Consider the following 57,671-nt stretch of genomic DNA (forward strand, 5'->3'; position numbering starts at 1 on the left):
AAAACCAACGGCAACGCCGACGAACATGCCGGTACCAACGGCAACGCCGACAAACACGCCAGTACCAACAGCAACGCCGACGAACACGCCAGTACCGACAAACACGCCAGTGCCGACGAATACGCCAGTACCGACGAACACACCAATACCAACGGCAACGCCGACAAACACGCCAGTACCGACGAACACGCCAGTGCCAACGGCAACGCCAGTGCCGACGAATACGCCAGTACCGACGAACACACCAATACCAACGGCGACGCCGACAAACACGCCAGTGCCGACGAACACGCCAGTACCGACGAATACACCAATACCAACGGCAACGCCGACAAACACGCCAGTGCCAACAGCAACGCCGACAAACATACCTGCGCCGACTGGATATAAAGTGGGCACAACAGTGAAACATCCAGCGACAAACGGATATTATAAAGTTACCGCCACCGACACAGTAGAGTATATAAAACCGATAAAGAAAAAAGTAAGCACTGTCACAATTCCAGACAGCGTAAATCTAAAGGGCGCGAATTACAAAGTAACCTCAATAGCCTCCAAAGCATTCAAGAGCAATAAATACCTGAAAAAGGCTATTATAGGAAACAATGTAATCCAGATTAAGAGCTATGCCTTTTATAAGTGCACGAAACTCTCTTACGTACAAATCGGCGGCTCAGTAAAAGCGATCGGAAAACAAAGCTTTTATGGTTGCAAGAAGTTAAACGAAATGAGAATCTACACCTCCCGCCTGAAAGCCAAATACGTAGGCTCCAATGCCTTCAAAGGCACTCCATCCAGGATGAAAGTCTACGTCCCCAGGAAAAAGGCAAAGAGCTACAAAACGGTTTTGGTAAAACGAGGCATAAGCAAAAAGATTGTAATAAAGAAGATGTAGTATTTGTTTGTGTTATGGGGAGGTTTTCGAAGAAAGCTGGATCTTCAAACATCGAAAAAGCAATAGGCGGATCAAATTAATGTAACAAGAGAATATATAAGGGACTGTAATAGATGCGTGCTGCGTATGAAGTGACATTCATCTGTTATAGTCCCTTTTCTCTTGACATTTTTCCACGTAATGTGCAAAATAAACCTATAAAGTTCAAACAATTTCAGGAGAAATTATATCATGAGACAGGAGTTTTTACACTTAAAGGCACCGGAAAACTGGAGTTAGAAGACACTTTCCGGCCAGGATGCCCTACGCAGCAGTAACCCATTCTGCATAAAAACAACCTTCTAAAATGGGGACTGTCTGAATGTCGAGATTACCAGATTTCCATAAGAAATGGAACAATTTGTACTGACAGAACAAGAGTATTATAAAAATATGAATTAAAAAGAAAGTTGTGAAACAAAATGAAACGAATTGATTTTGAAAATGGCACGGTAACCAGAAACATTTTCAGCGCTGCAATCCCCATGCTGGTGGCGCAGATACTCAGTCTTTTATATAATATTGTAGACAGAATCTATATCGCCAGAATCCCTGAAGTGGGAACTACGGCGCTTGGCGCAGTCGGCTTATGTTTCCCGCTAATCGTGATTATCACTGCCTTCGCCAATCTGTTCGGCAGTGGCGGCGCGCCTGTTTTTTCCATAAACAGGGGCAAGAAAGACAACCAGAAAGCGCAGGAGGTGATGAACACTTCCTTTACTATGGTGTGCGGAAGCGGGATCATTCTGATGATAGCTGGTATGCTTTTTGCAAGACCTCTGCTGGTACTTTTTGGAGCATCTGAGGATGCTTTGGTTTATGCATATTCCTACATGATGATCTACCTGATCGGAACGGTTCCATCCATGATCGCTACAGGAATGAACCCATTTATCAATGCACAGGGATACGCGACAACTGGTATGCTTTCTGTAGCAATTGGTGCAGTCGCCAATCTGATCCTGGATCCATTATTCATTTTTGTGTTTGGTTTCGGAATAAAGGGAGCAGCTATTGCGACTGTTCTTTCCCAGTTTTTATCAGCTGCTTATGTACTACTTTTTCTTGAAAAAAGAGCGGAAATGAAAGCTCGGCTTTTGAAAAAAACAGAGCTGAAAAGCTGCAAAGAGAATGCAAAAAACATTGTCAGTCTTGGTACTGCAGGCTTCATTATGCAGCTGACAAACAGCCTGGTAACCATCTGCTGCAACAATGTTCTGGGGGTCACCGGAGGGGATGTTTACATATCTGTTATGACTATCGTATCCAGTGTCCGTCAGATGGTAGAGACGCCGATTTATGCTATAAATGAAGGAACATCACCTATTCTGAGCTATAATTATGGGGCAAAAAGACCGAAGCTTGTCCGCAAGGCAATGGTCACTCTGGCAGTAATGGTTCTGGTTTATACAGCAGTAATGTGGAACGTGATTATCTTTGTTCCAGATTATCTGATTGCCATTTTCAGCTCCGATAAGCTCTTGATAAAGGATGCAGTTCCGGCACTGAAAACCTACTTTGCAGCCTTTATTTTTATGGATCTGCAGTACATTGGACAGACTGTTTTTAAGTCTTTAAATAAGAAAAAACAGGCCATTTTCTTCTCGCTTTTGAGAAAAGTTTTTATTGTAGTTCCGTTGACATACCTGCTTCCCTACGTGTTTAAAATGGGAACTCACGGAGTATTCCTGGCAGAGCCGGTATCTAATGTAATTGGCGGAAGCCTTTGTTTCGTTACAATGCTGCTGACTATATTGCCGGAATTAAAGAGGCTGGAAAAGAAAAACGGAGAGGCAGACCGCCTCTCGGGGGACTTTAAAACGAGGTAAAAATATATGGAAAATACAATTATAATCGCAATTGTAAGTTTTCTCTGTATCCTGGCTCATGTCCCCACTCTGATCCTGCGAATTGTTCCGTTTCACGAAAAAATCTCAGATAAAGACAGGATCAGACTGACTGTAATCTATGCAATTGGTCTGGCTGTGGACTTCGGAATCTGCATGTGGGTGGGAAATTACCGGGAAATTGACGTGCCGTTTTATAAGATAAATCTGATTGCTTTCTGTATTGTAATGGCTGCTGTAAATATCTGGCTTGTCCCTGGATACACCAAGGTGCATTTGTTTGTATTTGGAATTGTGGCAGATATTGTCATGATTGCACTGTCAATCGGAGCTTATGTCAGTTCACTTTTGGGAATGCAGGGAAATGCGATTGGAATTGCAGAAACCAGCGCAATTGCAATTGTAGTGTATGCGCTTCTATATCCGCTGCTTAGCAGCCTGCTCCGTTATACAGTAACACCATTCCTTGAAATTGAATGCCAAAATTATTGGGAGACCTTATGGTTCATTCCTATTGCCATGTTTTTTTCCAGTATATTTTCAGAAGGAGTGGATATCTACACTACCACTTTTCCCCAAATGTTGAGTAAATGTCTGATCGGCGTCGCCACATTGCTGATTTGCTTTGCGGTGTCTTATGATCAGCAGCATTTTCTGAATGAAAAAGAACTGAACCGGCAGATCGATCAGCAGAAAGGCTACTATCATGCGCTCACGGAGCAGGTTCTGGCAGAACGTGAAGCACGCCATAATTTTCGTCATCAGGTAGCAGCTATTAAAGGTTTTCTTGATAAAAATGATATGGAGGGCTTGCGGGGATATTGTGATGATCTGGAACTGGAAGATATGGGAAAAGTAACAATTCCATATACAGGAAACGCCGCGGCAGACGGCGTCCTTTATCATTACGGCTGTATTGCCAGGGCGAAAAATATCGAGCTTTCCGTATGCTGCTATCTGAAAGATATTGCTATTCCGGATACTGATTTTTGTACAATTCTGGGCAATGCCCTGGATAATGCGGTGACTGCCGCCGGTCAGTATGAGGGAAAACGCTTTATTGAAGTTGCTACGGAGAAGAAACACGACATGCTTCTGATTACGGTAGACAATTCTTTTGATGGAATATTATTCCAGGAAAATGGGAAAATTTACTCAAAAAAACGGCAAAACAAACAGGAAGGAATCGGCATTCTTTCCATGAAAAAACTTTGCGAAAAACATGGCGGAGCCAGTCACTTCGAAGCGGTCGGCAACAGGTTCCAGGCCAGCTTTATATTGAAAAGTGAGGTTGAAGATTAAAAAATGGTTAAAGTTGATTTAATTACAGGCTTTCTTGGCTCAGGAAAAACGACTTTCATAAAGAAATATGCTGCATGGCTGATGAGTCAGGGGCAGAATATTGGAATTCTGGAGAATGATTTTGGTGCAGTGAATGTGGACATGATGCTGCTTCATGATCTGGAAGGTGAGAACTGCGAGCTGGAAATGGTTTCAGGTGGATGTGATGCGGACTGCCACAGAAGACGTTTCAAGACCAAGCTGATCGCAATGGGAATGTGCGGATATGACAGAGTTCTCATTGAGCCTTCCGGGATTTTTGATGTGGATGAGTTTTTCGATGCCCTTTATGAAGAGCCGTTGGATAAGTGGTATCAGATTGGAAATGTGATTACCATTCTGGATGCCAGACTGGAGGAGAAGCTGCAGCCACAGGCAGAGTATATTCTGGCTTCAGAGGCGGCTGATGCAGGTTGTATTGTTCTGAGCAAGAGCCAGGAGGCATCTGAGGAAGAGATTAGTGGAACTGTGAAACATCTGAATCGCGCACTGGAAAGCGTGAAATGCAAACGACGTTTTACGGAAAATGAGATACTGAATAAGAATTGGGAAAAGTTTACAGATGAGGATTTTCAGAGGATTTTCAACAGCGGGTATGTGATGGAAGATTTCGAGAAACAGTGTTTTGATGAGAAAGAAGGGTTCCAGTCATTGTATTTTATGGAGCTGAAGATTTCCGAGACACAGTTGGAGAAAGCAGCGCATCAGATTCTGGATGATCCGGAATGTGGGGATGTTTTCCGAATTAAGGGCTTTGTGAAATTAGAAGAAAATGCTGCCGCGGTAACCGAAAACGAAAAAATGAATTCGGGCTCCGCTCAGAAAGTGTCCGCCGACAATAACTGGCTGGAATTAAACGCCACCCGTAAAGAATTTTCCCTAAGGCCCATTTCCGCAGGCCAGGAAGTCGTGATCGTGATCGGGGAGAATATGAATGAGGCGCGGATACGGGAGTATCTGGGGACAGCGAATATTAAGTAACCGCCATATTGACTAGAGCGTGTTTGAAAAATTATTCCCGCAATCTGTACGCCCCACTTTGCGGGAGATTTCACCCGAATTCGGTTGCCGTAGCCCGCTACGGCGCCCTCATCCGAGCGAAATTTCCCACAAATTGTGACGCACATCTTGCAGAAAGCCTTTTTCAAATACGCTCTAGATTACCATTATTTAAGAAAATATCAAAGCGTAATTTTGAAAATCTGAAATTTAAATTACTTTCCGTCCCTGTACATATTTCCCAACCAAATTGCGGTCGTCGGACAGATAAACAAGCCTTTCCAGTCTGTCACGGGTGGAGATTTCCTGAGGATGACGGATATTGCTGTCGTCCAGGATCATGGCGTCGAATTCATAGCCTTTTTCGAAGCTGCCGACTTTTCCGAAGAAGGAGCCACCACCGATCGTAGCCATGTAGAAGGCTTCTTCCAGAGTAACCGGGGCCTGGGTCTGGTCCATCAGGCGCCAGCGGAGCTTGGAAACCTGGATGGCATCGGCAATTGCGCGGAACATGGAAAGGGAAAATCCACCGGCAACATCAGTTCCAAGACCTACGTGAAGTCCCATGTCAAGATAACGGCGGATGGGAGCGATTCCGGAAGCAATGTCGGTGTTGGATTCCGGGCAATGGGCGATGTAAACACCCTGGTCTTTGATCATCTGGATTTCCTCATCTGTGGAATGAACACAGTGGGCCATGATAGTAGGGCATGTATTGCTGCTTGCAGAAGCAGGATTGGAGACTTCTTCATTTGCTGCAGGTTTCGTTCCAAACAATCCAAACATATCATACGCATCCCCATAAAATCTGCTTGTGGGACAAAGCTCCTTTACCCATGCAATTTCCCCGAAATTTTCAGACAGATGAGACTGAATTGGAATGTGGTATTCCCGCTGGATTTTTCCCAGCTCGGTCATCAGCTCATCCGTACAGGATGGGGTAAAACGTGGGGTAAGGATCGGGTAGGTGTGGTCGTAACGTCCCTTGATCTCTTCCAGCCACTGGCGTGTATCCTGTGCAGAAGTCTGTGCGCTTTTCTCCTGAAGCTCCGGTGCTCCATTGCGATCCATATTTACTTTTCCAACCATAGTTGTCAGGCCGCTTTCCTCCAGCATGTCCATGAGAAGCTCCGTTGCCGGACGGTGCAAGGTGGCGAAAATGCAGGCTCTGGTGGTGAAGCTGTGCTTTAAGTCATCCACGAAAATGGAGTAAGCCTTTTTCGCATAGGACAGGTCAGCGTACTTGGCTTCCTGTGGGAAAGTGATGGTGTTCAGCCAGTCCAGCAGCTCCAGATCCATGCCGGTTCCGCGGTAAGCGTACTGGGGAGCGTGCAGATGAAGGTCAGTGAATCCTGGGATGATCAGTCGATCACCCATGTCTTCTACCGGAATGTCCTTATATTCTGCCGGAAGCTGGGAAAAAATACCAGCACAGAGACTGTTTTCACAGACTACATAAGAGTTTTCATGAAAAACAAGTTCTTTCTGATTCTTGCTGTAACAAATTGTACCTTTCAAAGCAAACAAATCTTTTTTCATATCAGACCATCCTTTCTGCCAGAGGCGAGGCAAAGTAAAACTCCGGGATAGTTTGCGGCTGAGAACGTACTGCCGGAAACATGCAAAATGTGATTTCGGGCTGATTCAGCAATAAAAAAACCACCCGGAAAATGCCATACCTACATACCTCTTCGCATGCAGCTTATAGACAACTATTAGGGTAGTTGGTAGAAACGTCCAACCAGATTATGGACATATATAAGCGTTTGCTGTTTTTATTTATACCTTTATTGTACATGGTAAAGGGTGCAGAATCAAGGGGATTTTCACAAAAAAAATCTACATTTTCATATCTTTATTGCTGGATTTGTTATATAATGAAGTAAAATTTGCGGACAAGAAAATAGAGCGTGTTTGAAAAAGGCTTTCTGCAAAATCTCCCACAAAGTGGGGCGTGCAGATTGCGGGAATGATTTTTCAAACAGGCTCTAGAATGGAGATTGACATAACATGAGTTACAGTTTTAAAGGCCGTGTCAGATACAGTGAAATAGGCGAAGATGGTTGCCTGACTCTTCCTGGAATTCAGAATTATTATCAGGATTGCTGCACCTTTCAATCTGAGAATATAGGGCAGGGAATGAAGGCGCTGGAGGAACGCCAGAGAGCCTGGGTGTTGTCATCCTGGCAGATTGTGGTGAACCGATATCCGGGATTGGGAGAGACGATTGTGGCATCAACGGCGCCATATGGCTTCAAAGGCTTTCTTGGAATGCGTAACTTCACTCTGAAAACAGAAGATGGAGAGCTTTTATCCTATGCAAACAGTATCTGGACCAATATTGATACAGAGACCGGTCTGCCGGCCAGACTTACAGACGAAGACACCAGAGGATACGAACTGGATGAAAAGCTGGAGATGGATTATGCGCCACGTAAGATTGCCCTTCCGGAAGGGATGGAAGCTCAGGAGTCTTTTGCAATACAGAAACATCATCTGGACACCCATCACCATGTTAATAATTGTCAGTATATCCGCATGGGGGCAGACTATCTGCCAGAAGGCTTTGAAATCCGCCAGATGAGGGCAGAATATAAGAAGCAGGCACTGCTTGGAGACGTTTTTTATCCGGCAGTGAAGCTGGAAATGGGAAAGGTTACGGTTGCGCTTTCCACGGAGAATGGCGAACCTTATGCGATTGTAGAGTTTATGTCTGCATGAGGTGAGACTATATGAATATCATGTGAGCGAAATAACTGTATCGCTTTAGAGATATCTCCATACAGGGAGGTCAGTTGAGAATGGCGAAACAGGAAATTTTATTAGAAAGGCGGTTTACATAAATGAAAATTGGAATACTTGGAGCTGGAGGAATTGCAGTTCAGATGGCGAAAACAGTAGCTGGAATGAAGGATGTGGAGAATTACGCAGTGGCAGCCAGAAGCTTTGAACGGGCGCAGGCTTTTGCCGAGAAATACGGTTTTTCCAAGGCTTATGGCTCTTATGAGGAAATGCTTGCAGACCCGCAGGTGGATCTGGTTTATATTGCAACCCCTCATTCCCATCATTATCTTCATGCAAAGATGTGCCTGGAGGCAGGAAAAAATGTGCTTTGTGAAAAGGCGTTTACTGTAAATGCAGACCAGGCAAGAAAGCTTTTTGCCCTGGCGAAAGAGAAAAACCTGCTGATCACAGAGGCAATCTGGACCAGATATATGCCATCCAGAAAGATGATCGATGATATTATTTCAAGCGGTGTGATCGGTGAGGTGACAGCTGTTACAGCCAATCTGAACTATGCCATCAGTGAGGTGGAACGTATCCGTAAGCCGGAGCTGGCAGGCGGTGCGCTTCTGGATGTTGGTGTTTATACCATTAATTTCGCAAGCATGGTTCTTGGGGATAAGTTGAAGGATGTACAGGCAACTGCTATTTTCCGTGAAGGTGTGGATATGCTGGATACGATTGCTATGGTATTTGAAGGCGACCGCATGGCTACCTTGCAGTGTGGTGCCCGTGAAATTTCTGACAGAATGGGAAGTATTTTTGGAACCAAAGGTTATATTCAGGTGCAGAATATTAATAATCCGGAGAAAATCACAGTGTTTGACAAGGAGCATAAGGAGGTTGCAGCTTATTTGCCTCCGGCACAGATCACAGGCTATGAGTATGAGGTTGAGGCCTGCGCCAGAGCAATCGCACAGGGCGAAAAGGAATGCCCGGAAATGCCTCATGATGAGACTGTGCGTGTGATGGAAATCATGGATGGAATCAGGAAATCCTGGGGCTATGAGATTCCGCTTTATGAGTGATGAAATTTTATGAAAACTATAAGATACAAGTTTTTATGAAAAATATAAGACATTTGCATGTATAAAAAGGAGGATACAGCTATGCTTGAAAAATTAAAAGAAGAAGTTTACAAAGCAAATATGGACCTGCCGAAATACGGCCTGGTTACTTTTACCTGGGGAAATGTAAGTGGAATTGATCGTGAAAAAGGTCTTTTCGTAATCAAGCCAAGTGGTGTGGAATATGAGAAACTGACACCGGAAGATATGGTAGTTGTAGACCTGGAAGGTAATAAAGTAGAAGGTAAATATAACCCATCATCTGATACTCCGACCCATGTAGTTCTGTACAATGCTTTCCCGAAGATCGGTGGAATCGTACATACTCATTCCTCCTGGGCTACCAGCTGGGCACAGGCCGGCCGCGCAATTCCATGCTATGGAACCACTCATGCTGATTATATTTACGGTGAGGTTCCATGCGTCCGTAATCTGGATAAGAGTGAGATTGCGGAAGCTTATGAGAAGAATACTGGTATTCTCATTGCCGACTATTTCAAGAAGAGAGATTATGAGGCTGTTCCGGCTGTTCTTTGCAAGAATCATGGTCCTTTCACATGGGGCAAGGATGCGCACGAGGCAGTGCATAATGCAGTAGTTCTGGAAGAGGTTGCCAAGATGGCTTCCCGCTGTGAGCTGATCAATCCGAATGTGAAACCTGCTCCGCAGGAGCTTCAGGATAAGCATTACTATAGAAAACATGGTGCAAATGCTTATTACGGACAGGAAAATATTGAGTGAAAACTGAGATGAATTGTGTGACCGCTGTTTGTACTTTGAGATAGGTATGAATGGCGGTTACTTAATATTCGATGCTTTTAAAGGAGTAAAAATATAAGACGAACGACTAAGATAGTAGTTCGCCTTATAAAGATCATTTACTATATTCAATTTCCACTGGTTTCACACCTGTAAGTTCCACACTTCTCTCGTCCGGCTGTGTACAGCCAACGTAAATATGGAAGTGGCTGCCGTCCTCTGTTCTTGCTCCAGTTTCATCTACTACGGTGAAGGCCTTTGGAGCAATGGAAAGTGTGACGGTTTTTGTTTCGCCTGCTTTCAGGAAAACAGGAGTGAAAGCAGCAAGCTCCGGGTTTGGAACGGCCAGAGAAGAATCTGCATTCTTTATGTAAACCTGAACCACATCCCGGGTATCAATTGCGCCCTGGTTGGTGACAGTGGCCTGGATTGTAACTGGTGCTGCTGTGGTATTAGTGCCGCTTTCGAAACCTGCCTTGCCGGAAACACTTGTACCATTTGTGTCGGCTGCGCTGTTTTCGCTGACAACTGCATCTGTCACTACTACCTTCCCATAAGTCAATCCATATCCAAATGGGAACTGCGCCTTATTCTCCATATAGCGGTAAGTACGTCCCTTCATGGCATAATCTGTAAAATCCGGAAGCTCTTCCAGGGTATTGTAGAAGGTCACTGGTAATTTGCCGGATGGGGAGACATCTCCGAACAGTACTCTTGCGGCGGCTTTTCCACCTTCAGCACCTGGGTACCACAGAACCATCACTGCATCAAAATGTTCTTCTGCATAAGAAAGATCAATGTCACTTCCTGCCATCAAGCAAAGAACAACCGGTTTGCCGGATTCAGCCATGGCTTCCATCAGATCCAGCTGAACCTGTGGAAGCTGCAAGGTCTCTTTGTCACCGGAAGCATAGCTGTTTCCGGTATCTCCTTCTTCACCCTCCAGTGTTTCATCAAGCCCCACGCAGAGAATTACGATATCGCTGTTTTCTGCAACGATTTTCGCTTCCGCAAGTCTGTCCTGAGTAAAAGCAAGATGCTCGGTGCGGTCGCGGAAAAGGTCACATCCTACAGAGGCAAGCACACGTACATCATCTCCAAGGTAATCCTGAATACCTTCCTGGATCGTGCAGTAGCGGGAAGCTGTACCGTGATAATTGCCTACCAGAGCCTTACGGCTGTCTGCATTTGGTCCAACGATTCCAACTGTTTTGATCTTCTCTTTGTTCAAAGGCAGGATCCCATTGTTTTTCAGAAGTACAAAGCTTTCTTCAGCAGCTTTTTGGGAAAGTGCCAGATGGGCAGGTGACTCCACCTCAGAATAAGGAATTTTGTCGTATTCCGTTTCTTCAAATAATCCCAGCAGATATCTGGTAGTGAAAAGGCGGATGGCGGATTCCGTGATGGTATCCTCGGAGATCAGTCCTTTTTCATAAGCTTTCAAAATGTGAAGATAAGTGTTTCCGCAGTTCAGATCGCAGCCATTGTTCAGTGCTAATGCAGCCGACTCTGCCGGGGTGCTGGTTACCATATGATGCTCGTGGAAATCCTTGATGGCCCAGCAGTCGGAAACGAAATATCCCTGGAAGCCCCAGTCGCCGCGAAGTATTTTCTGAAGGGAAGGACTTCCGCAGCAGGGCTCTCCGTTGGTGCGATTGTAGGCACCCATGAAGCCTTCCACGTCCGCTTCTCTGGTTAAAGCTTCAAATGCTGGGAGGTAAGTTTCTTCCATATCCTTCGGAGTTGCGATTGCGTCAAATTCATGGCGGATGGCCTCCGGACCGGAATGGACTGCAAAGTGCTTGGCGCAGGCAGCGGCTTTCATAACTTTGCCATCGCCCTGGAGCCCTTTTACAAAAGAGACTCCCAACTCTTTCGTAAGGTAAGGATCTTCACCGTAAGTTTCATGTCCCCGTCCCCATCTTGGATCACGGAAAATATTTACGTTTGGCGACCAGAAGGTAAGACCTTTGTAAATGTCACGGTCTTCTTCCTGGGAATATGCATTGTATTTGGCACGACCTTCGGTAGCAATGGTATCTGCAATCTGTCCCAGAAGTTCGGTGTCAAAAGTGGCGCCAAGTCCAATTGCCTGCGGGAAAATTGTGGCCTGTCCGGCGCGGGCAACTCCGTGGAGCGCTTCATTCCACCAGTTGTAGGCGGGGATGCCAAGCCGCTTGATTGCAGGTGCGTCATAGCGTAGCTGACTTGCTTTTTCCTCTAAGGTCATCTGGCTGACCAGTTCGGTCGCTTTTTTTCTAGCCTTTTTTCTATCCATAATGTTTCTCCTTGTTGCGAATTCATGGTGACTGTAAAACATTGAGCCATATAAGGTTTGTGACCCACAAATAGCAGGTTACGTTGTAAAGCGAGTGTGAGTTTTCGGGCTGCATATCATCCTTTTACTGCACCTGTGGTAAGACCTTCTACGATCTGGTTACTGAATAGTGAGTAAACAACAACGGTAGGTGCGATTGCGATAATGATCGCAGCAAACATCTGCACATAGTTGGTTGCGTAAGGACCAACGAAATAGGTCAGTGTAACCGGCAGTGTCTTTTTCATAGGATCAGAGATAAATACCATGGCAAGAAGCAGCTCGTTCCAGTTGTTGATGAAGGTCATCAGACCGGATACGAAGAAACCGGTTCTGCAAAGTGGCAGTGCGATCCGGAAAAAGCATCCGTAGATTCCGCAGCCGTCAATGGCAGCAGCCTCGAACATTTCTCCTGGCATGGAACGGAAAAATCCGGTAAGCAGGAAAATGGTCATTGGCAGGGAGAAGGTAATATAAGGAATCATCAATCCGCCCTGGGAATTGGTAAGACCAAGTTTCGCAAATCTTACAAAAAGAGGAATCAGAACACAATGTACTGGAACCATCATTCCGATGAGGAAGAAGGTGTGCATGAATTCCGATAATTTCCAGCGCATTCTGGCGATGGCAAAAGCTGCCATGGCGCCGAAGAACAGGCTGATAATCAGCGTGACACCGCAGACCAGAACAGAGTTTACCAGCGCAGTACCAAGTTTTCCCATCTGCCAGGCCTGCTGATAGTTTTCGAAATGGAACACATCCGGCAGGGAAAATGGTGCTGACATAACGCCAGCGTTATCTTTCAAAGATACGGATAACATCCACAGAAGTGGTGCCAGATAAACAACTGCCAGGATCACCAGCAGGATATAAATCACTACGATTACCGGTTTTACCGGCTTTTTCGGAGCTTTTACTTTTACGTTGCTCATTTTCCCACCTCCTTATGACTCGTAAGTTTCAACTTTGATGACTTTCTTTACCAGAAGGGTTACAAGCAGGCAGAGCACTAGGAGAACTACGGAAATGGCGCTGGCGTAGCCGTATTTGAAATAGTTGAAACCTTCTGCATAAAGCTCAGTTGCAAGGACTTCTGTTCTGTGGTTCGGACCACCCTGAGTCATGTTGTAAACCAGGTCGAAGAACTTCAGAGAACCGATACAGTTCAGGGAAAGTGATGTGATCATCATTGGTTTGATCAGCGGAAGGGTGATATAGCGGAATGCTTTTACCTTTGACGCGCCGTCTATATAGGAAGCTTCATAAATATCACGGGAAATTCCGGTGATCTGTGCCATATAAAGCATCATATTCTGACCAAGGTACTGCCACAGGGCAACAAATGCGATAACCCACATGGGAAGTACAATAAATCCGGTAGAGTCCATCAGCCACAGAGGTCCTTCAATGCCGAATTTGGCAAGAAGATTGTTGATACCGATTCTCGGATTGAAAAGGAAAGACCAGAGAAGTCCAAGTGCTGCGGAGGAAAGTACGCATGGAAGATAATAAATGTTCTTGAAAATGTTGCGGCCTTTCGGGATGTTGGTGAGCATAACAGCAAGTAAAAGACCGAAGATCTGCTGTGTGACTGCTGAAAAGATCATGAAAAAGATGGAGTTTTTCAGGGCAATACGGAATGTGGCGTCACCGAAAAACAGTTTCTTATAGTTTTTTAATCCCACAAATTCAGGGGGTGTAAGTGCTGCGTAATCGCAGAGTGAGTAGTAAACCATCTGTACTGTCGGGATGATCAGGACCAGAAGGAACATGATCAGCGCCGGGGCGATAAATACGAAAATGGCTTTTTTGTCGCGCAGAATTTTATCCATAATATCTCCTTCCGTCGAATGTTGCTGAAACCGGCTGGGAGTCTGCTTCAAAATAAACATACTCATGGTTTCAGGAAGAATCGGGGCCGTTTGAAAGGTACGACCGGTGTTTTGAGTAAAAAGACTGCCGCGGAACATGCCTTAGTCCGTTCCGCGGCAGCCATGTGCCTGTCTGAATTAACTGTCCGTTATAATGGACAGTACCATTCTTGATAAAAGATAGCAGGGATTATTCCCAAACGTTCTCCTCATAGAATGTCTGTACAGTCTGGAATGCTTCTTCAGGTGTCTGGTTTCCAAGGAAGATGTCAACCATTGCGTTATCAAAGCAGTCACCAGCTTCTACAGATGCAAGGGACTCATTGTAGAATCCGAATGTACCAGTTGCTTTGGCCATGATATCCTGAACATATTTCAGCTGTGCAGGAGCTTTGTCATAGTCGATCTCAAGGTCTTTGACGATTGGGAATTTGCCGCCGACTTCTGCTGTGTATTTCTGAGCTGTCTCGTCTGTGAACATTTTCATAAGAGCGATAGCTGCGTCCTGATGCTCTGTTGTGGAGCTCATAAGAAGGTTATCAGTCTTAACAATCATACGGTTCGGGTCATTTGCACCGTCGATTCCAGGGAACTGGAATACACCACATTTGGACTCGAAATCCGGGTTGTTACCATTGATCTGTGCGATTGCCCAGGAACCCTGAACCAGCATAGCTGCTTCGCCGTTATAGAAAGCTGCTGTAGCCTGGTCGTTGGAATCTCCGGCTGCTGTAGCCTGGAAATATTGGGAAAGGTCTTTTAACTTGGTGCCTGCTTCAATGCAGTTCTCATCTGTCCAGTTAGCGGTATGGTCTGCGATAGCTGCAAGGTCAACGCCTTGACGGTCACACAGATAACCGGCGATCATGGATAAGCACCATGCGGTACCAGCGGAGCAGGAGATTGGTGTGTAGCCGGCATCCTGAAGCTTCTGGCATGCAGCAATCAGTTCGTCGTATGTGGTAGGAACTTCTACGCCAGCATCTGCAAACATCTCGGTGTTGTAGTAAACGCAGGCTGCTGCGAAGTTGGTAGGAACTGCCATGATCTTTCCGTCATAGGTCATTCTTTCGAAGATACCATCTGTAAAGGATGCGTACCAGTCTGCTTCCTGATTCTCAAGGATATCGGTAAGATCAGCTGCTGCGCCTGCATTTACATATACGTCCATGTTTGGACCAGGGTTACAGATGTAAACGTCCGGTGTCTGTCCGGCTGCGATCAGTGCGTTCAGCTTGCCATCATACTCTTCCAGGTTGGTGGTGATCGGAGTTACGTGATATTTGCCATCGTACTCTTCGTTGAAACGATCAATGACTTCTTTGTAACCTTTGGAAATAAGATCTTCCGTAGCTTCCAGGTCATCCCAGAACATCCATGTGATTTCTTCAACATCATCAGCATAAACCGGTACAGATGTAACCAGTGTTCCAGCTGCCATTGCTGCAGCCATTAATATTGAAAGTGCTCGTTTCTTGTTCATATTGAACCTCCTTTTAAAAATTTAGATCTCGTATTTGGTAATTCTTACTATAGCAGAGATTGCCTGGGTTTTCTTTCTAATTCTTGTTTGTTTACTATCAATTATTGCTATCTAAAATTGTACAAAAACAAGTACATGTCAAAGTATATAATTTGAAACATAGAAAATTATGCAATATAGACAAAGATAAACGATACTTATTTAGATTTAAAATATAAATTTGGCTATATATTGATAAAAAAAGCAACATTTGATACAATACAAACATATTGAAAAACGCAATATTTGAGAACTAAATGACAATATTTGATACTGACCGTCGGAAAATGATATATGTTGGGAAAATTCAAACATGCTCTGGTAAAAGGGTGAAACTCAGGAGCATTATAATAAGAATATACAGGGAAGGAGCATGGGGAAATGATACATAAGCTTAGTGGAATACATGAAACAGTAGATTTCCGGGAGGATGAGCAGGTTTGTCTCTATTATAATGATGAATACGAGAATTACCCACCGCACTGGCATACCTCCTTCGAGGTACTTATGCCAATCGTAAATGGCTATAAGGCACTGTGCGGTGGAAAGGAATACAATCTGCGTGAGGGGGATGTGCTGATTATCGGTCCGTGTATGCTTCATGAGCTTTTTGCTCCGGAAAGCGGAGAGCGGATTATTTTTCAGCCGTGTCTGAACAATATTTCTACCAAGGAGCTGAACTTGCTTACTATGATTATAACCCCGGCTACTTTGATTACACCGGAGGGGTATCCGCAGATTTATGAAAAAGTAAAAACGCTTATGCTGGAAATCAAAGAGGAATATTTCGGTGAGTCTCCCTATCTGGAAACTATGATTATTTCGAAATTCCTTGAGATTCTTACATGCGTTGGAAGACAGCGTGTAAATGCACATACTGTAGCGGGACAGCAGAAAGAAAACGGAGCAAACAGCAGGCAGAAGGAATATGTGGAGAAGTTTATCCTGGTTACAGATTATATTAACAATCATTTTGCGGAAGATTTGAGCCTGGAGGGAGTGGCTTCCCAGGCAGGATTCAGTAAGTATCATTTTTCCAGGTTGTTTAAGCAGTATACAGATTCTACGTTTTATAAGTATTTGAATCAGAAGAGAATTGAATTTGCAAAAACGTTGCTGCAGGATCCGGGAGTGAGTGTGACGGAGGTGGCATTTAAGTCAGGCTTTTCCAGTCTGTCGGCGTTTCTTAGGATGTTTAAGCTGATGAATAATTGTACGCCTACGGAGTTTAGGGAGATGTATGACAGGACGAAGATAGGGAACTAGAGCGTGTTTGAAATAGCAGGTGTTAATTTTATTTAGGTATTGATTTCTTATAGAAAGAAAATTATTATGGCATTAGAGCCTGTTTGAAAAAGCATTATTGCAAACTGCACGCCAAAATTGTGACGCACGTCTTACAGAAAGCTTTTTTTCAAACATGCTTTAGGGGATAAGCTGGTTATTCCTGACATTATAAAATGATATGAGTGTCAAAAGGTCTTTTGACACTCATTTGATATCCGGATTGCTACGCAGCTACGCTGCTCCCGCAATCCTCCAAATATTCGAAATCCGCTGATTTACTGCGTAAATCGCTACTTTCTCATATTTGGCGTGTCCCAAGTTCAAAAGCCTTATCGTGCAAGCACGAACAGCTTTTTGACCTTTTGACACTGGTATCATAAAATGAACGAAATATATACAACAGGAGGCTCGCGAAATGATTCACGAAAAAATAGAAATCCAATTGAAAGATTCTGAGTTTAAAGCAAATTTATTTACATATTTCCTGGATAATTCCCCGGAGATCGAGCCGGAGAGAAAGAGATCGGTTGTGCTGATCTGTCCTGGCGGCGGCTATCAGATGACTTCTGACAGAGAGGCAGAAGCTCTTGCTGTCAGATTTATGGCAATGGGCTATCATGCTGCGATTTTGCGCTACAGCGTTGCTCCGGCACGTTTCCCGGAGGCGCTTCTTCAGCTGGCTACAGCAGTTGCAATGCTCCGTGAAAATGCAGAAAAATGGCATATTGATACAGAGAAGATCGTAGTCCAGGGTTCTTCTGCTGGTGGACATCTGGCGGCAAGCCTTGGTGTATTCTGGAACAAGCCCTTTGTTGCAGAAGCTTTGGGCATGGACTCCGAAAAGTTTCGCCCCAATGGGCTTATGCTCAGCTATCCGGTAATCACTTCTGGCGAGAAAGCACATAAGGGTTCTTTTGAAAGCGTTCTGGGAGAGGATTATGCAGATGAAGAGAAACGCAGATTCCTGTCCCTGGAATATAATGTTACGAAGGATACCCCGTCGACTTTCCTGTGGCATACAGCACCGGATGATACTGTACCGGTAGAGAACTCCCTGCTGTTTTTCCAGGCACTTCACGCTCTGGATATTCCGGCAGAATTGCATATTTATCCAGTGGGCAGTCATGGTCTGGGACTTGCCACTGCAGAAACAGCATGCCCCAATGGCTATGGAATCCAGGCAGAATGTGAGAGCTGGATTCAGCTTGCCGGTGACTGGATGAAGCACCTGTTTGAAGCGAAGGAAGTCGTAAAGGCACCTTGGGAATAAAAAGATGGGGTGTTGGTGAAATTTCCACAGTTGGTAAGAATATGAAAGTAATAGAAAATATAGATTAGGTGAGTAGAAGCTTTAAAGTCCGTTGCCTTGGGGATTCCCAGACAGTGGACTTTTTTCCTGTTCTGAAATGTGTTGCTGCAAATCATGCGTGGCGTGATTATAGCACAGAACAAAATGTACTTCAAGTATTGTTTTTACATTATTTTGCTGATATACTTTTTTTATCTTAAATATACGGGAGGTGAAAGAAATGTTGACGAAAGAAGATCTACAGGCGATTGCAGGATTGCTGGTGCCCATTGAGACACGGATTGGGAATTTGGAAAGCCGTTTCGATAATTTGGAAAGCCGCTTCGACAAGTTGGAAAGCCGCTTCGATAATTTGGAAAGCCGCTTTGACAGCTTAGAAACTCGCGTTGACAACTTCGAAAGCGAAACCAAGAGGCGCTTCGAGAATCTGGAAGCGAACTTGCGCAGCGTAGACAAGCATGTATGTGAATTGGATGCATCAGTATCAGAATTGCAAAGAAGTGTAAAAGAACTCTGGCTTCATGTGGAGAACACTACAGACTGGAAGCTTCAGGTTGTAGCAGAGAATCATTCCAATCTTTTACAAAAGCTGGAAGAACAACAAAAGAGATGGGAAACGCAGGAAAGACTTTTATTTTACGTGAACAAACATGAGAAAGACATCACCGCGATAAAGCAGAGGCTGTGTATGTGATTGACAGAACCATTCATACATAAGAATGGCTGTAGAAATACTCTCAGAAAAAATGAAATATAAAATGCATCAGAAAAACGTAATAGAAAAACAAAATAGAAAAACGAAACAGAAAAATACATATAGAGAAAGCAAATTGCAAGTAATATATCATTTTATAGAATTATAGAAATACTAAAATACAAAAGATAAATTAACACAAAGAACGAAGAAAATAAGCTTAACAATTATAATTATAAGCGTTAAATACCATACAAAACAGAATTGGTGTTCAGAGCATTCAGAAAGTCATTACCCTCTGTGCACGAATAGATAAAAGCGGGGAGTACAGCACTGTTGTTATAACATCTGTACTCCCTGATTTGTTTAAAATGTGAAAAATTTGTATTGTTTTATAATTGTCGATAGTGGGTTTGGCAAGTAGAAGGGCTTTTTATGCTGGAAATCATGAGATATCCAGTTCCGGCGGTTTATCCATCGTGTCGGAAACGTATTTCCCATTTTTCTTGCGCTGGCGGACACATTCGGTGAGCAGATATTCAATCTGCCCGTTTACGGAGCGGAAATCATCCTCCGCCCAGGCTGCAATCTGGTCATAAAGCTTGGCAGAAAGCCTGAGCGGGATCTGTTTCTTAGGCCTGGTATCTCTGGTTTCAGCCATTAGTACAGACTGCCGGAATTAACCACCGGCTGGGCATCGTGATTGCCGCACAGCACTACGAGAAGATTGGAAACCATGGCAGCCTTCCGCTCCTCGTCAAGTTCTACCACATTGTTTTCATTCAATCGCTCTAATGCCATTTCTACCATACCAACAGCACCGTCTACGATCATCTTTCTTGCGTCGATAATAGCGGAAGCCTGCTGTCTCTGCAGCATAACCGCTGCAATCTCAGGTGCATAAGCAAGGTAGGTGATGCGGGCTTCAATAATTTCCAGACCGGCATCTGCTACTTTCTGCTGGATTTCATCACGGATGCGTCCGGCTACGATTTCACTGGAACCGCGAAGACTTCCCTCATCTGCTACACCATCCCCAGTGGTATCTACATTGGGTGCTACGTCATAAGGGTAAATTCTCACGATATTTCGTAGCGCGCTGTCACACTGCAAGGAAAGATATTCCTTATAGTTATCTACGTTGAAAACAGCTTTCGCAGTATCTGTTACACGCCACATAACGGCAATTCCGATTTCTACCGGATTTCCCAGGCAGTCGTTGATCTTCTGACGGTTGTTATTTAAGGTCATGATCTTCAGGGAAATCTTTTTGTTTACATATGTACTGCTTGTGGAAGCGGAAGTTCCGGTGGCCAGTGTGAGAACGGATTTGGCGGCATTTCCTCCATCTACGTCACCGCTCTGGTTCAGTCTCGTCTTTGCAGCCGGGTTTACAGCTGTACAAAAAGGATTTACCCAATAGAAACCGTCATTCTTTAAAGTTCCCACATATTTGCCGAATAAGGTGAGTACAAGGGCTTCCTGCGGCTTCAGCACTTTAAGGCCAAGGAACGGGATCCATCCAAGTGAAGCCCAGATGATACCGATGACCATAAGGGGAATCTGTTCGAAGGCTGCGCCGAATATTACAGCGGCTGCGGCCACGGCATAGAGCAGAATAAACAGCACCATCATTCCCATACCATTTTTCTTGTTGTCCAAAACTTTTTCTTTCATAGCAATCCTCCTGATAATGAAAATTATCTTTTGCGAGATATAAATATGATATCATTTAGATATCAAAATGTCAATACATACAAGAGAGTTATAGAAAATTTTTCGTTTTTTTCCAGGTAAACAAATCGTCGATTGACGAAAATCCACATTTTAGTGTATATAAGAGAGTAACGCAAAAGAATTATGGAGGATATCATATAGTGGACGCAAAAAGGTTTGGGGCATTTATTTCGGAAAGAAGAAAAGAGCATCATATGACACAGGCCGATCTTGCCGGAAAAGTCGGAGTGACGGATAAGGCGGTCAGCCGTTGGGAGCGGGGAGTTTCCCATAGTTAAAGATACCACACCCAATATCACAAACTCACGCTTAAACAATATTCCTTAGTCAACCACATACAATAACAAATACAAAAAAGCTGGAAGCAGACTTAATTTTGCTCCCGGCTTTTCTTTATTGTTTTGATGAAGTCGTTCAATGATACTTGTTTTTGCTATCTGCTTACATAATGTGCATACTTGTCACTTGTGTTCTGATATATCTGTCCCTCTTATTGCCTAAACTCATATTAAGGGTGTGATATATCCAAGTGCAATAGCCTTGTTATAGGCTTCGATAGCATTTTTAGCCCCCAGCTTATCATAGATGCTTTGGATATGGTTGTAAAGTGTCCGTTCACTGATATACAGTTCTTGCGCTATTTCATGCTTTGTTTTCCCTGTTCCAATCGCCTTAATAATTTCCGCTTCACGATCTGTCAGGGGATCTAATAAAGGGGGCGTAGTGGACTTGTGACCTTTACTAATAGCTGTGAGTTTTTTTACCAACTCGTCAGCAGAAGCAGACTTATCAATATAACTTACGGCGCCTTTTTTAAGTGCCTCCTGTCTATAAACTGGCATATCATAAGAGGATAGCATAACCACCTTTATTTTTGGCTTTTTACTATATATCGTTTCTATCAGATCAATGCCAGAACTTTTTGACTGCTCTCTTAGGTTGACATCAAGTAATACAATGTCCCATTCGTCTACGGAAAGAATATTCCAAAACTCTGTTTCATTACTTACATAGCGACAGATAGAGATTTCATCCCAATCTTCCAGAAGTTTGCTTAAACTCTCTCCAAATATCCTGTGATCATCAAATAGTAATATCTTCATTTTTTCTCCCCAAAACTGCCGTTGCAGTTAAAATACCATCTTTCTCTAAATACTGAATGTTACCACCATTCCCATTTATCAACACCGTCAAGAACAGCATACCACCTTTGGAAGAAAGAATATTTTCAATGTCATTTGGTTTCGCTCCATCATTTTGACAGGTAATTACGAGTCTACTTTCTTCATTTAGCGCGATTTCCAAATGAATAAAAGTAGCGGCAGCGTGTTTATAAACATTGTTGACAAGTTCTTTGATTATCTGCATAGTCTGTTCCAAACTGTTATCTTTTTTCAAAGCAATCCTTGCTTCGCTGTCAATCGTGAAATCTACAAGTATATTCTTCTTTGGGTACAGCTTCTTAATCGCGTCAAGCATATATCCGATATGTTCCCATGAAGCATACCCCGAAAAGATATTAGAGGAATAGAAATTCATCATATTTCTTACCCGCAATTCCAAATCAGACAATATCCTTTTTGTTTCATCAACATCTGGTGAGCGAAGCGACAGGAGATTTTTGGCACCTCCAATGTCTTGAAGCACATCGTTATGAAGCAGTCTTGAGAAATCTTCCCTCTCATTTGCAATATAGTTCGTTAATTCATAATACTTTGTCAACTCCTTGTAACGGGCCTCCATGTCGCCAAGATGAATGACAGCAAAAGCCTCAAATAAAAGCATTATAAGCTGAAAAAATACATTGACTTGTAGGGTGGACAAATCAAAGCAATAAAGTACGACTGTAAACAAGGGAATCATAAGAGCGAGGACATATCTTGCTTTCCTCTGGGCAATCGGAAGAATATTAACCTGTTTCAAATTTATATATCTATAATCAAGGAAAATTCCCATGAACATTCCAACTAACATGGTTATAGCAGGGAGAATTTGGAAATCAAAAAACGACAGTATGATAGCTGCAATTCCAAACAGCAAGCGAACCATTTTACCCCGGCTTGCGTCAGTTCTTACCAGCATTATTCCGATAATCAATGCAAAAAACAGAAATGCACCCATGTATAAGGTGGAAAATCCATCATACATCAGCGCCGCAATAAAGGAAACAGAAAGCAGGTTCCAGCCACATTCAGATATTGTTGCCTTTCGCCGTGATGTCATTACATGAAGATAGAGCAGATTGAAATAACAAAGCAAGACGGCAATCGACAATAAGTTGATGGCTCCGTCATTCGCAATTCCTTTATGTGTTCTATCCAATATAACCCATAAAGTCACAATACCCGCATGAAGAAACAGATACGGATAGAAGCGTTTATCCTGCATAGCCCCCCTCCTTTCAGCTAAAATTCATTATGTTAGTAATATGATGATACGATCCGTTCTTTAGTCATCAGACATAAACCACACGCAGTCAAAACTATTATACTCACTGGAGAAAATAGTAGCAACACCCACACATTATTCGTTTTCATAAATATCCCACATTTTAAGACAACCAGCAAAATATGAAGCAGTGTTGCAAAGATAGGAATACTCTTAAACCAGTTCATATTTCTAATCCAGAGAATCAAAACATTTATAAATGCCGAATACAATATGCTAAGGATCAGAAAATAGGTGCTTAATAACAAGATAAGGTTTGGCAGGCGAATGGAAATCATCAAAAGTAGAGGAAACAAAAGGATCAGCGTTCCAATCCATAGTGATAGCAGATTCTCCTTAACAATACTTGAGATTTTAATACCATTAGCAAGTTTCCATTCTATTCTCTTTGTGATTTTTTCTTGCTGCAACATATCCTTGCTTATTTCTCCGGCAAAAAAGATAAATAAGCACAGGTATCCATCAAGCATAAAATACTTTATATCAACACCAAATACAATGTTCTCTGAAATATCCCCAAAGTTCATCAGAAAGATCATGCCGAAGATAGCTGCTACCGCACTCATAAATATATAATTCCAGTTCAATACCCTTTTAAGGTTTAAGGTTATCAAACCCATTCGCCATCCCTCCTGATAACTGTTTCGTTGCTCATGTGCCGAGCCTTAAAGAAACTTAATAGTGCAAACATCATGCAAAGTGCAACATCAACCACAATAATCAAATAGTCAATTCCTATATGATGTTGATTCACAAACTCTGTAATTCGTTCTGCCGACATCGCAATCAAATAAACCAGTGCAAAATTACCAAAGAACAGAACATTTTTGAACAGTTTTACTCGTTTTACATCCAGTACAATGATATTCAAAGCGACAATCTCACAAAAACTAAGTACAAGAATACTAAGATAAACGCATACGATCCGCCCAAAGCTCATTGTCCAGTCGGTAAAGTAATAGCAACTCATAAAAACAAAGAACGGGATAATACCAGAAAATCGGAAAATCTGTATCGAATACTGTTTTATAATCTCTTTTACCGCAATTCCAGAAGCTGCAAAAAATTCAACTCTCCGGCTTAACTTATCCTTTGCTGTCAAATCTACAATCATAGCACCGGATTGCAGGGAGGTAAGACCAAAAATAACCGCATAGAGCATTAGGACTAAATAATCTTCTCCCTTAGACTGCAAGGCGTCCATCTGCATTGCAAAGCTCATAAAAATCGCCAGAATGGCAACAATCGCAGTATCAATTAGGAGGCTTTTACTTCTGGTAAGATAGTAGCCTGCGCCTTTTCCCATGTTACTCATGCCGATTGCCCTCCTTAATAAAGATTTCTTCCAATGATTGTCCTTGCATTTCTTGAATACCCTTATCAAACAGCAATCTGCCATTTTTAATCATAGATACATCATCAGCGCACTTTTCAATCTCGCTAAGGTCATGTGAAGTGATAATAACCGTTTTTCCGTCAGCTTTTAGAGCCTCTATCAAACTACGGATTTCTACTCTGGATATGGGGTCTACACCCGATGTTGGTTCATCCATGAGCAGAATATCCCGTCCCATCATAATCACAATCAAAAGGGACAGTTTTCTTTTCATTCCTTTAGAATAAGTGCTAACACGCTTTCCTAAATGCTCGGTCAATCCTAATTGCGTACAATAACTGTCTGAACGATCATTTATTTCAAATCCAAAGTATTTCCCAAAAATTCTCAAATTTTCAAGACCAGTCTGTTCTTCATACAGATAGTCATTTTCAAGCTCCATTGCATATTTTCCTGCAATGTTGATTGTCCCTGCATTTGGCTGGTATACCCCTGTAATCAAGCGTAGCAGTGTTGTCTTTCCAGAACCGTTCGGGCCAATAATCGCATGGATTGTATTTGCTTTTACATTCAGGCTAAAATTCTCAAACAAAACTCTGCCACCAAAACCTTTTTTTAAGTTCTTTACTTCAATCGCATTTTGAATCTCAGACATATTTTTTGCTCCTTTCATTTGGTGCTCCACCATATAGGTATAGTGTATAAAACGAAGAAGCATTTTGCATGAGTAATTACTGCAATTTCGATACTGCCATCAGGCAAATGTCACAGAAACCTCACAACGAGAAAAAAATTTAGTATTCTGTCAGTTCCACAATTACATTACTTTGCAGATACAGCCAGTCCGTAAATTCTTTCGGGCTGGCTGTTCCTGTTTTTACAGCCTTTTTTCTCTGCAAGGCTTCTTTCTTAAAGTCGGAAAAGGCAACCTGTATTTTTTCCAGACGGTCAGCCGGAAAGCCTGCGGTATTCTTTACTCGGTTTATTTTGTTGCGCCAGTTCTGGCATTCATTTTTATAAAGCAGGTCATAGTTGTTTTCTCTTGCCCTCTCGTCAAATTCCCGTTTGTTCTGAAGCGCCTGTGCTTTTCGGCACTTATCGCTGCACAGCTCATACCGCTGGCTCTTTGCCAGAAAATATTTTCCACAAACCTTGCACCGCCGGAAGCAAAGCCCCCAGTCATTTAGCCTGTTCAGATAATAGGTAATCAACGGGTAGAGGGAGGCATAGGCAGACACACATTCTTCTGTGCGACGGTTGTCCGGGAACCAGAGGTCAAGCCGGGTATCTTCTGATGGTGCGCCTTTGAAATAAAGGCTGCCAGCTTGAAAATGTTTCGGTTTTCCTGTCTCCCTGTCAAAGGTCATGGCTTCGTTATGGAATACCCCGGTCAGGCTGCTCATTTTATCCATGAAGCGGTCACAGGCAGCGTTACGGTCACGGGGTTCTCTGGCAAGCAGATAGCTGTTCCAGATACGGAACGCCACATACATTTTCAGAGGGTCGTTGCTAAGATATTTTCCCCAGAGAAATTCGCTTGCCGCCTGCTCCAGCTCCGGCTGTTTCCATCGGTTGGAGTGGAGGGCTTGCCGCAGTGGAGAAAGCCCGTATAAGTTCCAATCTCTGTCCGTGTCACGCTCAAAGTTTATCAAAAAATTTCCCAGCGGGCGTGTCATATCACAAAGCACCTCTGCGTTTTGGCTCCCGTTCAGCCGGAAGCGGATCTGCTGTTCTTCCCCAATCAAAATCCGCTCTTTCATTTTCTTCCTGTCCAGCGTCAGGACAAATAAAATCCTCTCAAAACATGGCTCATGCCGTATAAACTGATTCTCCATCCCTATCTCCTGCCTTTTCTTATGGTAATTATATAATTTAGCTATATTCATTACACTCATGGTATCGCAGAAACATTGTTTTGTCAAGGATAGTCCGCTATGATGATTGCAGTTGGTAATTTCGTGCAACACAGTACCTTGACAAGTGAATGACCGTCCAAAAGGGATATGACCGGCAGGAGAAGTGACGCATCCGGCGCACCAATGCAGGGAAACACCGCAGGAATGGGGCAGGAAAACGGCTTTTGGGGAGAACGGCAGCAGGAAGCATTTTAACCTATTTGATTTATGGGAGGAACAGAATGAACGATAAAAAGAGATTGAACAGCTACGAGGATTTACCGCTGGTTCTGGATGTGGCGGACATTCAGCGGATTATGGGAATTTCAAGAGCGAGCGCCTATGAGCTGGTACACACACCCGGCTTTCCGGCGTTCCGCAGGGGCAGGCTTATCAAGGTCAGCAAGATTGCTTTCTTTGAATGGATGGCAAAAGGCTCCGAAACCGTACCGAGAAGTGACAAAAAAGCGTGAGGTATTATCCCCTGACTGCAATACTGCCGCACTTTCCAAAGGGGCATACAGAAGGAAAAACCTTAAAAATGATACCGAAACGCTACACCAAAACAGCCTATCTGCGTACATCAGATAGAAACGGAGAAAGGAGCCGGTTATGGCAAGAATGAGCAACAAGCGGCGGCTGGAATGGTCTTTCTTCTTAAATGACCGCAGCCGTATCACTTACAACGAACTGTGCCGGAAATGCCAGCACGAATGTAAACAGAGCTTCCGGGCGGTTGTGGTTGACTGCCCGAAGTATCTTTCCAAGCGTTCCAAGAAAAAGGACAAGACTGCCGGAAACGGCAAAATCCATTAGGAACTAAGGGCGCACTTCTATACATAGTCTAAAGACCATGTATCGTGCGTCCTGCGGAGCTTACCTCTGTCGCTGATAAAATCAGCAATCCGAGGGCTGCGTTCGCTTCGCTCCGACAAGGTGGCTACACCCCCTTGCGCCGCTAAAGCGGCTATCCCCTGTGTACCCGCCGAAAAGAGAAATCCGCTCTGCGGTTTTCCCTTTTCATCGGGTTTTATAGAAGCACTGACACACAGACTGTCTGCGGATGGTCTTTCTTTATCTTATAAGCAAAGGATGTGAGAACATGGAAAAATCTTTGGAACAGTTGAAGCAGGAATATGAAAAAACAACTGTCCTGCTGGAACGGGAAAAACGGAAAATGCAGCGTTTGAAAAACCGGCAGGCGTATCTGGAAAGCGGTTCCCGGAAACAGAGGACGCACCGGCTGATTACCCGTGGGGCAGCTATTGAGAGCATTGCACCACAGACAAAGGAGCTATCCGAAGCGGAATTTTATTCCCTCATGGAAAACATTTTGAATCTGCCGCAGGCGGAGCATTTCATCCGGTCTGCCACAGAGAACCACGCCCGTATTTCCGGGCAGGAGAAAGGCGGTGACTAAGGATAGCACTTTATCATTTTTCAATCGCACAGATAAAGCGCAGCGCCGGTCAGAGCGCCATTGCCAGCGCAGCCTACCGAGCCGGGGAGCGTCTTTACAGCAGCTACTATGGAGAAGTCAGCGATTACACCAAAAAGGGCGGCGTGATTGCTTCGGAAATCATGCTGCCGCCCCATGCGCCGGAAATATATCTTGACCGGGCGACCCTCTGGAATGCTGTGGAGAGCTGCGAGAAACATCCAAAAGCACAGCTTGCCTATTCCTTTGATATTGCCATGCAGAATGAATTGACACTGGAAGAAAACATGGAACTGGCGAGGAAGTTCGTGCAGGAGCAGTTTGTGGCAAAAGGCATGATTGCCGACCTTGCTTTTCACAGCCCGGAGAAAGAGGACGGCGGCATCCCTAACCCGCATTTCCATGTGATGACAACCATGCGCCCTTTGAACCCGGATGGCACATGGGGGCAAAAACAGCGGCGGGAATATCTTCTTGATGAAGATGGAAACCGAATCCGGGATAAAAATGGCGATTATATGTTTAATGCTGTCCACACAACAGACTGGCACGAGCCGGAAACGCTGGAACACTGGCGGGAGCAGTGGGCGGCTGCCGTTAATACAAAATTTGAGGAAAAAGGGCTGGATGTGCGTATCGACCACCGTTCCTATGTGCGGCAGGGGCTTGACCTGATACCTACTGTCCACGAGGGAGCTAATGTCCGGCAGATGGAAGCAAAGGGCATCCGCACCGAGAAAGGGGAACTGAACCGCTGGATTAAAGCCACCAACCGGCTCATGCAGGATGTGAGGAAGAAGATCAAAGCCCTGTTTGTCTGGATGGCAGAGGTAAAAGAAGAACTTTCCAAACCCCAGACACCGAGCCTTGCCGACCTGCTGATTGCTTATTACAACCAGCGCAACGCAGGGGCATGGAGCAATAAAGCCAGAACCGGAAACTTAAAGCAGTTTGCCGAAGCCGTCAATTATCTGACGGAAAACAAGCTGCTCACATTAGAGGATTTGCAGGAGCGTCTTTCCTCTGTCAGTGAAGAATTTGAAGCATTAAGCGGCTCCATGAAAAAGAAATCTGCCCGGATAAAGGAATTGCAGGAATTGATACGGGAGGGCGAGAATTACCAGCGGCTAAAACCTGTCCATACGGAATTGAACAATATCAAGTTTAAGAAACAGAGGGAGAAATTTGAAACATCACACGATGCGGAGTTACGGCTGTTTTATGCCGCCCGCCGTATTCTGAAAGAAAAACTGGACGGAAAACCCATTGCCCTGAAAGCATGGAAACAGGAATACGCACAGTTAAAAACAGAGTATGCCGAACTGTCTCCGCAGCACAAGCCACTCCGGGAGGAAGTGATACGGCTGCGGCAGGTGCAGAACGCCGTAGATACCGCACTGCGCCGGAGAGAGCAGCCACAGGAAGTACAGAGAAAGAAACACGAGATGGAGCTATGACATAACCGGCAGCTTTACCGTTACCGGCATTTTTATGGAGGGAGCATTTGAATGTATTTGAAGCGGTGAAACAGTCTGTTACCACCCGGCAGGCTGCTTCATTCTATGGAATCCGGGTGGGAAGAAACGGCATGGTCTGCTGTCCATTCCACAATGACCGCACGCCCAGCATGAAAGTGGACAGCCGCTTTTACTGCTTCGGCTGCGGGGCTTCCGGGGATGTGATCGACTTTGCCGCTTTGCTGCATGGATTGGGGAAACGGGAAGCTGCGGTCAGGCTTGCGGAGGACTTCGGCGTTTCCTATGAGAAATCCGGCAATGCGCCGCCAGATAGGAAGCGTCACAACAGGTCACAGCCCCGACAAAAATCAGCGGAGCAGAGATTTCGGGAAACGGAACGGTATTGTTTCCGGGTGCTGTGCGATTATCTGCGCCTGCTGGAGCATTGGAAAACAGCATACGCCCCACAGCCGCAGGATGCCATCTGGCATCCTCTTTTTGTGGAAGCGTTGCAGAGGATAAGCTACACAGAATACCTTTTGGATATTTTGTTATACGGAGAAATAGAAGAAAAAGCGGCATTGATCGCCGCACAGGGAAAGGAGGTGCTGCGGCTTGAACAGCGAATTTCAGAGCTTGCCGCCGGAAACGCAGGAAGCGGTCAAAAGGACGATGGACACAATGGAACCGGCGCAAACACCGGCAGAAATCCGGGAAACATTAGAGGGGACGCAGAAAGGCGGTGTGAAGAACAGCATCCGAAACTGCCTGACGGTGTTCCAGCGTGACCCTCTGTTTCGTGGGGCGCTGCGCCTGAACCTTTTGACGGAGCAGATTGACATTGTGAAGCCGCTGGGCTGGGAGCGCACCAGTACCACGCTGACCGACATGGACATGAACTACCTGCTTTTGTATCTGGAAGAAAACTACGGGCTTACCAGCGAGAAAAAGGTGCAGAGCGCCATCAAGATTGTTGCCAATGAAAACCGCTACCATCCGGTCAGGGATTACCTGAACAGCCTGCAATGGGATGGCACAGAGCGCATCCGTTACGCCCTGCATCACTTTCTGGGAGCCGATACGGACGAATACACTTATGAAGCCTTGAAACTGTTCCTGATGGGAGCCATCCGGCGGGTATTCAGACCGGGGAGCAAGTTTGAGGTCATGCTCTGTCTGGTTGGTGGTCAGGGAGCCGGGAAATCCACCTTTTTCCGGCTGCTGGCAGGCAGGGACGAATGGTTTTCAGACGATTTGAAAAAGCTGGACGATGAAAATGTGTACCGCAAGCTGCAAGGGCATTGGATTATCGAGATGTCGGAGATGATTGCCACAGCCAACGCCAAGAGTATTGAGGAAATCAAGTCATTCTTAAGCCGCCAGAAAGAAACCTACAAAGTGCCGTATGAGACACATCCGGCAGACCGGCTGCGGCAATGTGTATTTGGAGGGACGACCAACCGGCAGGACTTTTTGCCCCGTGACCGCACCGGCAACCGGCGCTTTCTCCCCGTGACGGTGTACCCGGAACGGGCGGAGGTTCACATACTGGACGATGAAGCGGCGGCGAGGGCGTATATCGAACAGATGTGGGCGGAAGCCATGACGGTTTATCGCAGTGGGAAGTATAAGCTGTCATTCAGCATGGAAATGAACCGATACCTGAACGCCCACCAGCAGGACTTTATGCAGGAAGACACACAGGCCGGCATGATCTACGCCTATTTGGAGGACTACACCGGCGACAGGGTATGTTCCAAGCAGCTTTATGAGGAAGCGCTGGGGAACTTAAATTCCCCGGCAGACTGGGAGACACGGGCAATCTGCGAGATTATGAATACCGGCATTGCGGGCGGCATCATACAGGGCTGGGTAGCCTACAAAAGCCCGAAGCGGTATAAGAAATACGGTTCTCAAAAAGGCTGGGAGCGTGTCAACCAAGCTCCGCCGGAGGGGGACGGTTTTCGAGAAATCACGGAAGAAGAAGCCCGGCAAATGGAACTGCCATTCTGAAAAGCCACCGGTTGACAGTTTGGTTGACGCTTCGGTTGACAGCCGGTTGACGGGGAAAAGCCTGATATTTGGGGCATTTCTCCCCTTTGTCAACCATGTCAACCAAGAAATTAAAGAAAAAGTAAAAAGTAATCATAGAGTGCCTATGGATTGTTTTCAAAGTCTTTTCTGCCGGTTGACACGGTTCGGTTGACATGGAGACAGTCTGCGGCTGTACACCTGCCTGACATTCCCTTGTCGGGCATATTTCATTTATGGAGGTAACTGCCTATGGCAAAAAACAAAAACGAGAGCAATAACAAAAACAGCGGCACCCTGCTTACCGAAAAAGACGGCACCCAGTATTTTGTCATGGGGAAAGTCCGTATCAAGGTATCGGAGCATTTCGCACAGGATGGGAAGCCGCTTGACAGCCTACTGGAAGATGTGATCCAGCACGCTGCCGCCGCTTCCTGAAAAAATACGGAATAACGACTGTCAATCAGCCCACGCTTATGATATACTTGTATCAGCGAGTATTGTATAAGCGTGGGTTGTTTCTTTTAGAAGGAGGATTTTTAACCGTGAAACAACCATACAATACAACGATTTATAACACTGCACTATATTTGAGATTGAGCCGTGACGATGAATTACAGGGGGAAAGCGGCAGTATCCAGACCCAGCGCATGATGCTTAGACAGTATGCCGCAGAGCATGGGCTGACCGTTGTAGACGAGTACATTGACGACGGATGGAGTGGGACAAATTTCGAGCGTCCAAGTTTCCAAAGGATGATTGATGACATCGAAGACGGGAAAATCAACTGCGTTGTCACAAAGGACTTATCCCGTCTGGGAAGAAACTATATCCTGACCGGTCAGTACACGGAAATCTATTTCCCCAGCAAGGGAGTACGCTACATTGCCATCAATGACAATGTGGACACCATCAACGGAGAAAGCGAGCTTGCACCGTTCTTAAACATCCTGAATGAAATGCACGCCCGACAGACCAGCAAAAAGGTCAAGGCTGCCATGCACACAAGATTTGCCAATGGCGCACACTATGGAGCCTATGCACCGCTGGGCTATGTAAAAGACCCGGACAAAAAAGGTCATCTTCTGATCGACCCGGAAACACGCTGGATTGTAGAGAAGATTTTTGACCTTGCTGTACACGGGCGTGGAGCCGCCAGCATTACACGGATTCTGGTGGAGGAAAAAGTACCTACCCCCGGCTGGCTGAACTATGAAAGATACGGGACTTTCGCCAATATCTACGCCGGTGCGCCCGCAGAAAAAGCCTATGCGTGGACGATTGCACAGGTCAAGAGCATTTTGAAAGAGGAAACCTACATCGGTCACAGCGTTCACAACAAGCAGAGCAACATTTCATTCAAGAACAAGAAAAAGGTGCGGAAGCCGCAGGAAGAATGGTATCGTGTGGAAAATACCCACGAAGCCATCATTTCCGAAGAAGTGTTCCAAAAAGTTCAAGAGCTGATTGCAAGCAGACGCAGGAAACGCAGAAACGGTACGACACAGATTTTCGCAGGATTGATAAAATGTGCAGACTGCGGATGGTCTTTAGCCTATGGGGAAAACAAGCAGAACAAAAACCCATACGGGTACTACCATTGCAGCAAGAACGGACAGGGATTACGCCAGTGTTCCATGCACTATATCCGCTATGATGTACTGTATGCCTATGTGCTTGTAAGACTGCAATACTGGTCTATGCTGGCACAGAAAGATGAGGACAAGCTGCTGAAACGGCTGCTCAATGTCAGCGACAGGGAAAGGAACTCTGCGAAGAAAAAGCAGGCTGCGGAGCTGAAAAAGGCAGAGAAGCGTAAAGCCGAGGTTGACGGGCTGTTTGCTAAAATGTATGAGGACTGGTCTGCCGGACGCATAACCGAGTATAACTTCAATATGCTGTCCGAGAAGTACCAGAACGAGCAAAAGGAACTTGAAACAAAAATAAGACAGCTTCACGAAACGATGGAAGCCGCCGTACAGACCGCAGCGGATGCTGAAAAGTGGATTGCCCTAATGAAACAGTATGTCAACCCTGTGGAGCTGACCGCCGAACTTCTGAACACTCTAATTGAAAAAATAACCGTCCACGAAGCTGTCAAGGGCGAGGACGGAAGTCGTGAGCAGGAAGTAGAAATCTACTACCGCTTCATCGGCAAAATCGACTGACCTTTCTTTTTTACCCAACAATATCTTTAATTAAGGGAAACGGGACTTGGATTTCCGGATATTAATACAATGGAACCATTGGCTGAGGCACTGGATGTATCACTTTTGGAGCTGATGCGATCAGAAATGCAGACAATCGAAGGGGCTAACGTGAAAAAAGATGAGGCAGCAGAAAAAGATGGGACAGTAGAAATGAATGAAGCAGCAGAAAAAAACGGGATGGCAGAAAAGAGAGAGAAAGCAGAGAAAAAATACACGTCTGCAGAGGTGACTGAGATGATGCAATCAATGGAAGAAATACGAAAACAGCAACAGCATCAGGATAAAATCGCAGGCTATCTTGCGATACCGGTAATTCTGCTCATTGTGGCTGTGTTTAAATTCTCTGGTCATGCAAACCTTGGCGGTGCGTTATTTGCCGGGCTTCTTGGCGCGGGAGCTGCTGTGAGTGGATATTATCTGTGGGTGAATCGGGAAGATAAGGAAAGCAAAAGAATTTATGGATTTTTTACAATCACTCTGACCGGCATATTTTTCACAATATGTTCTTTCCTGGTTCCTGACGGATTCTGGGAACAACATAGACAGGAAGCAAGTCTCATCACATGTCTGGTGAATCTGGCGATTGTGATATACGCATTTGGATTTGCAGTAAAGAGAATGTGCAAGGAAAAAAAGAACCCGGTACTTATTGCTGTTGTGGTGGTTCTGGAGATTTTGATAACGGCGTGGACTTTACATGGCTTTGCTGCCAGGTCCATAGAAAATGCCATGGGAACCAGCAAGGGGGATGTGGCAGAACAGTACGCAACACAGCTGTTGCTCAATGAAAAAAATCTTGAAGAAGACTGGATACGGGGATATAGTTATGTTCAGATTGACCTGCATCCGGATATCTACCGTGTAGGTTTTTCCTATTATGCAGATCAAAAAGACGCAGAAGCGGGAAAAGAAAGCATATATGGCTATGATATTCAGGTGGATTCTGATTATAAAATTACGATAAAAGAAGGAAGTTCTGCAATTGGAATGGATTTGTGGAGTGAAAAAATAGAAGGGTAGATCGTATTTGAAAAAACGGGAGAAAAGAACATGAAAGTAGTAATTGCAATTGATTCATTCAAAGGGAGCATGAGTTCTATAGAAGCGGGTGAAGCTGCCGCAGCAGGCATTCGGAAAGTATATTCGGAAGCCAAGACCAAGGTTTATCCGCTGGCAGATGGCGGGGAAGGGACAGTGCGGGCACTGGCCCAGGGACTTGGGGGAAGCTTGGAGAATGTGACAGTTACTGGACCACTTGGAGCCCCGGTTGTCTGCGAATATGCAATTTGGGAGAAACGTAATATAGGCGGTTCAGGTAGAATTGATTTTGTGGGAAAAGAGATGATGGCTGTTTCAGAGAATGCTTCCGTAGTAGAAAATACTTCTATAATAGAAAGTAAACGTGGCTACAAGAATGAGAAAAAGTGCGGAAAGACTGCCATTATAGAAATGGCTGGTGCAGCCGGGATCACTTTGGTTCCACCTGAACTTCTGAATCCTATAAACACTACAACCTATGGTGTTGGAGAGGTCATAAAAGACGCCATTTCCAAAGGCTGCCGAAATTTTATCATCGGAATCGGAGGCAGTGCAACGAATGATGGTGGAATCGGTATGCTTCAGGCTTTGGGAGGAGAGCTTCTGGATAAAAGTGGAAAACAGGTGCCATTTGGAGCAGAAGGTGTGGAAAAGCTTGCCTCCATCAGTTGCAAAAATTTGCTTCCGGAATTAAAAGAATGCAGCTTCCGCATTGCCTGTGACGTGGACAACCCTTTATATGGGGAAAAAGGCTGCAGCTATATCTTCGGCCCCCAGAAAGGCGCAACACCGGAGATGGTGGAGCTGATGGACGGGTGGATGGAAAACTATGCAAAGATAACAGAAGAATATTTTGCAGATTCCAAAACCCAATTGGGAAAATTTAATTATGATCCAAACTACCCAGGCTGCGGAGCAGCCGGAGGCCTTGGCTTTGCCTTCCGTACTTTTCTTCATGGAAAACTGGAACCAGGTATAAGCATTGTCCTGGAAGAAATCGGCATAGAAAATCAGATAAAAAATGCAGACATCGTAATCACTGGTGAAGGTCGTCTGGATGGCCAGACCGTTATGGGAAAAGCGCCCATCGGAATTGCCAGACTTGCAAAGAAATATGGAAAGCCAGTGCTTGCCTTTTCTGGCTCGGTCACTGAAGATGCTGCCTCTTGTAATGAAGCTGGAATCGACGCTTTTTTCCCAATCCTCCGTCAGGTGACCACTCTGGAAGAAGCCATGGATCCGCAGACTGCACAGAAAAATATGGAAAGTGCTGTAGAGCAGGTGTTCCGGGTGATTAGGCTGAAAGAAAGGAATTGGTGAAATTATGGGCGGAAAAGTGCTGGAATTAGAGTCGGATAAACTGATTGAGCAAGGACTTGAGCTTGGAAGACTGGAAAATCAAATGGCTACAGCCGTCAAAATGTTGCAAGTGGGCAAGTATACGATTGAGGAAATTGCAGATATTTCTGGTTTAACGGTTAAAAAAATATGTGCGTTGAAGGATGAAAAGAATCTGTGAGCCAGAGAAATATGGAGAAAAACCATGAATTCTGCAACTCCTCCCTCTTGACTTCTCCCACAAACAAGAGTAATATGAACTACAACGCAATGGCGCGTTAGTGTGATAACGCCGCCATTGCATTTTTTTTACCCGGAAATGGGGAAACAACCTCGAAATGAGGAAACACACCGATAAAATATCGGTGGTGCTGTGATTAATGAGTTTTTTACAAAGAGGAGGAAAGAAAAATGAAGAAGAGCTATTTATGGAGAAAAATGACAAGTGGTCTTATGGCAGCAGCTGTTACCGTGACAGCAATGCCGGGACTTGGACTTACAATGGTACAGGCAGAAGAGAAGAAAACATTAAAGGTAGCAATGGAGTGCAGCTATGCACCATACAACTGGACACAGCCAGATGATTCCAACGGAGCTGTTCCCATTTCCGGAAGCTCTGATTACGCATATGGATACGACGTTATGATGGCGAAAAAAATCTGTGACGAGCTGGGATACGATCTGGAAATCGTGAAACTGGACTGGGATTCCCTGGTACCGGCTGTCCAGTCTGGAAAAGTTGACTGCGTAATCGCAGGTCAGTCCATTACATCCGAACGTCAGCAGATGGTAGATTTCACAGAGCCATACTACTATGCATCCATTATTACCCTGGTAAAAAGCGACGGCGATTATGCAGATGCAAAAAGTGTGGCAGATCTGAAGGGCGTTACCTGTACTTCCCAGCAGAACACTATCTGGTATGATTCCTGCCTGCCGCAGATTGAGGACGCAAACATTCTTCCTGCACAGGAAAGTGCGCCTGCCATGCTGGTTGCCCTGGAATCTGGAAAATGTGACGCTGTTGTAACTGATATGCCTACCGGAATGGCTGCCTGCGTAGCTTACCCGGATTTCAAACTTCTTGATTTTTCTGGCACAGACGGAGATTTTGAGGTATCAGATGAGGATATCAACATTGGTATTTCCGTACATATGGAAGTAACAATATAGAACGGTTCGTTTGGGTAATAGAATAAGAAAAACCAAGGAGGAACGAACCATGAAGGATTTGAAAACAAGAATTACGGAGAATGGCATTGATTATGTACTTGTCGGGGATTATTATATCCCAGACTTGAAGCTGCCGGAGGAAAAGCGATCTATCGGTAAGTGGGGACGAATGCACAGGGAGTATCTGAAAAAGCAGTGCTACGGTAGATATTCCAGTTTACTGCTGACCGGAAAACTTTGGAGCTATCTGGAGGATTTGGACGAACAAGCGGAGGAACGGTTTACGTGTATTGTTGATCAGATGAAAGCGGCTGAGGGAGTGACGGAGGAATTGAAGCGGAAAGATGCTATGCTTTGGGTACAACGGTGTAATAATATTAGAAACAGAGCAGAAGAAATTGTACTGAACGAAATGGTTTATATTTAGTATGGAGCAGTCAGCCGAAAGGCTGGCTGTTTTTCTTTTCCTAGCGACAGAAAATGATTGACAATGTTATAAGACTGTGGTAGTCTGAAAACAAGAACAGACTACTGTAGTCTTATAGGAGGCGAAACAAGTGACAGAGGAAAATATCAAACTTTTTGATTCGGAATTAAAGGTAATGGATGTTCTGTGGAAGGATGGTGACGTGCCAGCGAAATATGTTGCAGATACTTTAAACAGAGAAGTCGGCTGGAATAAAAACACAACGTATACATTGATTAAGCGGTGTATCAATAAAGGCGCGATTGAACGAACGGAACCGGGATTTATGTGCCATGCGCTTATAGCAAAAGAACAGGTACAGGATCTGGAAACAGATGAACTTATTGATAAGATATATGATGGATCTGTTGACAAGTTGTTTGCGGCACTTCTTGGCAGAAAAAAACTTTCTATGGAGCAGATTAAGAACCTGAAGCAGATCGTCAGTGAATTGGAATGAGGTGATGTATATGAGCCTGCTGCAAATGAGTTTTCTGGGAACGGTTATTATTTTACTTATTGTGGTATTAAGGGCTGTGCTTATCAACAGATTACCGAAGAAAACATTTTTGATTTTATGGTGGATTGCATTAATACGGTTATTAGTTCCATTTTCCATAAAATCAGTCACAAGTATTTATTCTCTGTTGCAGAGTATTTATTCTGATATAAACCCAGTGAGAACGGCGCAAACGACAACATTTTTACCCATTCATGGGAATATGCCTGAGATAGCAAATGGATTATCAGAGGCTATGGTACAGAGAACAGAATCCATTTCGATTTTGAGTGTAATATGGCTGGCAGGTCTGTTACTTTGTTTTGGATTTTTTGCGGTTTCCTATATAAAATGTTATCGGGAATTTCGATTTTCGCTGCCTGTTGAAAATGATATTTTGGAAGCATGGAAGGAAAAACATCCACTAAAAAGGAGTCTATCCATCCGGCAGACAGAAACCATAGCTGCACCACTTTCTTATGGTGTGATTCGCCCAGTTATTTTAATGCCGAAAAATACAGAATGGAAAAATATTTATCAGCTTCGTTATGTGTTGGAACATGAATATGTGCATATCAGACGGCTTGATATGCTTACAAAGCTGATAATGATTGCTGCAGTATGCATTCATTGGTTTAATCCTCTTGTGTGGGTAATGTATATTCTTTTTAACAGAGATTTGGAATTATCCTGTGACGAAACCGTAGTCCGTAGATTTGGAATGGATATAAAGTCGGTATATGCAACTGCTTTAATATCTATGGAAGAAAAAAAGAGCGGACTGACACCATTATGTAACAGTTTCAGTAAAAATGCGATTGAAGAGAGGATAAGAGCAATTATGAAGATAAAGAAGACATCTAAGTTTGCAGTAATTATAAGTGCAGTATTGGTAATTTGCGTGACAGGTGGATTTGCAACTTCCGCATCATCCTTGGAGAAAAAGACAGAGACAGCGCAAGAAAACGGTGAAACAACAGTTGCTTTAAACGAAGTGAATATCCGGGAAGATGAATCACTTTCAAGTTCGGATGTGGAATGGTGGACAGCAGAAGAGTATGCGAAATGGCTGGACGAGGAAAAAGAAGTTCTGCAGTCTATGATTGGTGAAAAAGCTTATACAGGCGGCGACGGATGGTTTGTATGGACACAGGAAAAGGTAGATGAGACGATTGCACTTTATGAGGATAATCTTCAAAAAATAAAAGATGGGATGAAGTTGTCGAAATCATCTGATGATGCAGTGGGAATTACAATGGCATATTCTCCGGAAAATATAGAATATGCGAAGCAGGAAGCAGAAACGGTCACCGAAAATAAAGACAGTAATGAAAATGTATTCAGCGAAGAACAGCTTTCTGAATATGCAAAAGCGGGAATAACTTACCAGAAAGAAACAGGATTTCTGATGTATGATGGAAAGACCATTGGATATTTCCGGGATGAGTTTAAGCCGGGTACTTATACAATAAGTTCCAAACGTGGAGGTACGCTTCGAGTTGAAGTGCAAAGGGAAAACTATGGCACCATCACAGACGTAAAGGCAGAACCGTTATCAGATGATTTTTGGTCAGAACCGGCAGTATTGGTTGAAAGTTCCGGCGGAGAAGCTGTAACTGCAGATGAAATGAAAGGATCTGTTTTTGAAGAAGGAGGAAGTGAGAACATAGCGGCTGATGACATGGGCGAATATAGCAGTGAAGAGGGAAAAGGTCTTAATATTGCTGTTCCACAGGAGTATGCTGATTATGGAGTATCTTGTGATGCTCAAGGAAACTGGGTTTATAATGGTAAGATTATAGCAGATTTATATGATGAGGGAAGGGGAATCTTTTCTAACAGCAACGGAACTATGTACATTGAAGTAACGAGAGACAAAAGTGGAAAGATCAGCAGCTTTCAAAAAGTAAGCAAAAATAGAATGCAGGAATTATTTACTGAATTTAATCCGGAAGCGGAAACATTTGATGGATATACTTCAGAGGCGAAACATTAAGTTAGTATTAAATGAAACGAGGACGATTAGGTGGGAAAAATATTGCTGGTATCATTCGAGGGAGCTGAGGAAGATTTGGTAAATTCTGTTATTTCTGTGTTAGATTCCGGCAGAGAGAAATTTCTTTTTCAGGAAATACAATTTCAATCGAAAATATGGCATAAGGGTATAGCGATTGATTTGAAACGGAGAGAAGTCGTTCGTGATAATAGAAAAATAGAATTAACTTACACCGAGTTTGAAATCCTGCAGTTATTAGCACAAAATCCAGGAAGAGTATTTAGTAAAGAACAGATTTATGATATAGTCTGGAAAGAATCCTATTTTGGCGATTACAATATAGTAATGAGCCATATCAGTCATATTCGTGAGAAAATAGAAGATGATCCGGGTAACCCGGTATATATTCAAACCGTCTGGGGTGTAGGATACAAGTTCAATGAGAAGGCAGGCAGCGAGTAAATTCGCTGCCTTTCCTTTACAGGGATGGATTCAGATTTTGCTGAGTTTTAAGATAATATTGCTCTGCTGATACAACCAGTCTGTGAATTCTGTCGGACTGGTTGCTCCTGCCTTTACAGCTTTCTTACGCTGCAGAGCTTCTTTCTTAAAAAGGTCAAACGCATTTTTCATTTCTTCCAGGCGTTCAATCGGAAAATTAGCAGTTTTTTGGGACTTATTGATTTTATTACGCCAATTCTGGCATTCATTTTTATAAAGCAGATCATAGTTATTTTCTCTGGCTCGTTCATCAAACTCCCTTTTGTTTTGAAGTGCCTGTGCTTTACGGCACTTATCACTGCACAGTTCATAACGCTGGCTTTTTGCCAGAAAATATTTTCCACAGACTTTGCACTGACGGAAACAAAGGCCCCAGTCATTCAGTCGATTCAAGTAATAAGTGATAAGCGGATAAAAAGAGCTATAGGCAGCTACGCATTCTGTTCTGCGCCTATTATCCGGAAACCAAAGTTCAAGTCGAGTGATTTCAGCAGGAGTGTTGCGGAAATAAAGACTGCCAGTATGAAAACGTTCTGGTTTTCCGGTATCAGAATTAAAATTCATGACATTTTCTGTTTGGAATGCCTGAGTCAAAATTTGGATTTTTTCTATAAAACGATCACAGGCAGTATTACGGTCACGATATTCCCTTGTAACAAGATATTCATTCCAAATACGGAATGTAGCATACATTCTCACCGGATCACCGGTGAGATATTTTTTTGCCAGAAAATCACCAGCAGTCTGTTCCAGTGCAGGCTGTTTCCAACGGTTAGTGTGCAATGCATCACGTAGGGGAGCAAGTCCATATATATTCCAGTTCTTTTCTTTATCATATTCAAAATCTATCAGAAAACGTCCTAGAGGACGTGTTATATCATATATGACATCGTTATCTTTATTTCCGTCCAGTCGAAAACGGATTTGATGTTCCGTTCCGATTAAAATTCGCTCCTTCATTTTGTCTCTATCCAATGCCAGAACGAAGAGGATGTGGTCGTAGCAAGGTTCTTGCCTTATAAATTGATAAGCCATTTCTATTTGCTCCTGTTTTGTATGGTAATTTTAAAAAATATAATATTAGTTACATTTATGGTATCGCGAAAGTATTGAAAAGTCAAGATGAGATTGATAAGATACGATTGAATGGTAATTTCGTACTATGCAGTGTACTTTGACAACTTTATGACCGTCTAACCTGAGATAAACCGCCATGACCTTCGATAAAAGAAGTGAGCGCATCCGAATGGATGACGTGTTGTATGCCTTGACAGCAGTATGACTCAGGAAACAGGAAAGAGAAAACGGCAATGAGAAGCTAAAAAAATGAGATCAAAAATGGAGGAACAACATGAGTGAAAATAAGAGATTAAACAATTATGATGAACTGCCTCTTGTACTGGATGTGGCTGATATTCAGCGGATTATGGGGATTTCCAGAGTAACGGCTTATGAACTGGTTCATACACCCGGTTTTCCGGCATTTCGAAGCGGCAGATTAATTAAGGTTAGTAAAATTGCTTTTTTCGAATGGATGGAAAAGGGGAATGGAAGGGTGCCGGAGAATAGTAACTAAATCTGGAGCAGAGCGGAGAGCGAAGTCTTTTGTGCAGGTTAAGGGCGGCAGCCATTGCCCAGTGAGTTGATGCGTGCGTCTACTCGTACTGGGTATTACCTGACGCAAATTCACGCAGGTTTGCAGCTTCGCTGCCTTATTTAATTTGGAAAAACGTGAAAAAGGAGGGCAAGAAAATTATTGAAAGCAACAAGACACAATGGACGCTCCGGGAAAAATGGCACTTATAATCCCAGGCATAATGATCGCCGTTTCGACTTGGAAAACAGTGAACATATTGATGCTGGAAGAGTCAGAGAAAATATTTACTGGGACTGTTACCGTGGCTATACCACAATGCAGAACAGGGAAGAAGATTCTCAGGATATCAGTTTTGAGAAAATTGAATGTACTTTTTATCAGGAACATTATGGAAAATATATAGAAGCGCAGAATGAAAGAAATGCAAGAACCCGTCATACAGAGCGTAACCGATCTGTGGAAGATTTACTAAAGAACAATAAAACCTGTCCAGAGGAAACTATTTTTCAAATAGGAACAGTAGAAGAATCTGTTTCCTATGAAATATTACTTGCGGTCGTACAGGACTTTACAAAGCAGTTCACAAATCGGTTCGGTTCTCATGTCCATATTCTGGACTGGGCACTGCATTTGGACGAAGGAACGCCGCACATTCATGAACGTCATGTTTTTGATTGTGAGAATAAGTACGGGGAAATCTGTCCCCAGCAGGAAAAAGCACTGGAAGAATTAGGGATTGCACTTCCAAAACCGGATAAACCTAAAGGCCGCAATAATAATCGAAAGCAGACTTTTGATGCTATTTGCCGGACAATGCTTTTTGATATAACTCGAAAATACGGGTTGCATCTGGAAGAAGAACCGTCTTATGGAGGGCGAGATTATCTTGAAAAGCAGGATTATATCCTGTTTAAGCAAAAGGAACAGATGAAAAACCAGACAGAAATACTGGATACACTTACTTTGAAAATTGAAGAAGTAGAAGCTTTGATCGATGAAGTTTCAGATATTGCTTACGACAAAGCTGTGGAGGTTGTGACGGATGAGGTCAGAGTGGAAACCCATAAAGAAGACATTCGTCTGGTAGAACAGTCAAAGGCGTGGGTGCTTTCCCCTGAGCGCAAGGCTTCCCAAAAAGAAAGAACTTATGCTGTAAGTCGATTGGACGGAGTAATTACCAAAATTACAAAAGCTATGCAGACAGCAGTTAAAACAATCCAGACCACGCTGATAAAACCGGAAGTCAAAAAGGTGAATACCGAACAGATTAAGAAAAAAGCCAGAAGTTCCATTCTGGATAGGCTGGCAAAAGCAAAAATTACTGCGGAACAGGAGAACCGAGAGCGATGGGAACACGAAGGAAGAACTAAATTGGGAAGGAACGATATGGAGTTGTGATGTAAAGAAAAGAGGAAAAGGATGAATATATTTGAAGCAGTTAAACAGTCTGTGACTACCCGGCAGGCTGCAGAAAGCTATGGAATACGGGTAAACAAGAATGGAATGGCGGTCTGTCCATTTCACCGTGACAAGAATCCAAGCATGAAAGTGGACAGGCGTTTTCATTGTTTCGGATGTCAGGCAGATGGGGATGTGATTGATTTTACGGCACACTTGTACAATTTAAAACCAAAAGAGGCGGCAGAGAAATTGGCAAGAGATTTTTCTATACATTATGAGAACATGGGGCACAGCCCGCCACAGAGAAAACAAATCAAACGACAGCTAACACAGGAACAGAGGTATCTGCAGGCAGAAAATAGATATTTCCGTGCACTGGCAGATTACCTGCATTTGTTGAAACAGTGGAAAGAAGAGTGTGCTCCGAAACAGGTGGAAGATGTCTGGCATCCGCTGTTTATGGAGGCATTGGAAAAAATATCAGAAACAGAGTACCTGTTGGATACATTATTATCAGGCACATTAGAAGAACGAGTTGCCGTAGTGGTGGCTCATGGGAAGGAGGTGACAGCGATTGAACAGAGAATTTCAGACTTTATCACCACAGACACGACAGGAATTGTGCGAAGTAATGGATATAATGGAAACGGAGTTGACAGTAGAGGAAATCAGAGAACAACTGGAAATGACACAGAAGGGTGCTGTGAAAAACAATCGGCATAACTGTAAGCTAATTTTAGAACATGATCCTCTGTTAAAAGATGTATTCCGGCACAATATTTTGACTGAGCAGACAGACATTGTAAAACCCGTGTGGTGGGAACGGATAAGCCCGGCATTCACAGATATGGATTTGAACTATATTATGCTTTATTTGGAAGAGACTTACGGTCTGACGATGGATAAGATTGTGCAGAAAAGTATTGTCCATCAGGCAGATCGGAACAAATATCACCCTGTCCGGGATTATTTGAACAGTCTGCAATGGGATGGGCAGGAACGTATCCGCTATGTGCTGCATCATTTTCTTGGTGCACCTGTGGATGAGTTGACCTATGAAAGTATGAAAATGTTTTTGCTGGGAGCTATTGCCCGTGCGTTCCGCCCCGGAATTAAGTTTGAATATATGCTCTGTCTGGTCGGGGGTCAGGGCGTGGGAAAATCTACATTTTTTCGTTTCATGGCAGTAAAGGATGACTGGTTCACTGATGACATCGGCAAACTGGATTCGGAAAAAGTTTATTGTCAGCTTCGTGGTCATTGGATGATTGAAATGTCTGAAATGGTCGCAACGGCACGCTCTAAGAGTATTGAGGAAACAAAGAGCTTTCTGAGCAGGCAGAAAGAGACTTATCGGGATTCTTATGCAGTATATGCTCTTGATCGTCCGAGGCAATGTGTATTTGGAGGAACATCCAATATTAAGCGATTCCTGCCGTTTGACCGTACCGGAAATCGAAGATTCGTTCCGGTTCAGACGAACCGGGCAGAGATGGAGGTTCATATCCTCGAAAATGAGAAGGAATCCAGACAGTATATTGATCAGGTGTGGGCGGAAGCAATGATGTTGTACCGTAATGGAAATTTTAAACTGGCGTTTTCAAAGGAAACAGAAACACAGCTTGATAAACTGCGGCAGGAGTTCATGGCGGATGATACGGAAGCCGGAATGATACAGGCATGGCTGGATGAACATGAAGACAGAAAAGTCTGTTCATTGATGCTTTTTAAAGAGGCACTGGACAATCCTTATGTAAAGCCGAAGAAGGCGGAGACAGACCGCATCTGTGAAATCATGAATACAAGCATTGTGGGTTGGAAACAGGGGACGATGACAAGATTCAAGGATTACGGTACACAGCGTTCGTGGGTATGTGTAAACGAAAACTGTAAACGAGACGCAAAAGACTTAAAAAATGAAAATGACTGGCATCCGATTACTGAGAAGGAAGCCCGGCAGGTGGAGTTACCTTTCCAGTAAAATGCCAGTCAGGTTTACGGTAGTTGGCGTGTTGTTTACACTTTTTTCGATGGATATTGCTTTGACTTGTAGAATTTGTAAACAGTAAACAGATATATAAGAGTAATTTGGTATTGAGGAAAGAAAACTGAAAAAACAAAAAGAATTAGATTTTTTGGAGTTTGTTTACAGCGGTGGTTTACAACAGGGATGCCCCTTTGACCGGCATCTATTTAAGTTGAACAGGAATGGCATTTGGCAGGACTATTTCAAAAAACATTTTCATAGTTATGGACAAAGACATACGGGAGGAGGTGGAAATTCCGCTATGAAAAAGAGAAAACTTAATTATCGATTCCATAATCCAAACACTGCGGAAGTAACCGCCGACTATCTGTTAAAGATATTGATTGAAGCAAATGCAAGTAAGGTGGAACAGGCAATACAAGAAGCAGCGGATGAGCTTCCCAATGAACCAAAACATGATGGAGGGTGTCCTGCGTAGCGCGTGGGATGCCTTTTATTTTTTTGCTATTGCTTGTGTTCTGTCTGAAAATCAGTTAAAATTAGTTCTAGAAAGTCATAGATTAGTCATAGAATTTAGTCATAGAAAATTTTGAAAGGCGGAAGAATATGATATATACGGATAGCCAATTAAAAGAAAAGATTGTTCGCATGATAGAATCTTTTGAAAATGAAGTTGTAGAATTTAAAGAAGCACGCACAAATTATTCGTTTAATGACATTGGTAAATATTTTTCTGCACTTAGCAATGAAGCAAATCTTCGGGGATTACAGGAGGCGTGGCTGATTTTCGGAATTTCGGATGATAAACGATATGTAGGAACGGAATTTCGGAAACAGGGAAGTCTGCAAAGTTTGAAAAAGGAAATCGTAAATGGAACCAATGAACGATTGACATTTCTGGAGATATACGAACTGACAATGGAAAAATGTCGAGTGATAGCATTTCAAATTCCTCCAGCTATTAGGGGGATTCCGACAACATGGCAAGGGGCAGCGTATGCCAGAGAGCATGAATCTATATCACCGCTTCCGATGAATAAAGTAGATCTACTTAGAAGTCAAATAGGAATGGATTGGTCAAAAGAAATTGTAGAAGATGCAACGATAGAAGACTTGGATGAAGAAGCGATTAAAAGAGCAAGAGAACTTTTCTCAAAACGTCAGAGTGATCGAAAAAAAGCACAGGAAGTTTTAAAGAAACTGTCTGATATTGAGGTTTTAAATAAAGCTGGTATTACAATAAAAGGAAAAATCACCAGAACGGCATTATTGTTATTAGGAAAAAGTGAGGCTAAATATTTCTTTGATGGCTTTATTCCTAGAATTACCTGGACACTTTATAATGCAGATAATTCGGTAAAAGCTTATGAACATTTTGATATACCGATGTTAATGGCAGTGGATAAGGTATATTCCAGGATCAGAAATGTAAAGTATCGTTATATTGCCGGACAGCAGACTTTGTTTCCGGATGAAGTAGATCAATATGAACCAGAGCTGATCAAAGAGATTATTAATAACTGTATTGCTCATCAGGACTATCGCTTGCGTGGAAAAATCAACGTAGAGGAATTTGAGGACAGACTGGTATTTATCAATGAGGGGGCTTTTATACCAGAAACTATTGAACAAGCACTGGAACCGGGATATAAACCACCGTATTATCGAAATGTGTTTTTGTGTAACGCAATGGTAAATCTGTATATGATTGATACAAATTCAATGGGAATACCAATGATGTATCAGATACAGCGTGATAAATGCTTCCCATTGCCGACATATGATTTGAACACAATTAATAGAGTTACAGTGACTGTGTACGGAAAGATATTGGATAAGAATTATACTCAGCTTTTATATTCCAATGAAGATTTAGATATGAGAACTGTATTTTTGTTGGATAAAGTTCAGAAACAGGAAGTAGTTTCTAAAGAAAGCTTTAAGGATTTGAAGAAAAAAGGTCTTGTGGAAGGACGTTATCCTAATGTTTTTGTATCTTTCAAGGTGGCAGATATTGTCGGACAGAAAGCTGCTTATGTTCGAAATAAAGGGTTAGATGATGATATTTGCAAGCAGTTAATTATAAAAGCACTTCAGTCAATGGGAGAAGCCAGCAAAAGAGATTTAATGGAAGTACTGGAAAAAGCATTGCCAGAAGTACTTAGCGATGAACAGAAATCGAAGAAGGTTTCTAATTTGTTACAGGCAATGAAAAAGGATGGAATTGTTGTTACAACAGGAACTAATAGGTATGCAAAGTGGTACTTGATAAAAAATGATTGATTTACAAAAATGCGAGGGGGATGAAAAATGAAATATATTACACAAGATTGGACATCTACTAAGGATGGATATTTATTTTTTGTTCAAAGACTACAAGAAATGTTGTTTCATTATTCAGATGATATTGTTAAAGCGCCTGTTCATAATACACAAACATTATTAGAAGAATATGTTGATACTGAAAAAGATGTGGTGAAAGGGAGTATTAAGCAATATCAATTAGATATAATTGCAAAAGAGATTAAGTCGAGTTTAATGACAGACGTTATTGTTCGAGAGTTGTATAAATATGAAGTTATTGAAGAGATGGCAAAATTTTTAGATAAAGATCAAAGAACAGCGGTACATTATATATTCAATAAGATACCAAAGAAAAAGTACTATGAAATATGTTGTAAATACTTGAAAGAAAATTTGTCGGAATCAAACCGTAAAACAGAAATTGAAAAAGGACTTCGTGCTTGGCTTGCTTTTTTGCTATGGCATGGATATTCATCGGAATATATATATAGATTCCTGAGAAATATATTTGAGGAAAGTATAAATGATCCAGAAAAAAAAGCACAGATTTTTTTGAATAGGTTTGATTTTGAAATTGGTAAATACAAAGTGTACTTTGTTTTTTATGAAAAATTAAAGCCATATCAAAAGTTGTTAAATGAAAGATTGCATATTTCGTTTGAAGATGATGGTTGCTTTAAACAGATTAAAAGAAAGCAAAAGTCCTTTATAGGGGTTATGGAAACAAAGGCATATGATAATTATTCAGCAATGAAACGAGCGTATTCTGCATTAGAAATTTTTTTGAGATATTTAGAAGTTTTTTTGAATGATAATATCAGTGTAATAGGTAAAAACGGATTGGTAATTCGACAAGATACCCAAGAGGGAATAATTCTTCCCGTAAAAGCGTTTGGGTATAAAAGTATCAAGCCTGAGCCACGAGAAAATTTTAAAACTGAAATAGATACAATTGTTTTGGGATGCCAAGAAAAAGGAAAGGAAACTTATTCTCAGCTTAATAAGATTGTTGATTTGCATAATGCGGCATTAAATCAACAAGACTTAAATGATGCATTTCTTAATTTGTGGTCAGCGTTGGAGGTTGCAAGTGTTACAGATAGTTCAAAATCCAAAATTGAAAGCGTTACTGATAATATAGTTTCCATTCTACAAAATGACTATTTCGAATGCATATTTTCTAATATACTTGACGATTTGAAAAATAATTTAGGTAATCGAAAAGTAAGTTTGTTGCTTAAAGATATAACAGAATTCGATAAAGAGATTTGTAAAATCGCAGGCTTTATATTTCTTGAAAAATATGAGAAATATCGAGAAGATTATTTTGCGAATGAGCTTAAGTATTATCCCAATATACGTTATAAAATATATAACTTATATGAGCAAAGAGAAAATCGCGAAAAATTATGGCATCTTTCCGAAAAGTATTGTCAAAGAATTGAATGGCATCTTTATCGCTTATATAGGCTTAGAAATGCTATTGTTCATGCAGGGGAAAGCCATAAACGAATACAAATGTTAGGAGAACATTTGCATATCTATGTGGATCGTGTAATTCTTGAGTTGATGGTTAAATTAGCAAAAGATAAATGCCTTGGGACGATACAAGATGTTTTTACAGATACATATTTGTTATTGAATAAAAAGAAAAAAAATTTAAAAGAACCAGGTAATGTTGATGAACAATCCATTATGCTATTGTTAGAAAATTTTTTTATCGAAGAGTAATGCATATAAGGAATATTCTGAAGAAAGGGTATTCCTTATTTTGCTATTTACAATTATATTTTAGATGGTACAATAAAGTTGTAACAGAACGACTTAAATATAACAGAAAGGTATTAGATATGAATATAGCTGCTTATTGTCGTGTCTCCACTGATAAAGCTGATCAGCTCAACAGTCTGGAAGCTCAAAAGCAATTTTTCTCTGAGTACACCCAGCGTACTGGTGACAACTTAGTTAGATTATATGCAGATGAGGGTATTTCAGGCACGAAAATAAAAAATCGAAAAGAATTTTTACGCATGATGGCTGATGCTGAACATGGACTATTTGATATGGTAGTAGTAAAGGACATCTCTCGCTTTGCCAGAAATACTGTAGACCTTCTGCAGAATGTCCGCAAACTGAAAGCATTAGGAATCGAGACACAGTTTTTGACGGCCAACATGACCAGCATGGGAAACAGTGAATTTGTTCTGACAATCTTCGGTGCATTGGCGCAGGAAGAAAGTGCCAATACTTCAAAGCGTGTGAAATTCGGCAAGAAAATGAATGCTGAAAAAGGACGAGTTCCGAATATTGTGTACGGATATGATAAAACCATTGGAGATTACTTTAATTTGGCAATCAACGAGGAAGAAGCAGCTGTTATCAGGCAGATTTATAAATGGTATATCGAAGAAGGATATGGTGCCGCCAAGATTGCAAACATGCTGAATGCGAAAGGCATCCGAACAAAGCGTAATTGTCAGTGGAGCCAGAATGCGACGTGCCGGATTTTAACGAATGAACTTTATACCGGAAAAATTATCAATGGAAAGCAGGAAGTAACTGACTTCCTGACCGGACAGAGAACGGAAAAAGATGAAACGGAGTGGATGGTAACAGAACGTCCGGAACTGCGGATTATTGAGCCGGAAATGTATGAAAAGGCACAGGAGATTTTGGAGTGCAGAAGCAAGACTTTTAAATTAACAAAGGAACGGCAGAGCAATAAGTATTTGTTTTCTACTCTGATTAAATGTAAGGAATGTGGCTGGTCATTTCGACGAACTGTTCGTACTTATAAGAATACTTATATTCGCTGGGTATGTTCCGGTCATAATGGACGTGGGGCGGATAGCTGCCCGAATGCTCAGACAGTGGACGAGGAAGAGTTGATTGAAGTTCTGTCCGAATACTTTTCCGAGCTGCTGAAAGCAAAGAAAAATGTAATTCGTCACGTAACAGGCGAATTCCAGAGGGTTTACAAAGCCAAGGATGAGAACCTGAATTACGAAAAGGAATTGAACGCACAGCTTCACAAGCTTCAAAAAATGCGTCAGAAATACATGGATATGTACACCGATGACCTCATTACACGTGAGGAACTGAATGAAAAAATCGGCGGCACAAAACAGGAAATCGAGCGTCTGGAGAATGAGTTGAAAATGGTTGCTTATCACCTGACAAAAGGTGAACAACTGGAAACAATCTTGAATCGCACGTTTAAAGAGATTGAAGATATTTCCGATGTTCACCAGATGACCAATGCACAGCTTAAACGGATTATCCAGAAAATTGAAGTAGACAAGGATGGTAACGTAGATATTTACTTACGAATCTTCGGTGATTTAGGCTTAGATGAAACCGTTCTAATTAGTGACAACCAAACAGAAAGGCAATACAGAGCTTCTGGATGCCCTGAACAGCGTACTGGATAAAATGACAGAGGATGATTACAAAGAAATGATGGACGAAGCAATTTCCGTACAGCCGCTGTCAGAGTAAGGGTTACAGTGATTTCGCTGCATTTGAGTCTGTTTGAAAAATCATTCCTGCATTTTGTAAGATTCACTTTGCAGGATATTTCGCAGACGGTCTTTGTAAATAAAGTCGAGAGAGATAGGAGAGAAAAATATGCTTCCTGAAACCTTCTGGGGCCGGATCCAGTATCTGCTCCAGCAATACGGCTCCTCCTTTTTGTCAGGAGCCGGAAATACAATGATCATAGCCATTGTAGGCACCTTTTTAGGGTGCCTTATTGGCTTTATAGTTGGAATTATTCAAACAATTCCTGTAGATAAAAGAGACTCCGCCGTTAAAAAGACACTGGTTGGATTTTTCAAATTTATTATGGCATGCTACGTGGAATTTTTCCGCGGCACCCCAATGATGGTACAGGCCATGTTTATCTATTACGGAAGTGCTTACCTGTTTAATATCAACATGTCCATGTGGTTTGCGGCATTTTTCGTAGTATCTATCAATACCGGAGCCTACATGGCAGAAACTGTCCGAGGCGGAATCCTTTCTGTTGACGAAGGTCAGACAGAAGCTGCAAAAGCAATCGGAATGACGCATGTACAGACTATGATGAACGTAATTCTTCCACAGGCACTGCGCAATATCATGCCTCAGATTGGAAACAACCTGATCATCAATATCAAGGATACCTGCGTTCTTTCCATTATTGGAATTGTAGAACTTTTCTACACAACAAAAGGCGTAGCCGGAGCTTATTACACTTACTTCGAATCCTTTACCATCGCTATGGTAATGTACTTTATCCTTACTTTTGTATGCTCCAGACTGCTCCGCCTGCTGGAACACAAGATGGAAGGCCCGCAGAATTATGACCTTGCAACAACGGATACACTGGCTCACACAAGTGGTCTGTATTCCTACCCTAAGAAGAAGGAGGAGAAATGATCATGAGTGAAAAAATCCTTGAAGTCAAACATCTGGGAAAAGCATTTGGCAGCAATCAGGTACTGAGAGACATTGATTTTTCCGTAAGCCCGGGAGATGTGACGTGCATTATCGGACCGTCCGGTTCTGGTAAATCCACACTTCTTCGCTGCCTGAATATGCTGGAAACTCCATCCACCGGAGAAATCAATTATCGTGGAACTGACATCACCAGTAAGAACGTAAACGTTCCGGAATACCGTTCAAAGGTAGGTATGGTGTTCCAGAATTTTAACCTTTTTAACAACATGACTGCTCTGAAAAACTGCACCGTAGGTCAGGTAAAGGTTTTGAAAAAGAGCAAAGAAGAGGCAGAGAAAAAAGCTTTGTATTATCTGGAAAAAGTAGGTATGGCGCCGTACATCAACGCCAAACCCAAACAGCTTTCAGGAGGTCAGAAACAGCGTGTGGCAATCGCAAGAGCCCTTGCCATGGAGCCGGAAATTCTTCTTTTCGACGAGCCAACCTCCGCGCTGGATCCCCAGATGGTAGGTGAGGTTCTGGAGGTTATGAGAGACCTTGCACACGAAGGCCTGACCATGATCATCGTCACCCATGAGATGGCATTTGCCCGTGACGTTTCCAAGCGTGTAATCTTCATGGCAAATGGCGTTATCGTAGAAGACAGACCGCCGAAGGAACTGTTTGAGAATCCGACAGACCCGCTGACAAAAGATTTCCTGAGCCGCTTCCGCAATGCATGAGCCGGAAAGTCGCTTTGCAGATGGGGATTCTGCATTTTTTATCCTTACTTCAATAAGTTAATGTTCACAGTGGCGGTAAATGTGTGCTATACTGGACAATAGATTGGGAAGCTACTGAGAAATTTTATATTTAACCGTAATTGAATTAAGGAGAATCCATGATTGAAATAGGAAAAAAACAGAAGCTTATTGTGGCAAAGACCGTAGATTTCGGTGTTTACCTTGCAGAAGATAAAAATGCAGGCCAGGAAGACAGAGTACTTCTTCCAGCCAAACAGGTTCCGGAAGGAACCAGAGAGGGCGATGCACTGGATGTATTTATTTACAAGGATTCCAGGGACCGTCTTATTGCAACCACCAGAGAACCACTTCTTCAGGTTGGACAGACTGCTGTTCTGAAAGTCCTTCAGGTAACCAAGATCGGTGCATTCCTGGATTGGGGCTTAGAGAAAGACCTGCTCCTTCCATACCATGAGCAGACCAGCCGTGTGCGGGAAGGACAGGAGTGCCTGGTAGCCCTTTATGTAGATAAGAGCAGCCGTCTCTGCGCCACCATGAAGGTATACCATTACCTTTCTACCAGAACCCCATATGTAACAGGTGATTCCGTAAAAGGGCGTGTCTACGAGATCAGCGATCGTTTCGGTGTTTTTGTAGCTGTTGATGACAAATATTCCGCCCTGATCCCAGCCAGAGAAGCCAGCGGCAAATACCGCCCGGGCGAAGTCCTCGACCTTCGCGTTTCCGAGGTGAAAGAGGATGGCAAGATGAACGTCACAGACCGTCAGAAAGCCTACATCCAGATTAACGAAGATGCCGAGAGCGTCCTTAGTATAATCGAAGAATTCGCCGGCGTCCTCCCCTTCGATGACAAAGCCTCACCAGAAGTGATCAAACGCGAATTCGGACTCAGCAAGAATGCCTTTAAACGTGCTGTGGGACACCTTCTGAAAGAAGGGAAGATTGAGATTAAGGACAAACGCATCTACAAGAAATAATGGAATCTGATACACCCTTTATTGGAAAATAATAAAACCTGCATACCATATTGGAATACCCAAAATATGGTATGCAGGTTTTTTCTCTAAAACACGAACGGGTGTTTACCGGGGCTTGAACTTGTGTTAAACTATTTATTAATCATACTTGCTATTTAATGTGTTGGTCGTTATTCCGGACGCGATTTCACAATGTATATTCACCGCCGCGCGTCGCAACGTTTCGGCAAGCTAATGACTAACTACGACTAAGACGCTCAGGAAAGCCTTCGCGCCTAAGTCTCCGTAAGTCATGGATCTCGCCTCCACTAAAACCGCTCCTAAAATGCGCGGCTTGCGAATATACATTGCAAAATCGCTGGTTACTGGAAAGGGAAGAAAGAAACAGTAACGACAACGGGGGTGAGGTGAAGTAGTTGGTATCCCGCAACTTTATTATTTTTTGCCAATCTATCGTTACCAAAAAAGTATAGGGAAATCACTCACTCACCCTCCCCCTTCGTAAAAAGTTCTTATATAACATCAGTCCCAGCCAGTACACAGCATTTGGACAATGTGTATTACTCCAGCGAGCCATTTCAGGCGCGCTCTTAGCGGAGGCGAAATCCAGCGCTTACGGAGACTTATGCGTGAGGGCTCTCCCGAACGCATTAGCCGCAGTTAGCGATTAGTTCGCTGGAGCGTTGCGCCGGCGAGTGAGTAATACACATTGCCCAAATGCGTCCCTCCTGAAAAACTTTTCACCCTCCCAACACACTAAATAGCAAATTTGCGAAGAAGGAGACACACAATGGCTTTTACCCACCTCCACGTCCACACCGAATACTCCCTGCTGGACGGTTCCAATAAAATAAAAGAATACGTTGCCCGTGTAAAGGAGCTTGGGATGGACAGCGCGGCCATCACAGACCATGGGGTCATGTACGGCGTCATCGATTTTTACCGGGCAGCGAAAGCAGCCGGAATCAATCCGATCCTTGGCTGCGAAGTCTATGTAGCCCCTGGTTCCCGCTTCGACCGCGAGATCGGCAGTGGCGACGACCGTTACTACCATCTGGTACTTCTTGCCGAGAACAACCAGGGCTACCAGAACCTTATGAAAATTGTATCCAAAAGCTTTAAAGAAGGCTTTTACTATAAACCACGAGTAGACCTGGAGCTTCTCCGGGAATATCACGAAGGTCTCATCGCGCTGAGCGCCTGCCTGGCCGGTGAAGTAGCCCGGTTCCTTAACAGAGGAATGTACCCGGACGCTAAGAAGGCGGCCCTCCGCTATCAGGAAATTTTCGGCGAAGGCAATTTTTTCCTAGAGCTTCAGGATCATGGAATTCCGGAACAGCAGAATGTAAACCAGCAGCTTCTGCGCATGCACCAGGAGACTGGAATTGACCTGGTAGCCACTAACGATATTCATTACACCTACAAAGAAGATGCTGATCCTCACGACATTCTTCTGTGTCTCCAGACAGGGAAGAAGCTGTCCGATACAGACCGTATGCGCTACGAAGGCGGTCAGTACTACGTGAAATCCGAGCAGGAAATGGCGGCACTTTTCCCATATGCACTGGAAGCCTTGGAGAACACACATAAAATAGCAGAGCGCTGCCACGTAGAAATTGAATTCGGAGTTACCAAGCTGCCAAGATTCGACGTTCCCGAGGGCTACACCTCCTGGGAATACCTGAATAAGCTCTGCTTCGAAGGTCTGGAGCGCCTGTACGATCCGGTTACCCCAGAGCTACGGGAGCGACTGGAATACGAGCTGAACACTATCAAAAACATGGGCTATGTTGACTACTTCCTCATTGTGTGGGATTTCATCCATTATGCCCGCAGTAATGGCATTGAGGTAGGCCCCGGACGAGGCTCCGCAGCCGGAAGTATTGTTGCATATACCCTTGGAATCACCTTACTCGATCCAATTAAATACGACCTTCTGTTTGAACGTTTCCTGAACCCGGAGCGAGTATCCATGCCTGATATTGACGTGGATTTTGGATTTGAGCGAAGACAGGAAGTAATCGACTATGTTGTACGGAAATACGGCAAAGACTGTGTGGTTCAGATTGTTACATTCGGTACTTTGGCAGCCCGCGGTGTTATCCGTGATGTAGGCCGTGTCCTCGATATGCCATATGCCCAGGTAGACTCCATTGCGAAAATGGTTCCTGCCAAAATACCGAACGTGAAGCTTGTCACAATTGACAAAGCCATGGAAGTAAACCCGGAACTGAAAAAAGCATACGACGAGCAGCCGGATGTGCATCATTTGATTGACATGGCTAAACGTCTGGAAGGTCTTCCAAGACATACCTCCATGCACGCTGCCGGAGTTGTAATCAGCCAGAAAGACGTCTCCGAGTATGTGCCCCTTTCACGCGCGCAGGACGGAACCATCGTCACCCAGTTTGTCATGACAACTCTTGAGGAGCTGGGACTTTTGAAAATGGATTTCCTTGGCCTTCGAACCCTGACTGTAATCAACAACGCAGTAAAAAATGTAAAGAAAAATTACGGCATATCCCTTGATATGCAAAAGATAGATTATAATGACCAGAAAGTGCTGGATTCTCTTGGAACAGGTCGTACTGACGGTGTGTTCCAGCTGGAGAGCGGCGGAATGAAAGGATTCATGAAAGAACTGAAGCCACATAGCCTTGAGGATGTAATCGCCGGAATTTCCCTGTACCGCCCAGGCCCTATGGACTTTATTCCCCAGTATATCCGCGGCAAGAACCGTCCAGACACCATCCACTATGATTGTCCTCAGTTGGAGCCAATCCTGAAAGCGACTCACGGTTGTATCGTGTACCAGGAGCAGGTTATGCAGATCGTACAAAGCCTTGCCGGATTTACCTTGGGACGAAGCGATCTTCTTCGCCGAGCCATGTCCAAGAAGAAACTTAACGTTATGGAAAAAGAACGCCAGGCTTTTGTCTATGGAAATGAAGCAGAAGGTGTTCCTGGATGTATTAAGAATGGAATTGACGAGAAAATCGCAAATAAGATTTATGACGAAATGATCGATTTTGCACAGTATGCATTTAACAAATCCCATGCGGCGGCATATGCCTATGTTACGTATCAGACTGCCTTTCTGAAATACTATTATCCGGTAGAATATATGGCTGCGCTGATGACCTCCGTAATCGACAAGCCTACCAAGGTTGCCGAGTATATTCAGGTCTGCCGTCAGATGAACATTCCAATCCTGCCGCCGGACATCAACAAAGGCGAGTATGGCTTTTCCGTATCAGGAGGCTCGATCCTCTATGCGCTTTCCGCAATCAAGAGCGTAGGGCGTCCGGTCATCGAGGCTATTGTTGCAGAGAGAAAAGAACATGGCGAGTACCTTTCCGTGAAGAACTTTATTGAGCGGAATATTGAAGCTGTGAACAAACGTGCCATTGAGAACTTTATTAAGGCAGGCGCCCTGGATTGTCTGGAAGGAAACCGTCATCAGAAGATGGTCGTTTTTGGTCAGATCGTAGATGACATTTCCCGAAACAAGAAGCAGTCTATGGCAGGGCAGCTCAGCTTATTCGACATTGCCAGCGAAGATGAAAAAAAAGAATTTGAGATTCGTATGCCGAATCTGGAAGAATATGACAAAGAGACGGTTCTGTCCTATGAAAAAGAAGTCCTTGGCATATACCTGAGCGGTCATCCTCTGGATCGCTACCGTAATATGATGGAAAAAATGATTTCCGCAAGAACTATCGATTTCCAGCCATCAGATGAAGATGACCGTGAAGGTGGTGAACCGGATGAGTCAAAAGTACGGGACAATCAGAAAGTCATCATCGGAGGCATGATCACAGAGAAAAACGTGAAGTATACCAAGACAAACAAAGTGATGGCGTTTCTTACCGTGGAGGATCTGGTTGGAACTGTAGAAGTCATGGTTTTTCCAAGAGATTACGAGAAA

The 57,671-nt window shown here is 43.4% G+C and carries 55 protein-coding genes, 1 pseudogene and 1 riboswitch (1 of these 57 running past the window's edge); of the genes and pseudogenes, 40 read left to right on the top strand and 16 right to left on the bottom strand.

Annotation, left to right across the window (positions count from 1 at the left end):
- The 5 genes from ACESTK_RS02170 to ACESTK_RS02190 form a co-directional block, all read left to right on the top strand.
- Window positions 1-390 (top strand): hypothetical protein (locus ACESTK_RS02170; RefSeq protein WP_373118421.1); only part of this gene is annotated, 390 nt, incomplete at its 5' end.
- 13 nt (window positions 391-403) lie between these two features.
- On the top strand, window positions 404-895 hold the full coding sequence (locus tag ACESTK_RS02175; protein WP_373118424.1) for a leucine-rich repeat domain-containing protein: 492 nt from the start codon (window positions 404-406) through the stop codon (window positions 893-895).
- Between the two features lie 461 nt (window positions 896-1,356).
- A complete protein-coding gene (locus tag ACESTK_RS02180) occupies window positions 1,357-2,763 on the top strand; it encodes an MATE family efflux transporter (protein ID WP_373118427.1) in 1,407 nt (468 codons plus the stop codon).
- 6 nt (window positions 2,764-2,769) lie between these two features.
- Complete coding sequence (locus tag ACESTK_RS02185; RefSeq protein ID WP_373118430.1) at window positions 2,770-4,083, top strand: sensor histidine kinase; 1,314 nt, start codon at window positions 2,770-2,772, stop codon at window positions 4,081-4,083.
- 3 nt (window positions 4,084-4,086) lie between these two features.
- The gene (locus ACESTK_RS02190; protein WP_173716961.1) at window positions 4,087-5,103 is read left to right on the top strand and encodes a GTP-binding protein; all 1,017 of its coding nucleotides are present in this window, start codon (window positions 4,087-4,089) and stop codon (window positions 5,101-5,103) included.
- A 17-nt stretch (window positions 5,104-5,120) separates the two neighbouring features.
- On the opposite strand, the pseudogene ACESTK_RS02195 reads toward ACESTK_RS02190, so the two are convergent.
- The 3 genes and pseudogenes from ACESTK_RS02195 to ACESTK_RS02205 all read right to left on the bottom strand — a co-directional run.
- Window positions 5,121-5,270 (bottom strand): annotated as a pseudogene (locus ACESTK_RS02195) (DUF6783 domain-containing protein); the annotation flags it as partial.
- A gap of 61 nt (window positions 5,271-5,331) precedes the next feature.
- Window positions 5,332-6,660: an amidohydrolase family protein gene (locus ACESTK_RS02200; RefSeq protein WP_373118433.1), complete on the bottom strand. Its 1,329-nt coding sequence runs from the start codon at window positions 6,658-6,660 to the stop codon at window positions 5,332-5,334.
- Between the two features lie 146 nt (window positions 6,661-6,806).
- Window positions 6,807-6,903: riboswitch (purine riboswitch) on the bottom strand.
- Window positions 6,904-6,991: 88 nt separating this feature from the next.
- The gene (locus ACESTK_RS02205; RefSeq protein WP_373118436.1) at window positions 6,992-7,102 is read right to left on the bottom strand and encodes a DUF6783 domain-containing protein; all 111 of its coding nucleotides are present in this window, start codon (window positions 7,100-7,102) and stop codon (window positions 6,992-6,994) included.
- Between the two features lie 29 nt (window positions 7,103-7,131).
- Here ACESTK_RS02205 and ACESTK_RS02210 point away from each other — a divergent pair, with 29 nt between their 5' ends.
- The 3 genes from ACESTK_RS02210 to ACESTK_RS02220 all read left to right on the top strand — a co-directional run bounded on the left by ACESTK_RS02210 (window position 7,132) and on the right by ACESTK_RS02220 (window position 9,713).
- Window positions 7,132-7,842, top strand: a complete 711-nt coding sequence (locus tag ACESTK_RS02210) for an acyl-[acyl-carrier-protein] thioesterase (RefSeq protein ID WP_195992601.1) — start codon at window positions 7,132-7,134, stop codon at window positions 7,840-7,842.
- Between the two features lie 122 nt (window positions 7,843-7,964).
- Complete coding sequence (locus ACESTK_RS02215; RefSeq protein ID WP_173716963.1) at window positions 7,965-8,933, top strand: Gfo/Idh/MocA family protein; 969 nt, start codon at window positions 7,965-7,967, stop codon at window positions 8,931-8,933.
- Window positions 8,934-9,014: 81 nt separating this feature from the next.
- Window positions 9,015-9,713, top strand: coding sequence for an L-ribulose-5-phosphate 4-epimerase (locus tag ACESTK_RS02220; RefSeq protein WP_118583558.1), 699 nt, complete (start codon window positions 9,015-9,017; stop codon window positions 9,711-9,713).
- A gap of 133 nt (window positions 9,714-9,846) precedes the next feature.
- On the opposite strand, the gene ACESTK_RS02225 is transcribed toward ACESTK_RS02220, so the two are convergent.
- The 4 genes from ACESTK_RS02225 to ACESTK_RS02240 form a co-directional block, all read right to left on the bottom strand.
- Window positions 9,847-12,009, bottom strand: a complete 2,163-nt coding sequence (locus tag ACESTK_RS02225) for a glycoside hydrolase family 3 C-terminal domain-containing protein (RefSeq protein ID WP_368357079.1) — start codon at window positions 12,007-12,009, stop codon at window positions 9,847-9,849.
- A gap of 116 nt (window positions 12,010-12,125) precedes the next feature.
- Window positions 12,126-12,980: a carbohydrate ABC transporter permease gene (locus ACESTK_RS02230; RefSeq protein WP_373118441.1), complete on the bottom strand. Its 855-nt coding sequence runs from the start codon at window positions 12,978-12,980 to the stop codon at window positions 12,126-12,128.
- A 12-nt stretch (window positions 12,981-12,992) separates the two neighbouring features.
- A complete protein-coding gene (locus ACESTK_RS02235; protein ID WP_148463307.1) occupies window positions 12,993-13,880 on the bottom strand; it encodes a carbohydrate ABC transporter permease in 888 nt (295 codons plus the stop codon).
- A 229-nt stretch (window positions 13,881-14,109) separates the two neighbouring features.
- The gene (locus tag ACESTK_RS02240; protein WP_226855432.1) at window positions 14,110-15,402 is read right to left on the bottom strand and encodes an ABC transporter substrate-binding protein; all 1,293 of its coding nucleotides are present in this window, start codon (window positions 15,400-15,402) and stop codon (window positions 14,110-14,112) included.
- Between the two features lie 420 nt (window positions 15,403-15,822).
- Here ACESTK_RS02240 and ACESTK_RS02245 point away from each other — a divergent pair, with 420 nt between their 5' ends.
- The 3 genes from ACESTK_RS02245 to ACESTK_RS02255 all read left to right on the top strand — a co-directional run bounded on the left by ACESTK_RS02245 (window position 15,823) and on the right by ACESTK_RS02255 (window position 18,731).
- A complete protein-coding gene (locus tag ACESTK_RS02245; RefSeq protein WP_226855431.1) occupies window positions 15,823-16,707 on the top strand; it encodes an AraC family transcriptional regulator in 885 nt (294 codons plus the stop codon).
- Window positions 16,708-17,143: 436 nt separating this feature from the next.
- On the top strand, window positions 17,144-17,998 hold the full coding sequence (locus ACESTK_RS02250; RefSeq protein ID WP_118583547.1) for an alpha/beta hydrolase: 855 nt from the start codon (window positions 17,144-17,146) through the stop codon (window positions 17,996-17,998).
- A 259-nt stretch (window positions 17,999-18,257) separates the two neighbouring features.
- Complete coding sequence (locus ACESTK_RS02255; RefSeq protein WP_118583545.1) at window positions 18,258-18,731, top strand: hypothetical protein; 474 nt, start codon at window positions 18,258-18,260, stop codon at window positions 18,729-18,731.
- Window positions 18,732-19,176: 445 nt separating this feature from the next.
- On the opposite strand, the gene ACESTK_RS02260 is transcribed toward ACESTK_RS02255, so the two are convergent.
- Both ACESTK_RS02260 and ACESTK_RS02265 read right to left on the bottom strand, forming a co-directional pair.
- Entirely contained in the window at window positions 19,177-19,392 is a 216-nt protein-coding gene (locus ACESTK_RS02260; protein ID WP_173719187.1) for a PTS ascorbate transporter subunit IIC, read from the bottom strand.
- Complete coding sequence (locus ACESTK_RS02265; RefSeq protein WP_173719186.1) at window positions 19,392-20,408, bottom strand: SPFH domain-containing protein; 1,017 nt, start codon at window positions 20,406-20,408, stop codon at window positions 19,392-19,394. Before ACESTK_RS02265 ends, ACESTK_RS02260 begins: the two co-directional genes overlap by 1 nt.
- Before the next feature lie 200 nt (window positions 20,409-20,608).
- On the opposite strand from ACESTK_RS02265, the gene ACESTK_RS02270 reads away from it, so the two are divergent.
- The gene (locus ACESTK_RS02270) at window positions 20,609-20,746 is read left to right on the top strand and encodes a helix-turn-helix transcriptional regulator (protein WP_173772772.1); all 138 of its coding nucleotides are present in this window, start codon (window positions 20,609-20,611) and stop codon (window positions 20,744-20,746) included.
- Between the two features lie 225 nt (window positions 20,747-20,971).
- On the opposite strand, the gene ACESTK_RS02275 is transcribed toward ACESTK_RS02270, so the two are convergent.
- From ACESTK_RS02275 to ACESTK_RS02300, 6 genes are all read right to left on the bottom strand, one after another.
- Window positions 20,972-21,571: a response regulator gene (locus ACESTK_RS02275; RefSeq protein ID WP_009243057.1), complete on the bottom strand. Its 600-nt coding sequence runs from the start codon at window positions 21,569-21,571 to the stop codon at window positions 20,972-20,974.
- The gene (locus tag ACESTK_RS02280; protein ID WP_118306841.1) at window positions 21,552-22,856 is read right to left on the bottom strand and encodes a hypothetical protein; all 1,305 of its coding nucleotides are present in this window, start codon (window positions 22,854-22,856) and stop codon (window positions 21,552-21,554) included. The genes ACESTK_RS02275 and ACESTK_RS02280 overlap by 20 nt, the downstream gene beginning before the upstream one ends.
- Window positions 22,857-22,888: 32 nt before the next feature.
- Entirely contained in the window at window positions 22,889-23,536 is a 648-nt protein-coding gene (locus ACESTK_RS02285; RefSeq protein ID WP_118306842.1) for a hypothetical protein, read from the bottom strand.
- Window positions 23,527-24,231, bottom strand: a complete 705-nt coding sequence (locus tag ACESTK_RS02290; RefSeq protein WP_024726894.1) for a hypothetical protein — start codon at window positions 24,229-24,231, stop codon at window positions 23,527-23,529. The genes ACESTK_RS02285 and ACESTK_RS02290 overlap by 10 nt, the downstream gene beginning before the upstream one ends.
- Window positions 24,224-24,925, bottom strand: coding sequence for an ABC transporter ATP-binding protein (locus tag ACESTK_RS02295; RefSeq protein ID WP_009321444.1), 702 nt, complete (start codon window positions 24,923-24,925; stop codon window positions 24,224-24,226). The genes ACESTK_RS02290 and ACESTK_RS02295 overlap by 8 nt, the downstream gene beginning before the upstream one ends.
- 121 nt (window positions 24,926-25,046) lie before the next feature.
- On the bottom strand, window positions 25,047-26,087 hold the full coding sequence (locus tag ACESTK_RS02300; RefSeq protein WP_118306843.1) for a DUF6076 domain-containing protein: 1,041 nt from the start codon (window positions 26,085-26,087) through the stop codon (window positions 25,047-25,049).
- A 302-nt stretch (window positions 26,088-26,389) separates the two neighbouring features.
- On the opposite strand from ACESTK_RS02300, the gene ACESTK_RS02305 reads away from it, so the two are divergent.
- The 16 genes from ACESTK_RS02305 to ACESTK_RS02380 all read left to right on the top strand — a co-directional run bounded on the left by ACESTK_RS02305 (window position 26,390) and on the right by ACESTK_RS02380 (window position 40,255).
- Window positions 26,390-26,620 carry a helix-turn-helix domain-containing protein gene (locus ACESTK_RS02305; protein ID WP_004614947.1) on the top strand — a complete coding sequence of 77 codons (231 nt, stop codon included), beginning with the start codon at window positions 26,390-26,392 and terminating at the stop codon, window positions 26,618-26,620.
- Window positions 26,621-26,759: 139 nt separating this feature from the next.
- A complete protein-coding gene (locus tag ACESTK_RS02310) occupies window positions 26,760-26,963 on the top strand; it encodes a hypothetical protein (RefSeq protein WP_118141915.1) in 204 nt (67 codons plus the stop codon).
- A gap of 286 nt (window positions 26,964-27,249) precedes the next feature.
- Complete coding sequence (locus ACESTK_RS02315; protein ID WP_173729253.1) at window positions 27,250-27,567, top strand: DUF3847 domain-containing protein; 318 nt, start codon at window positions 27,250-27,252, stop codon at window positions 27,565-27,567.
- Window positions 27,568-27,569: 2 nt separating this feature from the next.
- The gene (mobQ, locus tag ACESTK_RS02320) at window positions 27,570-29,042 is read left to right on the top strand and encodes a MobQ family relaxase (protein ID WP_079746603.1); all 1,473 of its coding nucleotides are present in this window, start codon (window positions 27,570-27,572) and stop codon (window positions 29,040-29,042) included.
- 47 nt (window positions 29,043-29,089) lie between these two features.
- On the top strand, window positions 29,090-29,830 hold the full coding sequence (locus ACESTK_RS02325; RefSeq protein WP_025491719.1) for a CHC2 zinc finger domain-containing protein: 741 nt from the start codon (window positions 29,090-29,092) through the stop codon (window positions 29,828-29,830).
- Complete coding sequence (locus ACESTK_RS02330) at window positions 29,715-31,055, top strand: virulence-associated E family protein (RefSeq protein WP_118306844.1); 1,341 nt, start codon at window positions 29,715-29,717, stop codon at window positions 31,053-31,055. Before ACESTK_RS02325 ends, ACESTK_RS02330 begins: the two co-directional genes overlap by 116 nt.
- Window positions 31,056-31,325: 270 nt before the next feature.
- Window positions 31,326-31,511: a hypothetical protein gene (locus tag ACESTK_RS02335; RefSeq protein WP_004614956.1), complete on the top strand. Its 186-nt coding sequence runs from the start codon at window positions 31,326-31,328 to the stop codon at window positions 31,509-31,511.
- A 107-nt stretch (window positions 31,512-31,618) separates the two neighbouring features.
- The gene (locus ACESTK_RS02340; protein ID WP_186970589.1) at window positions 31,619-33,241 is read left to right on the top strand and encodes a recombinase family protein; all 1,623 of its coding nucleotides are present in this window, start codon (window positions 31,619-31,621) and stop codon (window positions 33,239-33,241) included.
- A gap of 69 nt (window positions 33,242-33,310) precedes the next feature.
- A complete protein-coding gene (locus tag ACESTK_RS02345) occupies window positions 33,311-34,303 on the top strand; it encodes a hypothetical protein (RefSeq protein ID WP_373118449.1) in 993 nt (330 codons plus the stop codon).
- 30 nt (window positions 34,304-34,333) lie between these two features.
- Entirely contained in the window at window positions 34,334-35,641 is a 1,308-nt protein-coding gene (locus tag ACESTK_RS02350; RefSeq protein ID WP_173716971.1) for a glycerate kinase, read from the top strand.
- 4 nt (window positions 35,642-35,645) lie between these two features.
- The gene (locus tag ACESTK_RS02355; protein ID WP_148463316.1) at window positions 35,646-35,840 is read left to right on the top strand and encodes a hypothetical protein; all 195 of its coding nucleotides are present in this window, start codon (window positions 35,646-35,648) and stop codon (window positions 35,838-35,840) included.
- Window positions 35,841-36,070: 230 nt separating this feature from the next.
- Window positions 36,071-36,832 carry a transporter substrate-binding domain-containing protein gene (locus ACESTK_RS02360; RefSeq protein ID WP_373118452.1) on the top strand — a complete coding sequence of 254 codons (762 nt, stop codon included), beginning with the start codon at window positions 36,071-36,073 and terminating at the stop codon, window positions 36,830-36,832.
- 49 nt (window positions 36,833-36,881) lie between these two features.
- Window positions 36,882-37,259 carry a TnpV protein gene (locus ACESTK_RS02365; RefSeq protein WP_008707145.1) on the top strand — a complete coding sequence of 126 codons (378 nt, stop codon included), beginning with the start codon at window positions 36,882-36,884 and terminating at the stop codon, window positions 37,257-37,259.
- 130 nt (window positions 37,260-37,389) lie between these two features.
- Window positions 37,390-37,758 (top strand): BlaI/MecI/CopY family transcriptional regulator, encoded by a 369-nt coding sequence (locus ACESTK_RS02370; protein ID WP_008707144.1) that lies wholly within the window; start codon window positions 37,390-37,392, stop codon window positions 37,756-37,758.
- Window positions 37,759-37,783: 25 nt separating this feature from the next.
- Window positions 37,784-39,793: a M56 family metallopeptidase gene (locus ACESTK_RS02375; protein WP_081018946.1), complete on the top strand. Its 2,010-nt coding sequence runs from the start codon at window positions 37,784-37,786 to the stop codon at window positions 39,791-39,793.
- A gap of 39 nt (window positions 39,794-39,832) precedes the next feature.
- Window positions 39,833-40,255, top strand: coding sequence for a winged helix-turn-helix domain-containing protein (locus ACESTK_RS02380; RefSeq protein WP_025577904.1), 423 nt, complete (start codon window positions 39,833-39,835; stop codon window positions 40,253-40,255).
- Window positions 40,256-40,285: 30 nt separating this feature from the next.
- Here the strand turns inward: ACESTK_RS02380 and ACESTK_RS02385 are convergent, their stop codons facing one another.
- A complete protein-coding gene (locus ACESTK_RS02385) occupies window positions 40,286-41,329 on the bottom strand; it encodes a hypothetical protein (RefSeq protein WP_373118455.1) in 1,044 nt (347 codons plus the stop codon).
- Between the two features lie 316 nt (window positions 41,330-41,645).
- On the opposite strand from ACESTK_RS02385, the gene ACESTK_RS02390 reads away from it, so the two are divergent.
- The 12 genes from ACESTK_RS02390 to ACESTK_RS02445 all read left to right on the top strand — a co-directional run.
- Window positions 41,646-41,870 carry a helix-turn-helix domain-containing protein gene (locus tag ACESTK_RS02390; RefSeq protein WP_373118458.1) on the top strand — a complete coding sequence of 75 codons (225 nt, stop codon included), beginning with the start codon at window positions 41,646-41,648 and terminating at the stop codon, window positions 41,868-41,870.
- Window positions 41,871-42,050: 180 nt separating this feature from the next.
- On the top strand, window positions 42,051-43,289 hold the full coding sequence (locus tag ACESTK_RS02395) for a hypothetical protein (protein ID WP_008707136.1): 1,239 nt from the start codon (window positions 42,051-42,053) through the stop codon (window positions 43,287-43,289).
- 21 nt (window positions 43,290-43,310) lie between these two features.
- Window positions 43,311-44,015: a CHC2 zinc finger domain-containing protein gene (locus ACESTK_RS02400; RefSeq protein ID WP_008707134.1), complete on the top strand. Its 705-nt coding sequence runs from the start codon at window positions 43,311-43,313 to the stop codon at window positions 44,013-44,015.
- Window positions 43,924-45,273, top strand: coding sequence for a virulence-associated E family protein (locus tag ACESTK_RS02405; RefSeq protein ID WP_008707132.1), 1,350 nt, complete (start codon window positions 43,924-43,926; stop codon window positions 45,271-45,273). Before ACESTK_RS02400 ends, ACESTK_RS02405 begins: the two co-directional genes overlap by 92 nt.
- A 307-nt stretch (window positions 45,274-45,580) precedes the next feature.
- Complete coding sequence (locus tag ACESTK_RS02410) at window positions 45,581-45,757, top strand: hypothetical protein (RefSeq protein WP_171030313.1); 177 nt, start codon at window positions 45,581-45,583, stop codon at window positions 45,755-45,757.
- A gap of 128 nt (window positions 45,758-45,885) precedes the next feature.
- Window positions 45,886-47,562, top strand: a complete 1,677-nt coding sequence (locus ACESTK_RS02415; protein WP_117593511.1) for an RNA-binding domain-containing protein — start codon at window positions 45,886-45,888, stop codon at window positions 47,560-47,562.
- A gap of 27 nt (window positions 47,563-47,589) precedes the next feature.
- Window positions 47,590-49,314, top strand: a complete 1,725-nt coding sequence (locus ACESTK_RS02420) for a hypothetical protein (RefSeq protein WP_015541718.1) — start codon at window positions 47,590-47,592, stop codon at window positions 49,312-49,314.
- Between the two features lie 119 nt (window positions 49,315-49,433).
- Window positions 49,434-51,014, top strand: a complete 1,581-nt coding sequence (locus tag ACESTK_RS02425) for a recombinase family protein (protein WP_373118460.1) — start codon at window positions 49,434-49,436, stop codon at window positions 51,012-51,014.
- 196 nt (window positions 51,015-51,210) lie between these two features.
- Window positions 51,211-52,002 carry an amino acid ABC transporter permease gene (locus ACESTK_RS02430; RefSeq protein ID WP_195408907.1) on the top strand — a complete coding sequence of 264 codons (792 nt, stop codon included), beginning with the start codon at window positions 51,211-51,213 and terminating at the stop codon, window positions 52,000-52,002.
- A 2-nt stretch (window positions 52,003-52,004) separates the two neighbouring features.
- Window positions 52,005-52,745, top strand: a complete 741-nt coding sequence (locus ACESTK_RS02435; protein WP_331667823.1) for an amino acid ABC transporter ATP-binding protein — start codon at window positions 52,005-52,007, stop codon at window positions 52,743-52,745.
- A gap of 158 nt (window positions 52,746-52,903) precedes the next feature.
- Window positions 52,904-53,743 carry a S1 RNA-binding domain-containing protein gene (locus ACESTK_RS02440; RefSeq protein ID WP_173718338.1) on the top strand — a complete coding sequence of 280 codons (840 nt, stop codon included), beginning with the start codon at window positions 52,904-52,906 and terminating at the stop codon, window positions 53,741-53,743.
- A 790-nt stretch (window positions 53,744-54,533) separates the two neighbouring features.
- On the top strand, window positions 54,534-57,671 hold the 5' portion of the coding sequence (locus ACESTK_RS02445) for a DNA polymerase III subunit alpha (protein WP_195408905.1). The gene runs 363 nt beyond the window's last position; 3,138 of the gene's 3,501 nt are visible here — the first part of the coding sequence; its start codon is at window positions 54,534-54,536; the stop codon falls past the right edge of the window.

The organism is Ruminococcus sp. Marseille-P328, assembly GCF_964249465.1.
In the GTDB taxonomy this organism is placed as follows: Bacteria; Bacillota; Clostridia; order Lachnospirales; family Lachnospiraceae; genus Blautia_A; species Blautia_A faecis.

Bases quoted from the DNA above. Each gene is read 5' to 3' on its own strand.
- ACESTK_RS02430 (WP_195408907.1), top strand. From the start codon at position 51,211: ATGCTTCCTGAAACCTTCTGGGGCCGGATCCAGTATCTGCTCCAGCAA.
- ACESTK_RS02215 (WP_173716963.1), top strand. From the start codon at position 7,965: ATGAAAATTGGAATACTTGGAGCTGGAGGAATTGCAGTTCAGATGGCG.
- ACESTK_RS02210 (WP_195992601.1), top strand. From the start codon at position 7,132: ATGAGTTACAGTTTTAAAGGCCGTGTCAGATACAGTGAAATAGGCGAA.
- ACESTK_RS02350 (WP_173716971.1), top strand. From the start codon at position 34,334: ATGAAAGTAGTAATTGCAATTGATTCATTCAAAGGGAGCATGAGTTCT.
- ACESTK_RS02360 (WP_373118452.1), top strand. From the start codon at position 36,071: ATGAAGAAGAGCTATTTATGGAGAAAAATGACAAGTGGTCTTATGGCA.
- ACESTK_RS02275 (WP_009243057.1), bottom strand. From the start codon at position 21,571: ATGAAGATATTACTATTTGATGATCACAGGATATTTGGAGAGAGTTTA.
- ACESTK_RS02400 (WP_008707134.1), top strand. From the start codon at position 43,311: ATGAATATATTTGAAGCAGTTAAACAGTCTGTGACTACCCGGCAGGCT.
- ACESTK_RS02235 (WP_148463307.1), bottom strand. From the start codon at position 13,880: ATGGATAAAATTCTGCGCGACAAAAAAGCCATTTTCGTATTTATCGCC.
- ACESTK_RS02190 (WP_173716961.1), top strand. From the start codon at position 4,087: ATGGTTAAAGTTGATTTAATTACAGGCTTTCTTGGCTCAGGAAAAACG.
- ACESTK_RS02260 (WP_173719187.1), bottom strand. From the start codon at position 19,392: ATGGCTGAAACCAGAGATACCAGGCCTAAGAAACAGATCCCGCTCAGG.
- ACESTK_RS02390 (WP_373118458.1), top strand. From the start codon at position 41,646: ATGAGTGAAAATAAGAGATTAAACAATTATGATGAACTGCCTCTTGTA.
- ACESTK_RS02225 (WP_368357079.1), bottom strand. From the start codon at position 12,009: ATGGATAGAAAAAAGGCTAGAAAAAAAGCGACCGAACTGGTCAGCCAG.
- ACESTK_RS02285 (WP_118306842.1), bottom strand. From the start codon at position 23,536: ATGGGTTTGATAACCTTAAACCTTAAAAGGGTATTGAACTGGAATTAT.
- ACESTK_RS02290 (WP_024726894.1), bottom strand. From the start codon at position 24,231: ATGAGTAACATGGGAAAAGGCGCAGGCTACTATCTTACCAGAAGTAAA.
- ACESTK_RS02405 (WP_008707132.1), top strand. From the start codon at position 43,924: ATGGATATAATGGAAACGGAGTTGACAGTAGAGGAAATCAGAGAACAA.
- ACESTK_RS02200 (WP_373118433.1), bottom strand. From the start codon at position 6,660: ATGAAAAAAGATTTGTTTGCTTTGAAAGGTACAATTTGTTACAGCAAG.
- ACESTK_RS02250 (WP_118583547.1), top strand. From the start codon at position 17,144: ATGATTCACGAAAAAATAGAAATCCAATTGAAAGATTCTGAGTTTAAA.
- ACESTK_RS02385 (WP_373118455.1), bottom strand. From the start codon at position 41,329: ATGGCTTATCAATTTATAAGGCAAGAACCTTGCTACGACCACATCCTC.
- ACESTK_RS02365 (WP_008707145.1), top strand. From the start codon at position 36,882: ATGAAGGATTTGAAAACAAGAATTACGGAGAATGGCATTGATTATGTA.
- ACESTK_RS02415 (WP_117593511.1), top strand. From the start codon at position 45,886: ATGATATATACGGATAGCCAATTAAAAGAAAAGATTGTTCGCATGATA.
- ACESTK_RS02335 (WP_004614956.1), top strand. From the start codon at position 31,326: ATGGCAAAAAACAAAAACGAGAGCAATAACAAAAACAGCGGCACCCTG.
- ACESTK_RS02245 (WP_226855431.1), top strand. From the start codon at position 15,823: ATGATACATAAGCTTAGTGGAATACATGAAACAGTAGATTTCCGGGAG.
- ACESTK_RS02280 (WP_118306841.1), bottom strand. From the start codon at position 22,856: ATGCAGGATAAACGCTTCTATCCGTATCTGTTTCTTCATGCGGGTATT.
- ACESTK_RS02440 (WP_173718338.1), top strand. From the start codon at position 52,904: ATGATTGAAATAGGAAAAAAACAGAAGCTTATTGTGGCAAAGACCGTA.
- ACESTK_RS02420 (WP_015541718.1), top strand. From the start codon at position 47,590: ATGAAATATATTACACAAGATTGGACATCTACTAAGGATGGATATTTA.
- ACESTK_RS02330 (WP_118306844.1), top strand. From the start codon at position 29,715: ATGGACACAATGGAACCGGCGCAAACACCGGCAGAAATCCGGGAAACA.
- ACESTK_RS02375 (WP_081018946.1), top strand. From the start codon at position 37,784: ATGAGTTTTCTGGGAACGGTTATTATTTTACTTATTGTGGTATTAAGG.
- ACESTK_RS02305 (WP_004614947.1), top strand. From the start codon at position 26,390: ATGAACGATAAAAAGAGATTGAACAGCTACGAGGATTTACCGCTGGTT.
- ACESTK_RS02410 (WP_171030313.1), top strand. From the start codon at position 45,581: ATGAAAAAGAGAAAACTTAATTATCGATTCCATAATCCAAACACTGCG.
- ACESTK_RS02425 (WP_373118460.1), top strand. From the start codon at position 49,434: ATGAATATAGCTGCTTATTGTCGTGTCTCCACTGATAAAGCTGATCAG.
- ACESTK_RS02180 (WP_373118427.1), top strand. From the start codon at position 1,357: ATGAAACGAATTGATTTTGAAAATGGCACGGTAACCAGAAACATTTTC.
- ACESTK_RS02240 (WP_226855432.1), bottom strand. From the start codon at position 15,402: ATGAACAAGAAACGAGCACTTTCAATATTAATGGCTGCAGCAATGGCA.
- ACESTK_RS02255 (WP_118583545.1), top strand. From the start codon at position 18,258: ATGTTGACGAAAGAAGATCTACAGGCGATTGCAGGATTGCTGGTGCCC.
- ACESTK_RS02265 (WP_173719186.1), bottom strand. From the start codon at position 20,408: ATGAAAGAAAAAGTTTTGGACAACAAGAAAAATGGTATGGGAATGATG.
- ACESTK_RS02295 (WP_009321444.1), bottom strand. From the start codon at position 24,925: ATGAAAGGAGCAAAAAATATGTCTGAGATTCAAAATGCGATTGAAGTA.
- ACESTK_RS02230 (WP_373118441.1), bottom strand. From the start codon at position 12,980: ATGAGCAACGTAAAAGTAAAAGCTCCGAAAAAGCCGGTAAAACCGGTA.
- ACESTK_RS02220 (WP_118583558.1), top strand. From the start codon at position 9,015: ATGCTTGAAAAATTAAAAGAAGAAGTTTACAAAGCAAATATGGACCTG.
- ACESTK_RS02435 (WP_331667823.1), top strand. From the start codon at position 52,005: ATGAGTGAAAAAATCCTTGAAGTCAAACATCTGGGAAAAGCATTTGGC.
- ACESTK_RS02355 (WP_148463316.1), top strand. From the start codon at position 35,646: ATGGGCGGAAAAGTGCTGGAATTAGAGTCGGATAAACTGATTGAGCAA.
- ACESTK_RS02300 (WP_118306843.1), bottom strand. From the start codon at position 26,087: ATGGAGAATCAGTTTATACGGCATGAGCCATGTTTTGAGAGGATTTTA.
- ACESTK_RS02345 (WP_373118449.1), top strand. From the start codon at position 33,311: ATGGAACCATTGGCTGAGGCACTGGATGTATCACTTTTGGAGCTGATG.
- ACESTK_RS02185 (WP_373118430.1), top strand. From the start codon at position 2,770: ATGGAAAATACAATTATAATCGCAATTGTAAGTTTTCTCTGTATCCTG.
- ACESTK_RS02310 (WP_118141915.1), top strand. From the start codon at position 26,760: ATGGCAAGAATGAGCAACAAGCGGCGGCTGGAATGGTCTTTCTTCTTA.
- ACESTK_RS02315 (WP_173729253.1), top strand. From the start codon at position 27,250: ATGGAAAAATCTTTGGAACAGTTGAAGCAGGAATATGAAAAAACAACT.